This window comes from Pseudoalteromonas denitrificans DSM 6059, assembly GCF_900112265.1.
In the GTDB taxonomy this organism is placed as follows: Bacteria; Pseudomonadota; Gammaproteobacteria; order Enterobacterales; family Alteromonadaceae; genus Pseudoalteromonas; species Pseudoalteromonas denitrificans.
Window position 1 is genome coordinate 61,598 of sequence record NZ_FOLO01000015.1, and the last position, 43,366, is coordinate 104,963.

A 43,366-nucleotide genomic window follows, 5' to 3' on the forward strand; every position below is an offset into this window, starting at 1 on the left:
CTTTTTTTATTTGCTTTCCAAGAACGATAGGCATCTTTAGTATAAAAAAGGTAAAGTTTATCTTCAAAAATGGTTGAAATTTTGGGGTTTGAAATTACATTTTCATTATGCGCCATTGCCATAGCGCAGTAACTACCAAATTGAGGTGCATATGTTCGCGGTGAAGCAATAAATAAAGATCTATTTTCTTCACTTTTAAATCGCCAGGTGGCGCCTGCCCATTGATATGTTATTTTTGCAGAGCCTTTAGAACCTCTTTTTTGTTTAAAATAACTGACAGGATCGTAACCTCCCATTACACCTCTTTTGCTTGTATAAAACTCTCCTGAAAAAGCTGATAGTGAAAATATTAAGAAAAGAGTATAGATTAATTTATTCATTCTTTATTCCAATTTTTGAGTCTTAAGTCGTTAAAAATACAAATGTAAAAATGTTGAGTTTATTTTGTATTCGATAAAAAGTGATTGATTAGTTCTATACCTGAACGGTTATTTTATTGTTTTCTTTCATTATTCACTGAAATTAGAAGTTTATTTTTAAATTTCACTATGATGAGTTGTTGCTATAAAAACAAGCCAAAATGTTAGTTTTTAGTAAAAATTTCTTGCGCAAAAGAGCCTTTTTAGGGTACTTTTTTTGTACCACTTTTAGTGGGTAAATAAAACTAATAATAAAAGGATTAACATGAATAAATTATTGAAAACAGGTATTTTATTAGCATCATCTTTATTTGGTGCTCAGGCTATGGCAGTTAATATGGAGTGTTATGTTGATACTCAAGCATATGATCATTATACAACTAACCATTGTGAGGCCTTAGTTTGGGGAGCAAGCACTGCAACAGCGGTATTTAGAATATCAGGTGCTTCAAAACCAATAAAGTCAGTGATATGGAGTAATGCAGCAAGTAGCTGTGGGACTTCAGGTACATCATGTTCATTTACTATAAGAGCATTTAGATCAAATAAAGCAGAAGCACTCATATTATACCAAGACAATACTTGGGGTACGGCTTCTGCAACAGCTTTATTTGAAGATGGCCGTTAATTATAGTCATGCTATTTTAGAGCGAAATATGATTTTCGCTCTCATTATAAATCACTTGCCTGTCTTCTCGGGCAAAACCAATTAAGTTTAAATGATGTTTCTTAGCTAATTCAATTGCTTTGCTGGTAGGGGCTGAAATAGTCACTAAGTGATTAACTCCAGCAGTAATGGTTTTATCAACCATTTCATAACTGGCTCTACTAGACGAAATTATAAAACCTGATTGAGGGATTGATTCGTTATTTTGAATCGCTCCAATTAATTTATCAAGGGCATTATGCCTGCCGACATCTTCTCGAATAAGTAAAATGTTGCCTGTTTTTATATCACAAAAAGCGGCGGCATGTACGCCACCAGCCTGAATATTTAATATTTGTTTATCTCTAAATTTATTTAATGCTGTTTCAATAATTGAAAAGTTCATTAAAGGTGTAGTTGCTAAGCTGGTTTGTTGTTTGTTTGATATTTGTTGTAAAGATTCTAAACCACATAAACCACAACCGCTATTGCCCGCTAAAGTACGACGTTTTTGTTTCAGTACATTAAAATGTCGATTACTGATAGTGATGTTTAGCTCAACACCAAGTTCATTCTCTTCAATTTCTAAATCAAGCAGATCATTTTTATAATTTATGATGCCTTCACTTAAACTAAAACCCAGTGCAAAATCAGCTAAATCGACAGGGGTTGCCATCATAACTGCATGTGAAATACCGTTATAAACAAACGCGATTGCCTGCTCCTCGATTACAAAGTCTTGACTTTGTTCTGAGCCCAAACTCGTTCGTATAGAACGAGTTACTATTTGTAACCCGTTACTCACTGAATATTTCACAAGTTATTTAGCCTGCATGGGTAAAAAGTCTTGCTGGCGTTTTGAAAATACTTTATTTCTTTTTTGCCAGTTTGAAGGTGAAGTTACTTTATTTACTTGTACCGCTGTTACCTTATACTCAGGACAGTTGGTTGCCCAATCAGAATTATCTGTTGTGATTACATTTGCACCGCTATCAGGATGGTGAAATGTGGTATAAACAACTCCTGGTTGCATGCGTTCACTGATTTTTGCTTTTAGTACAGTATCTCCCGCACGACTGTTAATACCTAACCAATCGTCATTATTAATGCCACGTTCTTGAGCATCATTAGGATGTATTTCTAAAACATCTTCATCATGCCATACTTGGTTATCGGTTCGCCTTGTTTGTGCGCCTACATTATATTGCGACAAAATGCGCCCTGTGGTTAATAATAATGGAAACTTTTTATTTACCTTCTCTGTCGTGGCAACATATTCAGTAATAGCAAAATTAGCCTTACCACTTTGATCGCCTAAAGTGGGAAAGCTATCAACATGCATTATAGGCATGCCATCTGGGCTTGTATCATTACAAGGCCACTGGATACTGCCAAAACGCTCTAATTTTTCATAACTTACATTCTTAAATGTTGGTGTAAGCTGTGCTATTTCATCCATGATCTGCGATGGATGTTGGTAATTCATTTCATAACCCATGGCATTTGAAAGTGCCATCGTAACTTGCCAGTCAGCTAAGCCTGCAAGTGGCGGCATAACTTTTCGTACGCGGTTAATACGGCGTTCGGCATTGGTAAAAGTACCGTCTTTTTCTAAAAATGATGAACCAGGTAAAAATACATGGGCAAATTTTGCTGTTTCATTTAAAAAGATATCTTGTACAACTAAACACTCAAGTGAATTCAGTGCCGCTTGTACGTGCTGAGTATTAGGATCTGATTGCGCAATGTCTTCTCCTTGGCAATATAAACCTTTGAAGTTTCCATCAATTGCTGCATCAAACATATTTGGAATGCGTAAACCAGGTTCAGGATCTAAAGATACATTCCAGTTAGCTTCGAATTTTTCGCGTAATAGCGTATTTGCAACATGTTGATAGCCAGGTAATTCGTGTGGAAAAGAACCCATGTCACAAGAGCCTTGTACATTATTTTGTCCACGAAGTGGGTTAACACCTACACCATCTCGACCTATATTACCTGTTACTAAAGCTAGGTTAGCGATACCCATTACCATGCTAGAGCCTTGAGAATGTTCGGTAACACCTAAACCATAATAAATAGCGGCGTTATTTGCTTTTGCATATAAACGTGCAGCTAAACGAAGTTCATTTGCAGGAATGCCTGTAATGTCTGAAGTATTTTCTGGTGCGTGACGTTCGTCACTAATAAACGCTACCCATGCATTAAAAGCTTTAGTTGCACAGCGGTTTTTAATAAACGCTTTATCTTCTAAACCTTCATTTATGATCACATGTGCCATAGCATTTATAAAAGCAACATTAGTACCTGGTCTTAGGGCCAAATGATGATCAAGTGTGACATGTGGACTTTTGGTTAAATCGATTTTTCGTGGATCTACAACAATTAAACCTGCTCCTTGACGTAAACGTTTTTTAAGCAATGAACCAAATACAGGGTGGGCATCAGTTGGGTTTGCCCCTATTACCATAACCACATCGGCCTGCATCACTGAATCAAAAGTTTGGGTGCCAGCAGACTCCCCTAAAGTGGTTTTTAAACCAAAACCCGTTGGTGAGTGACATACTCGGGCACAGGTATCTGTATTATTATTACCAAATGCAGCGCGGATCATTTTTTGTACTAAATAAGTTTCTTCATTGGTACAACGAGAAGAGGTAATACCACCTATGCTATCTTTGCCGTATTTTTTTTGAATGGCTTTGAGTTTAGTTGCCGCAAAATTAATAGCTTCATCCCAGGACGTTTCACGCCAAGGTTCATCGATAGAGTTTCGTACCATAGGTTGAGTAATACGGTCTTTATGTGTGGCATAGCCAAATGCAAAACGACCTTTTACACATGAGTGACCATGATTTGCTTCACCACCCTTATAAGGCACCATACGTATCACTTCTGTACCTTTCATTTGAGCTTCAAAGGTACAACCAACACCACAATAAGCACAAGTCGTAACGATGCTTTTATCTGGTTGACCTTGTTCAATCACACTTTTTTCAACTAAAGTTGCAGTCGGACAGGCTTGCACACATGCACCACAAGAAACACAATCTGAGTCTATAAATGTGTTATCTAAACCTGTTGAAACTTTAGAGTCAAAACCACGCCCTTCGATTGTTAAAGCAAAGGTGCCTTGTACTTCTTCACAGGCGCGAACACAGCGAGAACAGGTAATGCATTTACTGGGATCAAAAGTGAAGTAAGGGTTAGATTCATCTTTTTTAGCAGATAAATGGTTTTCTCCTACGAACCCTTGTTCGCTGATATCGTACCTGACTTCTCTTAATCCAACCGCTCCTGCAACATCTTGTAATTCACAATCACCATTTGCAGGACACGTTAAGCAGTCAAGTGGGTGATCTGAAATATAAAGCTCCATAATATTACGGCGTAATCGGGCTATTTTTTCATTTTGAGTACTGACTTGCATGCCATTCTCTACAGGAGTCGTACAAGATGCAGGTGTACCTCGACGACCATTAATTTCAACTGCGCATATACGGCAAGAACCAAACGCTTCTAAGTTATCTGAAGCACAGAGTTTAGGAATGGTAATATTATTTAAAGCGGCAGCTCTAAAAATAGAAGTGCCTTGTGGAACCGTTATTTTTTTACCATCTATTTCTAAGGTAATTTGAATATCAGACTTAACTTCAGGAGTGCCTAAATCAGCATTTTTAGGATCAAAAATTTCAACCATGTTACTTTTCTCCTTTGGCTAAGCTAGGTTTAACTAAATCAGAGCCAAAATGCTCTATTACACTGCGAACAGGAAATGGTGTCATGCCACCCATGGCACATAAAGAGCCTAATTCCATGGTATCGCATAAATCATTCAGTAATTCTAAATTCATTTTTTGGTTATCGTGATTGATTATTTTATCTATCACTTCTACGCCACGCACTGAACCAATACGACAAGGTGTGCATTTTCCACATGACTCTACGGCGCAGAACTCCATTGCAAAACGAGCCTGTTGTGCCATATCTGCTGTATCGTCAAAAACTACAACACCACCATGCCCTAATACCGCATCAATGTCTTTAAATGCCTCATAATCAAGTTGTGTATGCCATTGTGTTTTTGGTAAGTAAGCACCTAATGGCCCACCCACTTGAATTGCTTTCATAGGCTGACCTGAATAAGTGCCACCGCCAAACTCGTTGATCAGAGTATCCAAACTGGCGCCAAAACCGAGCTCAACCAAGCCCCCTTGTTTTATATTTCCAGCAAGCTGCACTGGTAAAGTGCCACGTGAGCGACCCATGCCATAATTTTCATAATATTGTGCACCTTTTGTAAAAATAATAGGCACGGACGTTAGCGATATTACATTATTTACAATAGTTGGTTGGCCTAAAAAACCTTCAATAGCAGGTAAGGGGGGCTTTGAGCGTACTAAACCACGCTTACCTTCTAAGCTTTCGAGTAATGAGGTTTCTTCGCCGCAAATATAAGCACCAGCACCTATGCGCACTTCTAGATCAAAATGATTATTTGAAGTGCAAATATGTTTACCTAAATAATTTTTATCGTAAGCAATTTTAATGGCTTGTTCTAAAATAATTTTGGCTTGAGGATATTCACTACGTAGATAAATATAGCCTTGAGTCGCATTCACTGCGAGTCCGGCAATAATCATACCTTCAATTAAAACAAAAGGGTCTGCTTCCATTATTAATCGATCGGCAAATGTACCTGAGTCACCCTCATCAGCATTACACACTATATACTTTTGGGAAGCTGGCGCATCTAATACGGTTTGCCATTTTATGCCGGTTGGGAATGCAGCACCACCACGACCTCGTAGACCCGATGCTTTAACTTCATCAACAATTTGTTGATTATTTAAATTAAGCGCTTTTTCTAGGCCTTTAAAACCATCCAAACTTAAATAATCATCAAGGTTAATAGGGTCAATAATACCGGCGCGAGCAAAGGTGAGTCTATCTTGTTTAGCTAAATAAGGAATGTCTTTGGTTAAGCCTAAATATAAAGGGTGGTTTTGGAGTTTATCAATATTATGTTCTAATAAACCGTGCGCAATTAAGCTTTCCACATCATCAACTTCAACAGGGCCAAATGCGACTCTGCCATTGGAAGTTGCAAGTTCTAGCAAAGGTTCTAAATAAAATAATCCTCGAGAACCATTACGAATAATATTAATATTTTGTTTAGATTGAAATTTAAGCGCTTTAACAACATCATCTGCACCCATAGCAAGGGCTGTGGTATCACGAGGAATAAATACTTTAACATCCATTATTTATTCTCCTGTAATTTATTGTCTGATAAAGATAACTCGAAGGTGGTCAGTTTGTTCATTAGTTTATCGAATTTTTTATCATTCATACGACCATGCACATTATCACCTACTTTCACAGAAGGAGCACAAGCACAGTTTCCTAAGCAGTAAACAGGTTCTAAGGTGACATTTTTGTTTGTTGTTGTTTGGCCAAAATCAATGTTTAAACTTGTTTTAGCGTGATTTTCCAACTGCTTAGAACCCATAGCTTGGCATGCTTCGCCACGGCATATTTCAACAATATTTGCACCAGGTTCAGTTAAACGAAAGTGATGATAAAAACTGATCACACCATGAATTTCGGCTTCAGTTTGATTTAATTTAGTTGCAATAATGCCAAGTGCAACCTTGGGAATGAAACCATATTCATGTTGAATATCATGTAGAATAGGCAATAATCCACCGGGTAAATCTTTTTTGCTATCAACTATTATTGTTAGTTTATTGAGTTGCGCATCAGCGTTCCCCGAGGTGTTTTGTAAATCATTCATTTTATATCGCCCATTTTACATTTAACTTGCTAAGCTATTTTATTGCTCACCGGCACCCCTGCATGTGAGCTGTTTATTTCTAAGCTGTTTTTTCTAAAATTTTAGCAAAATCATTTGCACTGATTTGTTCTTGTGCGTGTTTACCGTTTTGAATAACCCAAGTACCATTAACCATTACATCTTGCACTGGATTTTTCTGACTTGCAAAGATCAAACTGTCTAAAAGGTATTTATCATTACTGGCAAATAACTTTGTTTGATCTATATCTAATACAAGTAAATCAGCTTGTTTGCCAATCGCTAAGTTACCTGTATTACTATTGGTACTTTGTGCACCACCTTGGGCCGCTTTTTGCCATAAATGTAAACCGACAGATGCCTGTTCTTTAGTGGCTAAAATAGCACGTTGTTGTTTTATTAATCTTTGTGCATATTCCAACCAACGTAACTCTTCGATAGGGTTCACCGAAATATGGCTATCAGAGCCAATAGCAAAGGTGCCATTTTCAGCTAAAAATTCTGTGGTAGGGAATATGCCATCACCTAAATTAGCTTCTGTTGTTGGGCAAATACCTGCAATAGCACCTGTTTCTATAATGCCTTGGCGCTCACTTTCATCTATATGGGTTGCATGAATTAAACACCAATGCTCGTCTAAATTAGCATTATTTAATAACCACTGCACCGGTCGCTGTCCATAATGCGACAGGCAGTCATCAACTTCCTTTTGTTGTTCACTAATATGAATATGTATCGGGGCTTTGTTATCTAAATTTCTAACATGAGCAACCGCACTGTGTAGAGACTCTTTATCTACAGCACGTAATGAATGAGGGGCAATACCAACATTAGTATTGCTGTAGTTATGTGTCAGAGAAAAGCAATCACTTACTAATTGGTTGAATTGTTCTATCGAATTAATAAAACGTTTTTGTCCATCATTGGGCTCTATTGGACCAAAACCACTGAAGCGATACATAACTGGTAGTATCGTTAAACCTATGCCTGATGTGCTAGCCGCTTTAAATATAGACTCAGCCATAGTTGCCAGTGGCGTGTAAATTTGCCCATCAATTTGATGATGCAAATAATGAAATTCAGCTACTCGGGTATAACCCATTTTTAGCATTTCAATATATAACTGAGTTGCGATCACTTGAGCATCATTGGCCGATAACTTATCAAGAAATTGATACATGATTTTCCGCCAAGTCCAAAAGCTATCTTGTCCTTCGCTGCCTTGTTCGCTAAAACCTGCAAAGGCGCGTTGAAAGGCATGAGAATGACAATTAACCATACCAGGGATCACTGCGCCTTTAGCTATTTCAGCATTTTCAACTTGGCCTGCTTCAATCGCCGTAATAACCCCTTCAGAAATAGTGATTGTTTTATTGCTGTGCCAACCATCATTTAATAATATTTTTTTTGCAAATAATTTCATTTTAATACTCTTTATTTTTCTTGAGCAAAACTAGCTAAAGTTTCAACCAGTTGTTTCAATTTTGGTTTCACGGCATAAGCTTTGTTAATGTTGTATTCATTGCTGGGCTCGTTCATATAAGTACGTTGTGATAACTCAAGCTGTAACGCATGAATATTTTGCTCTGGCTGGCCAAAATGACGAGTAATAAACCCGCCCTTAAATCGTCCATTACTTATACTGCTATATGGTGAGAAATCTAAACTTTCAACTTGCTTCATCAGGCTTTCATCACAACTTGCTCCATTGGCTGTGCCAAAATTAAAGTCGGGTAATTGGCCTTCAAAAAACCGTGGAACATGAGATAAAATAGAATGTGCTTCAAGCAATACAGCTTTACCAAATTCTTGTTGCATTTGGTTTAAAGTTTCTTTAATGGCTAAGTGATATGGACGCCAATAAAGCGCAACTCTGCGTTGAATTTCAGTTTCATCAGGCTTCATGCCTTCTAAATATAGAGGAGAGGAGTCAAAGGCGGTTGTAGGACAAAGCTCAGTTGTATCTTGACCTGGATATAAGTTAACGCCATCAGGATCTCGATTTAAATCGATTACAAAACGGCTATATTTTGGATTAATAATATAAATACCAAGCTCATCTGCAAAGTCGTATAACTTATCCATATACCAATCGGTATCTACAACATTGAGCGCTTTATCTGTCATAGTCGTTTTTATATCATCAGGAATACCTTCACCGTTATGCGGCATGCTGATCAATAATGGAATTTTTCCTTTGCTGAGTGTGTAACTTGATGTCATTTTATTACCCTTAGCTGTCACTGTTATGATATTTAACGAGCTTGTATATACAAGTTGTGGGTATAATTTACCATGCCTAATCAAAACAGCCAACTCTATAACCAGAATTTTAAATATAGAGAGTTTGTAAAAAATAAAAAAGCAAAATGAGGGATAAGTTTTTATTTAGTTTTAATGATGTTTAACTTTTTGAAAAGCTATGGATATTTTGATGTGAGGCTCATAGTGAGAGGTTTATTTGTTTAATTTTGAATTAAATAAAAACAGATATTAAATATAAATTAACGTGTAAAGACGTTATTTTTTAATTATTAAATAAAATAAGTACTCTTTGAGGGAAATTAAGACGTTTCCAATATCGTCTCACATCGGTATAAATATAAGATGTAATCTATTTCTTCTTTACTTAAGATCTCTAGTAAAAGATGCATAATAGCCTTCCAATTAAAAGTTCAAATTCTATTCATCCATCATTTCATAAAACCTTGTAATGTCGTACCTTAAATGTGTAAGTTATTGTGGTGAAAATGTAATGAGATGCAAATAAAAAATTGAGCGAGATTACAAATGTCATAAAAATGAAATTATTTTTTTTTATTATGTTTAAAAACTTGAGATAGTAATCAATATTATGAATAAGTCATTTAATGGCCATAGCGATGAGTTGATTTCGCAATTAAAGAAATTAGCACAATTGTCACAAAGTGAATTTGAAATTAATATTTCATATCAAAAAATGCTTGATGAGCAAGAGTATCGAGAGTTAGTTTTAAAAGAGCTGTTTGAGTTAAATCACCCTGATATTATTGAAGTTATTAATTGGATTAATAACTATTCAGCTACTCCTTCAATGTCATCTGAAAGCGAAAATTTGGTAGATAAAAAAAATCAGAAAAAGACATTTTTAGTTATTTCATTATTTTTTATTATGTCAACCGTTTTAGTTTCATTCTTTTTTATGCCGCAGATGTATGATACATCTGAAAAAATGACTTCTAAAAACGTACAAAAACCAGAGTTGCTGGCCTATAAAGCTTTAAAAGGAACGCAAAGCAAAACCCCTATAAAAATGACTTTACCTGCTAAAGATGCTGAAATTTCGTTTAGAATTCATGGTTCAAATACCATAGGTGAGAAACTGGCTCCAGCTTTGTTAGTAGATTATTTACAGCAACAAGGTGTGAAAGATTATCTCTGGATAGCAGGAAATAACGCAGTCGAGCGCACTTTACAATATATTAAAAACAATAAGGCTTATGCAATTGAATTACATGCACATGGCTCAAGCACGGCATTTAAAGATTTAAAACTTGGAAAAACAGATTTAGGCATGGCGTCACGTCGTATAAAATCAGCAGAGGTAACAGACTTAAAAGCTAAGTTAGGTAATTTAAATAAAGTTGGAAATGAACATATTATTGGTTTAGATGGGCTCGCCATCATAGTGAACCAAAATAATCCAATTCAACATATTTCTACTGAAAAATTAGCTAAAATTTTCTCTGGTGAAATAAATAACTGGGCACAACTAGGAGGCATTGACCTGAAAATAAAGCTATTTTCACGAGATGCACAATCGGGAACTTGGGATACATTTAAAAGTTTAGTTTTGAAAAAATTTGATAAAAAACTATCAAATACTGCAAAAAGGTTAGAATCAAGTTCAGCACTTTCTACTTTAATATCTCAGGATGAAGCTGCCATCGGTTTTATTGGTTTGAATTATGTATTGCACAATAAAGCTTTGGCGATTTCTGAAGGTGCGGGCACTACGGCTATTTTTCCAACGCGCTTTACTATTGGTACTGAAGATTATGCACTAGCCCGAAGATTATATTTTTATACTCCTACTTCAGCTTCCAATACGGTGAAAGATTTTGCGCAGTTTGCAATTTCCTTATTGGGCCAAAACATTGTAGAAAAAACAGGATTAATTTCACAAAATATAAAAGTTGAAAATGCATATCCCCTAAAAGGTGCGCCCAAAAAGTATAATGAATATACCAAAATCGCGAAACGTCTTTCTTTAAATTTTAGGTTTAATTATGGTGATAAAGAGCTTGATAATAAAGGTAAGCGAGATTTGCAAAGATTGATTCATTTTATGGAGCAAAATAATGGTAGGAGACTTGTTTTAATGGGTTTTTCAGACAGTATTGGCGCTAAAATCAAAAATACGCAATTATCTTTGACTAGAGCTATGTCTGTTGAAAGGGAGCTAGTAGCAAGAGGTATTCCAGTAATGGCAATTGAAGGGCTGGGGGAAGCACTGCCCGTTGCCAATAATAATACTGAAACGGGCCGTGAGCGTAACCGTCGCGTAGAAGTATGGCTGCTTTAAGTGAATTTCAGATGCAATATTAATTGTATTGCATCTACTTTGATTATTATCTTTGAAGTTTACAGGAAAAAATAAAGATTTAATCGTATTGTCATAAATGCCATTTAACATGCAGGAATTATATCGTTTTAAGAGTGCATATTATGTTTACTATTTTTTCGCAACAAGAAAATTTAATAGCTGTTTTTAATAAATACTCCGTAAAAGAAGCCCTTCAAGTAAAATTCAATATCGCACAGGCTATTAAGGCCTTGAATATTCCATCTGATGAACTTGTACAACAGATGCGTAATGAGGGCTTGTGCATTACTGATTTCAGCTTAAAGCAAAATGAATCTAAAATTTCAAATGAAAGTTCACCGAGTATTATTCGAAATCATCTATTTAAAGTCTTTTTAGATAAACAAAAACTAATAGATTTAATGAGTGGTTTCTCTATGGCAGAGTCTATTGAGATCAGAGGATTATTGAATCAAAATATAAGTGAACTTAAATTACCATCAGATAATTTAATTGCACAAATGGAGCAAGAAGGTTTGTCTTTACAGCGTATTGGTATTGAAAATACTTCACCTCAAACTACAGTATCTTCCATTAAATTAGCGAGAACAAAAGAAGTATTAGCACAAGCGATGAATACAAATTTGGTAGACAAAAAATTACGTATTAAGTCGCAATTAAATGCGCTGCTAGAAGGAGAATCAGAATCAAAAAAGTCAAAAATTAAAAATGCGTCTAATGATTGTGCTACAGCAAAACAACAAGATTCTTCTGTAAAAACAGCTGAAAATGTGGTGAAAAAGCTCAGTTTACAAGAGGCTTTAGAGCGCTCTTTGCAAACTGATTTAACTCCTTCAGTGAATTGTTAAATTTTAATTGGCAAAACTAACTTAAATACTACACCGGAACCGTCGGATAAATTGTTCGCTGTTAATTTACCATTATGATAATCGGCTACTAAACGGGCAATATATAAACCTAATCCTAAATGGGGCTTTTTCTGTAGTGATTGGCTGCGTACCGATACCATAGAGTCAAAAATATGCTCTCCGATATCAACAGGTAAAGAAGGACCTTTATTGCTTACTGAAATTTCAGCTGATTGATTGTTAATCGTATATAAAACTGAAATTTCTGTGTTTTCACTTGAAAACTCAACGGCATTAGCAATTAATTTATCTAATAGTTGTGCAATAAACTCTGGTACGCCTTGCATTAAATTTGGCTCTACATTGAGGTTTAATTCAAACGTTTTTTCAGCATAAGCCATTTGATATCCTTGCATGCACCCCGACACTACTTTTGTTAAATCGAATCCTTCAGCTTCCGCACTTTGAATGCTTTGCTCTAAACGTGTAGCTTCACTCATAGTGGTGATGATTTTATTTAATCGGTTTACACCTTCGGTTGCTCTTTCAATATATTTTTGACTCTCTGTGTCTAAGTTTTGTAATTGCAGGCTTTCTAGTGATGAACGCACTACAGCAACAGGTGTTCTAAGTTCGTGTGATAATCGTGATGACATATTTTCTAAATAGTGGGTATAACCACCTAACCGACCAACGATATTGGCAAAACTACGAGATAAATCACCAATTTCATCTTTAGCTTTAGAGCTTTTAATAATACCTAAAATACGACCTTGGGGGTCAATTGCAGCTTCCGCAGCATCTCTAAGTGTACGTATACGGCTAGAAATACGGGAGGCAAAAAAGAATAATATTAAAGTCCCTATTAACATTACGGTTAAAATTACCGTAAATAATTTTTCTAAAGCTTTATTTCTTAAAGTACGAACACCATTTGTCGTTTCTTCGGCAATGACAGCACCCATCACTTTATCATCAATCCAAATAGGGTAAGCGGCAGATAAGATAAGTGCTTTTTTGTCGGGGGTTAAGCGCCAACTTGACTCTGGTTTTCCCTTTAAAGCAGCTACAATATGCTTACCTTGTAATGAGGTGACATCAAATAAGGTATCTAAAAAATCAGCTGGTGGCTTAGTTAAAATTTTATAATATAAAGGATGGAGATATTGGGTTTCAAATTGTCGCCATTTACTTATTTTATTGGGATCATCATTTAGACTTTTTGACCAAACACCATCAGCATCTTGAATTTTCCCTGATTGCGCCAATACTCTATGATGATTATCGACAACCCAAATGCGACTGCCTGAATGTCCCATGCCTTTTATAATACGCTCGATTTCAGGTGAAGGTAATAATACAGATCCTAATTGTGTTAAATCCTGCAAATTTGAAGTCGATATTGTTTTCACCGGAGTGTCTATATTGTCTATATCAACTATCGCAAATCCTAATTTGTTGCCTATCATATTTAATGGCATGCGAATTTCTATATTGTAACCAAAATCAGTTCTCGAAAAGTGTCCTTGAATTCTAGCTATGGGTGTAAGGTTTGACTCATCATATGCCGTGATCCAGCCATCATTTTTAGGAGCAATAATATAGTTTAATAATGAGCCCTCTGGACTTTTGAGGGCTATTTTCAGGTGATCATTTCTTGTAATGCTTAAACTATTTGCACCTCGATACTTTAAAATATTATCTTTTACTTTAAATACGGCATAAAGATAATTTTGATATTTACCCACCATATGGCTAAAGGATAAGTCACTTTCTTGATGTGCTGAATTAATCGGTGTTAAATAGCTTTTATCATAATGCCAAAATAAAGGACGGTAAGTTTTCCAGTCATGTAATTTGCCATCTAATTGGATGCGATTGGGTAAGTTATAAGCGTATAAATCACGCCCTTTTACCACTTGTTGTAAAAAACTGGCTTGTTCATCAAAAAGTTTAGGTCGTTCATGTAACGCAGTTGCTAATGCTCGGGTGGTACCAACTAAGGTTTTTTCTTGTCCTTGGCGTAAATATTTCTCCATTTCCCAAACATACTCATAACCTAACCAAGGTAGCAAAGCCAAAAAACATGAAAGTAAAATAAACTGACTGCGTAAACCAAAGCGCATTAAGCTTGCTCCCAGCGGTAACCCATTCCATAAACTGTATCAATGCAATCAAAGTCAGGATCAAGTTTGATAAACTTTTTACGAATGCGTTTTACATGGGAAGTGATAGTACTATCATCTACATAAATTTTGGCATCATGCATTAATTCATTTCTACTTTTCACATGGCCTGGGCGATTTGTTAAAGAATGCACCATCCAAAATTCAGTCACGGTTAAGTCTAATAAAGCCTCTAACCAAAATACTTGCATGCGTTTATTATCTATTTTGAGTTTACCTCGAGTAATAATGTTTTCCTCTAATGCCGGTAGCTCTAGGGCTTCCATTCGGCGAAATAATGCGGCTATACGTGCAGCCAAATGTGGCAGACTTATATCTTTAGTTAAATAATCATCAGCGCCCATTCTTAACCCACAGACAGTATCTATTTCACTGTCTCGTGCGGTTAAAAATATAATCGGAATCGTTTTAGATAAAGAGCGTAAAGTTTGACATAAGGCGAAACCACCATCAATTTCATCCCCTAATCCTATATCAATAATGGCTAAGTCGGGTAAGGCACTATTAAAAGCAAGTTCGGCCTCTGGACGAGATGCATAACCACTTACTTGATAACCTTGCTTAGACAGCATTTCGCTGTAGTTTTCTCTAATGGCTGTTTCATCTTCAATGATGGCTATTTTTTTCATTTAGTATCTCAGGTTTAACGTATATCGCTTTGTTGTATAGAACTATACCTAAAATACTGACTATTAAAATGCAAAAAAGCACATTGCCATTTTTTTGCCACAATTGACCTTTGCATTGCCATTTTTCATCCCTTTTATCGCCATATCAGCGTGTTTTAATTAATTCATCAACCAAGCACAACCAACTAATTAAATAATTTAAAACATTGAGGCAAACATAATGAAAAAATCTACTTTTAACTTAAATAAAACAGCACTTACTTCAGCATTAGTTTTGGCACTTTGCGTTCCAACATTTTCAGCACAAGCAGCGTCACATAAACCAAAAGAAATACAAACAGAAGAAGTGATAGGTTTGAGCTCAGGTGCTGTAATCGGTGCTGTATTTGGCGGCCCGATAGGTGCCTTTATAGGGGCGTTTACAGGTACCTTAATCGGAAAAATCGAAGTGGATAAAGAACAAATAGACTCAAAAAATAAGCAAATAGTGGCTATGGAATTTAAAACGCAAAACTATCAAGAGCTTGTAGCTCAAACTGAAAATCTAGAATCTCGATTGGAAGAGGTTGAGTTTGAAAAAGTTCAACTGCAAAAACAACGTATCAATAATTTAATGGCTATGACGGTTCAGTTCAGAACGGGTTCTGCAAAAATTGAATCTCATTTTGCTAAACAATTATCGGAACTTGCTCAAGTGATGAAAACAAATCCAGATATCCAAATAGACCTAAATGGTTTTGCTGACCAAAGGGGAGAGGAAGCATTTAACTTAAAACTTTCTAAAGCACGCGTGGCACAAGTTCAGCAGTATTTAATTAAACAAGGTGTTGATCATAAACGTTTATCTAGTCATGCCTTTGGTGAAAGCCAAGCAGTTGCAAAACAAACCGATTATGAAGGTGATTTTTTTGACCGTCGAGTAACCGTTAAGGCTAAAAAGGTGCAGTCTAAAACACACACAGCGAGTAATCAGTACTAATCACTTTAAGGTTAATTTATTACAGGCCACAAGATGGCGTTAATTACAGGTTGAGGTATTTATCTTTTTAAATGCCTCAATAAAAAGGTTTCCTTATGATGATACTTGCCAAAGTGCTAGGGTTTACAGTAAATAACTGTAAAACTAGCCTTTTTTTACTCACACTGTTTATATGCCAATCAGGACTTGCTTTTGAAGTTGAAAAACCTAGGTTGGAGCTCAAAACACTCAAAGGGGAAGAGATTAATTCAGCTATTTTATTAACAAGCCATGCCGACATGACAATAACAGGTTTGATCAATCAAGTTGATGTTACTCAAACATTTAAAAATACGCATGAAAGTTCGGTTAATGCACGTTATGTTTTTCCCTTACCTGATGAATCTGCGGTATACCAATTAGAAATGAAGATTGGTGAACGAGTAATTAAGGGGGAAATAAAGGAAAAACAAATGGCTAAACGCATTTTTCAAAAAGCTAAAAAGCAGGGAAAAAAAGCCAGCTTAGTGACACAAAAGCGTGCCAATATATTTGTGACTCAAGTGGCAAATATACCTGCCGGTGAAGAAATAACGATTAAAATCAGTTATCAGCAGGTTTTAAGTTATAAAAATCAAGAGTTTTCACTGCGTTTTCCTATGGTTGTTGCGCCTAGATATCAGCCCAAAACTATGGTTTTTGATGAAGACTTAGCATCAGGCTGGATCTATCAAAATAATATCAAAGCGAATACAGAAATAACCAAAACACCCTTAGCTTTAGCTGAACCCAAAAATAAAATGTCGCTTAATATCATATTAAATTCAGGATTTGTTTTAGCGAATATAAAATCACCTTATCATCAAATTGATGTTGAAAATTTAGATATCGGAAAATATAAGATCAGCTTAACTGAGAATAAAACATTAGCAAATCGAGATTTTGTTTTACGCTGGAAACCAGAGCAAGGCAATGAGGTTCAGGCAGCTTTATTTAGTGAAAAGTTGAGTGGAATATCACATGGTACACAATCTGAAGATAATTATGCCTTGATAATGTTAATGCCTCCATCTAATGAATTTCAAGCACAACAAAGGTTACCCAGAGAGCTTGTTTTTGTCATAGATACATCAGGATCTATGCATGGCAATTCTATGGAACAAGCAAAACAAGCACTATTTTTAGCATTAGCTGATTTGAATCCAGAGGATAGTTTTAACATTATTGAGTTTGATTCAAATGTGGATGCTTTAAGTGAACATGCTATACCGGCAACTGATTTTAATTTAAGGCGTGCAAAGCAGTACGTTTATAACTTGCAAGCTGATGGAGGGACTGAGATTGCAAAAGCATTTACGCGAGTATTAGATAGCAACATACAAACTGATTTCTTAAGGCAAGTTATATTTATGACTGATGGCAGCATTAGCAATGAACAACAGGTTTTTGAACAAATCAAAAATACAATAGGCACAAGTCGATTATTTACTGTGGGTATAGGTTCTGCGCCTAATAGTTATTTTATGCGCAGAGCTGCTGATATAGGTCGAGGTAGTTTTACTTTTATAGGCAGCAGCATAGATATTAAGCCGCAAATGCAATTTTTATTAAAGCAACTTAAAAATCCTTCTTTGAAACAATTACGTATAGAAGGTGAAGCATCAGAAGTGATAGATTTTTGGCCTAAACCTATTCCTGATTTATATTTTTCAGATCCTTTAATGGTTGCTCTTAAATTAAACAAAAAACAGAAAAAAATAAATATATTAGGGCAAAGCATTCATGGTGAATTTAAAGCACAATTAAATATTACTGAGCCGGCTATTGGGGATTCAATTTCACGTATTTGGGCAAGACAAAAAATAAAGTCACTTCTTTTATATAAAGATACTTTTGATAAAAAAAGTATAGATACCAAACAAGAAGTATTGAATTTGGCGTTAAAACATCATTTGCTCAGCCCATATACTGCTTTTGTTGCTGTTGACTCTGGACCTATCACTACAGATGATATTGTGAATAAGGCAAGTAAAACCCAAAAAATAAAAGGCATGCGCCCAGCAGGTTGGACTATGGGCTCTAAAAAGTACGTTTTACCACAAACAGATGGTCAAAGTTGGCTTAAAATATTGTTAGGTATGTTAATTGTTTTATTATCAGTAGTTTACTGGCGATACCAAAGATATAAAAGAATTAATTAGTTTTCTTCCTATATGTCATAACTGAGCATATCGGATAGTGTCATTCAAAATTGATAGTGTCACTTTAATGACTAAGGTGATGCTGTTGAAGGGGAGGGCGTTTTTAGTTCAAAAAAGAAGGCGTTATTTATATCCAACTAAATTGGAGATGTTATGAAACAATATTTTGCAGTTTTTTTGTGTTGCATCGGTTTTTGGCAATTAGGTTCTGGTTTATATATGCAAATGAAAGCGCAATTGGCACAATATTTAATATCACAAGCTTGGCAAAAAAACATACTTGAAGGAGGCTCTAAGCAAATACAACCTTGGTTTTATGCTGATACTTGGCCTGTTGCTAAACTTGAAGTACCAAGTTTAGGCATAGAAGAATATATTCTATCTGGTGCATCGGGCCGAAACTTAGCTTTTGGGGCAGCTCACTTTTTACCTTCTGCAAAAATACATGAAATAAATAAAAATCAAACAGGAAAAGCGGGTTTAATCGCAGGCCATAATGATACAAATTTTGCGTTTCTATCTCAGTTAAATATAGAAGATACATTTAATATTACATTGCATAGTGGTTTAAAAATACAATATCAGATTAGTAATATACGCATTATTCACCAGTCTGATACTGCATTTTTACAACCCAGTGAGCAAATGACTAGCCATTTATATTTAATGACATGTTACCCATTTAATGCATTGCAAGCGGGTACCGAACAACGTTATTTGGTTGAATCCATTGCTATTTGATTTCTATATTAATTATGTTGGTCGTTTATGAAAAGTGAAAATTAACTTGTTTGTAACTTCCGGCAAAGTAACGCATAAAATTTTCAAAAATAGTAATATTTAACTTAGCTGTTTTGGGTTATGACTCTAAGTGGGTAATCTTAATATTATTTTTACAAAGTTCCTTTTTATTTACTAAGCTTAACGGTAATTGAGTAAAATTTAGATTAACTTAAAAGGAGTTTTTTTGATCAGGCAAGTAAATCATTGTGCCCATGACTGGTTAATATCTTTGACCCAGCAAGATGACGAGTCTGAACTCGATTTAATACTGATTTCGGCCATTCAATCTGTCTTGTTTGGTACTAAACTGATTATTTATATTAATAAATTTTTGGACCACACTCATAGACCAAAACAAATAAACTTAAAAAAGACACAGTCACCTTTAATATTATCTGATGATCAAGTGGATGAAATTATCGCTAAAGTGGGCTCTAATAAAATTCATATAGGTGAAATAAACTCTAAAACAGTTACTTATTTTCCAATATATCATTTTGGTGATGTACTAGGCTTTGTATTAGCTTATGGCAGTAATGAATTTTCGAACCCTCAAATATCAACAGCGGTAAGTATTTTAAATGTATATGCTAATCAGTTGTTTACTTTGTTTCGGGCGAAAATAGACCCCTTAAGTGAGCTTTTAAACCGTCAAACCTTTGATAAAAAAATACAGGAAATATTATCAGGACAAGGTTTTTTATCTCCAAGAACGCCAATTCCTGCAGATAGTGTTTGGCATTTGGCTATGCTTGATATTGATCATTTTAAGCGAGTAAATGATCAATATGGTCATGTAATTGGCGATGAAGTGATTATTCTTATTGCCCGATTAATAAAAAATAGTTTTCGTAGTGAAGATTATGTTTTTAGATACGGTGGTGAGGAATTTGCTATTTTATTTCAATGTAAAAAAAGTGAAGATGCTTTTCAAGTTCTAGAGCGGTTGCGAAGCGCAATTGAGGAGTTTGAATTTCCTCAGGTCGGAAAGCTAACAATTAGTGCTGGCTTTACATCATTAGTCGATTATGAAATGGTGCCAGCTTTAGTGCAAAAGGCTGATTTAGCCCTTTATCATTCTAAAAACTCAGGAAGAAATAAAGTTGCGAATTTTGATCAAATAGCTGAAAGTACTAATGGCATTCTAATTACAGGTAATGATCCTGAGCTTTTTTGAGCTATGTTGTGGACCCCTCTTTGCATTTTACTCTAATATGGTTAAAATGCGCGCTTAATTTAATTTTAGGAGCGTTTGAATGAAATTGGTTCGTTGGTTACTTGGTCGTATTATTTTGTTATTGGATTTTATTTTCACACCAAAAAGTGTCAAGCGAGCTCCTGAACTTCAAGAGTTAGTTAATCAAAAAACAAAAGACCTCTCACTTTATCAATTTAAAGCATGCCCATTTTGTGTAAAAGTAAGGCGCTCAATGAAACGTAATGGATTAAATATTGAAACGCGTGATGCAAAAAAAGATGTATTACATCGCCAAACTTTATTAGAAGAAGGTGGCAGAGTCAAAGTGCCTTGTTTACGTATCGTAAATGGCAATGATGTGACTTGGCTTTATGAGTCAAACGATATAATCAGTTTCTTAGAAAAAGAAGTCGCATAATTAACTCAATTGGCGATTTACATAGATAAACCTGTAAATCGCATACTTTTAATATTCCTCCCTTTTCCTTTTATTATGTCTTTTCCTGTATTAATTTTAGAAAATTTAAGTTAAATATAACTAAACAGAACTTTAAATTGAGAGATTAATGTCGGCATTATTAGAAGTTTCCGATTTAAAACGGTATTTTTTAAAAAATAAAGCCGTTGATGGCCTGAGCTTTAGTGTGAAAAAAGGTATTTGTTTTGGCCTTTTGGGGCCTAATGGCGCGGGTAAAACAACCACTATCGAAATGCTGGAAGGCATAGTGAAGCCGACTTCAGGTCAAATCTTATACCAAGGAAAACCTTTAGATAAACATATTTATCACCAACTGGGTATTCAATTTCAACATACGGCATTACAAGACCATCTCACAGTATTAGAAACTTTAAAGATGTTTTCAGCATTTTATGAACATACAATTAAAATTGATGATTTAATTTCTTTATGTCATTTAGAAGATTTTGTTTATCAAGATCATCAAAAGTTATCTGGAGGGCAAAAACAACGTTTATTATTAGCACTTGCTTTAATTAATGACCCTCAACTGGTTTTTTTAGATGAGCCTACTACAGGTTTAGACCCTCATAGCCGGCGTTTATTTTGGGATTTAGTAAATCAAATAAAATCTCAAGGTAAAACGATTATGCTTACAACACATTATATGGATGAAGCTGAATATTTGTGTGATGAAATCGCAATTATGGACAAAGGCAAAATTATTGCTTTAGATACACCTGTTTCTTTACTGCAGCAACATTTTTCAGGAGCTTTGATTAAACTTCCTAAACAGAATATTGATCAACATAGCTTTAAAGATGACATTCTAAAATTATTTAATATTCAATATGTTCAGCAAAGTGCGCAAATCCAAAGTGATGATATTCAACTAAGTTTGGTAGAGTTAATAAATCAAAAAGTATCACTCGAAGGGCTTCAGGTTAAATCTGCAAATTTAGATGATTTATTCCTAAAATTAACCGGTCATGGATTAGAAGGAGTTAAAAATGTTTAAACGATTTTTAGCTGTATTAATAGCAAGGAATTATGAGTTTTTTCGTGACAGAGCTGCTTTGGGCTGGAATTTGATTTTTCCTGTTTTATTGGTTGTTGGTTTTGCATTTATATTTTCAGGTGACGGTAAAACACTTTATAAAATAGGCATTTTAAATGATTTTAAACAGGCCTCACAAAATCAAGCTTTAATGCAGCTAAAGCATATAGAATTTGTATCTTATACTGAAGAACCTCTTGCCATGATAAAGTTACGGCAGCATAAAATAGATTTATTAGTTGATTTTAATAAACAATATTACTGGATAAATGAATCTTCAAGTTCGGGATATATTGCAGAAAAACTATTATTGGCAGCACACAAAAATTTTCAACGCCAAGTTATTGAAGGTCGGGAAATTCGTTATCTAGATTGGGTTGTGCCAGGTATATTGGGAATGAATATGATGTTTTCATGCTTATTTGGTGTTGGCTATGTCATTGTAAGGTATAGAAAAAATTCAGTACTAAAGCGTCTTCATGCAACCCCATTAAAAGCGATTGAATTTTTGTCTGCTCAAATATGTTCTCGTTTATTTATTGTAATGTCACTGAGCATGGCTATTTTTTTAGCGTGTAATTGGTTGTTTAATTTTTATATTTTAGGCAGTTTATTTGATTTATTTATAATTGCTTTATTAGGCACCATTAGCTTGATCTCTTTGGGGTTATTAATTGCATCGCGTTCAGAATCTGAAGAATTTACGGGTGGTATGCTCAATGTTGCTTCTTGGCCCATGATGATGTTATCTGGTGTATGGTTTTCTTTGGAAGGAAGTCCTGAGTTTATTCAGGCTATAGCACAATTGATCCCTTTAACTCATATGTTAGAAGCCGCAAGAGCTATTATGCTTGATGGTGCAACTTTATGGCAGATTAAAAGTCATATTATTGCTTTATTAGTCATGACTTTTATTTTTTTAACCTCTGGTGCTTTGTTATTTCGTTGGCAAGGGCAAGCAAGATAAAAAAGGACTGTTAGATAGTTTACCTATCTTATTTTCTTGAGCAGATAGATAGTTGTTATCTAACACCTGAGTATTTTGTAACCGTGATATATTAAAATTATTTATCGAATCACCATTAACTAAATATATATTATTGTGCAGACTTTTAATAACTCTTTTTATGCTTGGTTTTGCATTTAAATAAATATCATCGCAAATAAAAACACCACTAAGATGGTGATATTTATCTAGATAATCAGTCATCTGGGAAATACTCAATTCATCTTCAAAATTACAATAACAATAATCTTCTATTAAGTGGTCATACATCATTTTTAATAACTTTCGTGTATCCTCACCTGTTCCTATGATTGTTGATTTATGTTCGGTGACAAAATAACAAAATTGGCGAGTAGAAAATAATGGATTATCAATAAGCAAAAAACGGTTTCCGTTTAATAACATTTTACTTTCCTTAGTAGCGTGTTTTATCAGATTGTATTTTGTTTTTTATAACGGTGCATTAACTTAGGTTAATTAAGGATGAATTAATGGATAAGTATCAAGAGCTTTTATCAAATGTGATCGATCAAAATAAATTACCAACTTTGAATTATAAAGCTGGAGATGTTTTGTTTCATCAAGGCATCGTTGAATCAAAATTATTTTGGATTAAATCGGGTTTGGTTAAATTAGTTTTTATTCAGCCTGATGGTAAAGAGTTTGTTAAAGCTTTTTTAGCTGAGAATGATCTGTCGGGAAGTTTGATGAGCGTTGTTTTTCATAAACCTTCACCCTATGCATGTATTTGCATTGAAGCATGTGAAGTCATTGCGATACCTTATAAAAAAATTAGAGATTGGTCTGAGAAAAACCCTCAACTTAAAGATGTTGAGTTACAATTTATGCAACAACTTACCGCAAGAAAAGAAGAAAGAGAATATCAGTTTTTATGTCTTACGCCCCAACAAAGATATGAAACATTTAAAGTTCAATACCCACATATTTTTAAACGCATCAGTCAGGCTGAATTAGCGTTATTTTTAGGAATTACACCTGTTGCTCTGTGTCGAATAAACGCGAGGTTACAGGCTTTAGTTGAATAAAATTTAAAGAATTAATATTAATTTAAGAGAAACCTATATTATTAACTTTTTATACTAAGCTTAGATTAGTCAATGATTTACTTAAAGGAATATTATGACTCCTCAACAGTTGGAACTCGTTCAGGCATCGTGGGAAAAGGTTGTTCCTATCGCCAAACAGGCTGCTGATTTATTCTATGGACGCTTGTTTGAAATTAATCCTGCGTTGCGAAGTATGTTTTCTAGTGATATTGAAGCGCAGGGCAAAAAACTGATGCAAATTTTGACAACAGTTGTAAGAAGTTTAAAGCAATTTGATAAGGTTGAGATTGCTGTCTGGCAATTGGGTCGACGTCATCATGTTTATGGTGTTAAAAAAGCAGATTTTGATTCTGTTGCTTCGGCATTATTGTGGACCTTACAACAAGGGTTGCAACAAGTTTATACCTCTGAAGTTGAAGAAGCTTGGGTTGCGGCTTATACGGTTTTAGCTGGAATAATGCAAGCTGGTGCAGATTATCCTTATGCAAATTTTGATAAATGGAAAGCTGAGCAGGTATAAGGTAAGAAAAAAGGTGGGCAAGCCACCTTTTAAATTTATTAATATCTGTGTAATTTACCAGTTTTTTATACTTGCTAAAATACCTTGACTATCTAATCCCATTACTTTGTTCATTTCTTGTTGTGTACCATGTTTTATGAATTCGTCAGGAATGCCTAAGTTTAATGTTTTTACATCTAATTTATTTGTTTGAACATACTCATTAACTGCAGAACCAGCGCCACCCATAATTGCATTATCTTCTAAAGTAACAAATAGCTCATGATCTTCGCTAAGCGCTGTTAATAAGCACGTATCAAGGGGTTTAATAAAGCGCATATCAACTAAGGTTGCATTAAGTTCATCGGCAACCGACTTTGCGTTGTCTAATAAAGTACCAAAAGATAAAATAGCTATTTTTTTACCTGTTTTAATTGTATTTGCTTTACCTAACGCTAGTTTTGTCATTTGAGACGCGACTTTCATATCACCGGCTGTGCCTCTTGGATACCTTACTGCAACAGGTCCATCTAAATGATAGCCAGTGTATAGCATTTGACGACATTCATTTGTATTAGAGGGGGCCATGATGATCATATTGGGAATACAACGCATAAAACTCAAATCATAAGCGCCATGATGTGTTTCACCATCAGCACCTACAATGCCGGCACGGTCAATGGCAAATAAAACTGATAAATTTTGTAATGCGACATCATGAATTAGCTGATCATAAGCACGTTGTAAAAAACTAGAATAAATAGCAACAATAGGCTTTAGACCTTCGCATGCAAAACCTGCAGCAAGCGTTACAGCATGTTGCTCAGCAATGGCTACATCAAAATATTTATCCGGAAACTCTTTTGAAAAACGAACCATGCCAGAGCCTTCTCGCATGGCAGGTGTAATAGCAACTAATTTATCGTCAGTTGCTGCCATATCACATAACCAATCACCAAAAACTTGTGAAAAGGTTGGAGCACTGGGTTGTGATTTTGGCAAACTCGTTGTGCTTGGATCGAATTTTGGAACGCCATGGTAACCTATAGGGTCAGCTTCAGCTGGTTTGTAGCCTTTCCCTTTTTTTGTACGTACATGCAATAACTGCGGACCCTTTAAATTACGCATGTTACGTAATGTATCGGTCAACATAGTGACATCATGCCCATCAATAGGGCCTATGTAATTAAAACCTAATTCTTCAAAAAAAGTACCAGGGATAACCATGCCTTTAATGTGTTCTTCCATTCTGCTGGCAAGTTCTTTTACTGGTGGTACGCCAGAAAGTATTTTTTTACTGCCTTCTCTAATATTGCTATAAAAGCTACCAGATAAAATACGAGCAAAATAGTTGTTTAGTGCACCAACGGGTTCTGATATTGACATCTCATTATCGTTTAAAATAACTAACATATCAGAATCTAAATTACCTGCATGATTCATGGCCTCAAAAGCCATTCCTGCTGTCATTGCACCATCACCGATAACAGCCACAACTTTTCTATCCTTCCCTTCTTTTTTTGCAGCAAGTGACATACCTAATGCTGCTGAAATAGAGGTACTAGAGTGACCAACACTGAAAGTATCATATTCACTTTCACCACGGTATGGAAATGGATGCAAACCGTCTTTTTGCCTTATAGTATGCATTTTGTCTTTACGACCCGTTAATATTTTATGAGGGTAAGCTTGATGGCCTACATCCCAAATTAACCTATCAACAGGTGTATTATAAACATAATGTAATGCAACTGTGAGTTCAACGGTACCCAGCCCTGAAGCCAAATGGCCACTGCTTTGTGAAACTGAGTTTAATAAATATTCTCTGAGTTCATCGCTCAGAGGCACTAATTTATCATGTGGCAACTGTCTAAGTTGCTCAGGCTTATCTATTAAGCTTAATAAGGGATACTTGCTGCTATCAAATGTCATGATATTTATTCGTTATCCTAATGATCTCTTTCTATTATATATGTTGCAAGGGCTTCAAGTTCGCTGGTATCTGCGTTTATGTGTTCAAGTGCTTTTAATGCATCTAAATATAATTGCCTTGCTTTATTTTTTGCGCCTTGTAGGCCTAATAATGCTGGATAAGTTGATTTGTTTGATGCTACGTCAGAACCTTGAGGTTTCCCTAATGTCTGCGTATCAGCTTCAATATCTAAAATATCATCCTGTACCTGAAAGGCTAAACCAATCGCTTTGCCGAAGCAGTCTAATTTATCGAGTATATCAGAGGTGCAATTAGGTGAACATAAAGCACCTAACTTTATCGCACATCTAAGCAGCGCACCGGTTTTTAAATTATGAATATGCTCAAGTTGTTCTAATGTGATTAATTTGTCAGTTGCGGATAAATCTAAAGATTGTCCACCACACATACCCGTTAAACCAGAAGCTTGTGCCAAAGTTGATATTAAAGATATTTGTTGCTTATGATCTATCCCAATAAATTGATGACTGGCGAGAGACTCAAAAGCTAAAGTTTGCAGTGCATCGCCTGCTAAAATCGCCGTAGCTTCATCAAATTTGATATGGCAAGTTGGTTTTCCTCGGCGTAAATTATCATCGTCCATCGCAGGTAGGTCATCATGTACTAATGAGTAACTATGAATACATTCAATCGCCCCTGCTGCAATATCTAAATCATTGTCATTGGCGTTAAGCATTTTACCTGTTAAATAAACAAGTAAAGGCCTAAGTCGTTTTCCACCATTTAATAAACTATATTTAGCAGCTGATTTGAGTTTATCGTCTGTATTTATTTGATTATCTATTAAATTGTTTAATATGAGTGTTATACGATTTTGTGCACAGATCAACTCTGGTTTGATATTTATTAATGTTGAGTTCACTACAATTATTCCGCTTCAGAATCAAAAGAAGTTAGTGCGCTACTTGTATCATTTCCCATCAAAATTTGAACTTTTTGCTCTGCTTGATTTAATTTTGCTGAAGAGGCATTTGCCAGTTGTACACCACGTTCGAAATGTTTAAGAGATTGTTCTAGGCTTAATTCACCATTTTCCATATCTGTGACTATGTTATTAAGTTCTGACATAGCTTGTTCAAAACTGAGGTTTTCTGGTTTTTTTACAGCCATAACATGATTCTCTTTAAAGTTGGAAATTGGAACGGGTAATGATTTTATGGGGGATTAGCATCGATTACAAATAACAATTAATAATAAGCATGTGTTTTTTACTTTTTTATGACTAGGATTGAATGTATAGGTAATAAATTGCGCTTGAACACTGGATGTAAATTGAATTTAAGAAAAAATTATATTTGCCGATAGTTAAAACTAACTTAATATAAACAATAAGTTTACTTCTTTTTTAAAGCTCCCTTGGAGGGTTTGTGGATTTAGCAACATTAATTGGTATGGTAGGAGCCATTGGCTTTATTGTCATGGCAATGTTACTGGGTGGCGAGTTAGGTATGTTTGTTGATATACCTTCTGTATTAATTGTATTTTGTGGTTCATGTTTTGTTGTATTATCACACTTTACTATGGGGCAATTTTTCACCATAGGTAAAATAGGTATAAAAGCCTTCATGTTTAAAATTGAATCACCAGATGATTTAATTGAAAAGTCAGTTGAGCTTGCTGACTCCGCCCGTAAAGGCGGATTTTTGGCATTAGAAGAAGCAGAAATACCGAATGGTTTTATGCAAAAAGGCATTGATATGTTAGTTGATGGTCATGATGCTGAAGTTGTCCGAGCTACTTTGCAAAAAGACATAACACTCACCACTTCACGTCACGATATGGGAGCCGGTTTATTTAAAACATTAGGTGATATAGCACCTGCAATGGGTATGATAGGTACTTTAATTGGGCTTGTTGCCATGTTATCAAATATGGATGACCCAAAAGCAATCGGCCCAGCAATGGCCGTTGCATTATTAACAACGCTTTACGGTGCTTTTTTAGCAAATGTAATTGCTATTCCAATTCAGTCAAAGCTAGAAAATCGTAGAGATGAAGAAGAACTCAACCAAAAACTGATTTTAGATGCTATTTTAGGCATACAAGATGGACAAAACCCAAAAGTGATTGAAGGGATTTTGAAAAACTATTTGGCTGAATCAAAGCGTCAAGTAGATACAGAGTCGTAAATTATGAGTGATGAATCATTGAGCATCAATAAGGGTGATAGAAGGACTGATATTTAATGTCTGAAGAAGCTGAAAAGTGTAAGTGTCCGCCTGTTGGCTTGCCTCAATGGATGGGAACCTTTGCTGATATGATGGCATTGTTAATGTGCTTTTTTGTTTTATTATTAGCCATGTCTGAAATGGATGTGCTTAAATTTAAACAAATTGCAGGTTCAATGAAGTTTGCTTTTGGTGTGCAAAATAAACTTGAAGTTAAAGATATTCCAAAAGGTACCAGTGTAATAGCGCAAGAGTTTACACCAGGTAAACCTGAACCCACCCCCATTGAGACGATTCAACAACAAACAACTGAAATGACGCAACAAATGTTAGAATTTCAAGCGGGTGATGAAGCTTCCGCGGGTGGTCGTCAAGAACAGCGGGGTAACAAACGTGGTGGTGAATCACAAAGTACAGCTAAAAAAGAAGCCGCAAAAGCCGAGCAGGCAGCAGATCAAGAACAAGTGAATGAGCTGGTTAAAAAAATAGCCCAACAGTTAGAACAACAAATTATAGATGGAGCAATTGAATTAGAGTCTTTAGGGCAGCAAATTATTATTCGTATTAGAGAGAATGGCTCATTTCCTTCTGGTAGCGCATTTTTACAACCTCAATTTAAACCTATTATTCAAGAAATCGCAGCTTTATTAAAAGATGTGCCCGGTGAAATAGAAGTCTCAGGCCATACTGATGATTATCAGGTAAGTAACGAGCTCTATTTTAATAATTGGGATTTATCGGCTAAACGTGCAGTTGCGGTTGCAAGCGAAATGCAAAAAGTGAGAGGATTTGATAAAAATCGCATGGTGGTAATTGGTCATGCAGAAACACGCCCTTTAGTTCCTAATACAGATCTCGAATCTCGCAAGCGGAACCGTCGTGTTGAAATTTCAATCATGCAAGGTAAAGCAAAAGAGTCAGATCCGATAGAAATAGGAAAATAATTGCCATTATTTTCATTACACATCTTGGCATTTAAGCTTAATTGTTATATTTTAAATTCACCATTTAGTATGGTGAATTTGATAAATATAATATAGAAAATTAAGGAAAATATTATGATAACAATTGATAAATATTCTTATATGCCTGGTGGTGGAAGTGGTAATGATGGTAATGAACCTCCTGAAAAGTAAGGTGTTATAAAAATTACTTTTATAGAATATATTTTGGATATATTGTATAGCAGCCAAGCTTTTCTAATCGCTATTGCTGCTATATTTTTGTATCTACTAAAAGATAAAAAAGCAACATTGTTTTGTTTTATAACTTTGATTTTTTTTATATGGGCTATATCTTTTAATAGTCTAGTTAAAAATTATGATCGAGTTGATTTTGTATATAGGTATATATTTTGGGCGATAAATGATATCTCCTGGATGGCTTTAATTGCTTATCTTACGATGAAAGATAAAGTGCATCTATGGCAATCGATCGCGGGCCAATTAATTGTTTTACCTGCTCCTTTGTTACAATTGATGCGTTTAGTTGACAGGCATTTTTTTGATTTAACTTATACTAATTATCTTTATTATGGTTTATTACCTCTAATAAATATGGCAACCGTTGTTTTATGTTTTTTCCCACTGATAGTTATTTTTGTAAAATACTTAAAAAGCAAAGCACTTAATGAAGAAGTTGAAGCATAATAAAGCTTTTATTTTTTATTCTTTGGCTTTATTTTATCAAGAACACCTCCTATTCTTAAAAGTGCTTAAACTCTTTTAAGCAAATGGATAAGGAGAATGGATATGCATGATAAGTATTCTTATATGCCAGGCAGCGGTGGCGGCAATGATGACCCACCCAAACCTAAATAGGAAATATGAAAAGGAAATCAATTGATTTCCTTTTTTAGTTTTATGACCATTAAAATTTTATTAGCCATAATCCTAGATTGGCAAATGATTATTATTGCACTAAGTGCTGTGGTATATATATGGTACAAAGATAAACCTGCACTTATATTTTCAGTTGTGACTTTAATATCATTTTTGATCAGCTATTTTGGTACGCCTTTTATTTTTGATCTTGACCCTGGGCGTGTATATCGGTACGTATTTTGGATAACAAATGATGTTGCCTGGATGGCTATTATTGCTTATTTAGGCATTAAAGATAAAATATCGATAAATGTGAGCATTGTTGCGCAAATATGCGTTATACCAATTGTATTAATTCAGTTATTGCGTATTGTTGATATTCAAATATTAGATATTCCTTTTATTACCTTGTTATATAAAACAATCATTCCACTTTCAAATACCTTGATAGTATTATTATGCCTGTGGCCATTCTTGAGTTACTTAATTGAAAGAGTGAAACTATTATTTTTTAAAATGTCGGATGTGGTATAAATTACATTTAATAGTCGAATCTCAGTAATAAAAGTTAGCTATATTCAAAAACAACTATTATTATACCTGTATAAGTAACCAGTATCTAATGTCTATTTGATTATGAAACTCTATATTGCTGAAAAACCTTCTTTAGCGCGGGCCATTGCTGATGCCTTGCCAAAACCTCATAAAAAACAAGATGGCTATATTGAAGTTGCCGGTGGTGATATTGTTAGTTGGTGTATTGGGCATTTATTAGAGCAAGCTGAACCTGATAGTTATCACGATAGATATAAAAAATGGAACGCTGCAGACTTACCAATAGTACCAGAGACTTGGCAACTTAAAGCAAAAACACAAACTCGAAAACAGCTAACCATATTAAAAAAGTTAATCAAACAAGCCGATGAATTAGTTAATGCTGGAGATCCAGACCGTGAAGGTCAATTACTCGTTGATGAAGTAATAGATCATGCTAAACCAACAAAAGTAAAAAAACAAAATGCGAAGCGTTTGTTAGTGAGTGATTTAAATGTTGGGGCTGTTAAAAAATCATTATCAAATTTAAAGCCTAATAGTGAATTTATACCTTTAAGTGTGTCAGCATTAGCACGCGCTCGTGCCGACTGGTTATATGGTATGAACTTAACAAGAGCATATACTTTAGCAGGTCAAAAAGTTGGGTTTAAAGGCGTTTTGTCGGTTGGGCGGGTTCAAACGCCTATTTTAGGACTTGTGGTTCGAAGAGATTTAGAAATATTAAATTTTGTACCTCATGCTTTTTATGAAGTACTAGCACACCTAAACCCTAATTTAGATCAAGATATTAATAGCCAAACTTCAGAAACATTTACTGCTAAGTGGCAACCCAGCGGTGCATGTGAACCTTATATGGATGATGAAGGCCGAGTTTTACATAAAGGGTTAGCACAAAATGTTGTATCGCGTATAAATGATCAAGTCGGCACAGTATTAAGTGTTGATAAAAAACAAAAAAAACAAAACTCACCTTTACCTTATAATTTATCATCATTGCAAATTGATGCTGCAAAAGCCTTTGGCATGGCAGCAAAACAAGTATTAGATACTTGTCAAAATTTATATGAAAGACATAAATTAATTACTTACCCAAGATCTGATAATCGGTATTTACCCAAAGATCATCACAAAGAAGCATCACAGGTTTTAGCTGCCATTAAAAATAACCAAGGACAAGAGGCAAGTAAAGTGGATGGGGCAAATACACGTTTAAAATCTAAATGTTGGAATGATAAAAAGGTAGAAGCACACCATGGTATTATTCCTACTGTAAAAAAACTGCAATCAGCTTCTCTAACCAAAGATGAAAAGTGCATTTATCAACTTATATCACGGCATTATCTGGCACAGTTTTATCCTGAATATATTTATAATGAAACTCAAGTTGAAATTGAGATAGCGAAAGGTAAGTTTAAAACTAAAGCTAAACAAGAAGTAAATTTAGGTTTTAAAGTTTTAATGGGCAAAAGTGAGCTTGATAGTGAGGAAAAACTACCTGCTCTTATTAAAGGGCAGAAATTGTTATGTTTTAAAGGTGAGCTGATTGAAAAGCAAACTCAGCCGCCTGCACATTTTACTGATGCAACTTTATTAGCTGCTATGACTGGCATTGCGCGATTTGTAAAAGATCCTGAAATAAAAAAGGTACTTAAAGAAACCGATGGATTAGGTACTGAGGCAACTAGAGCTGGGATCATCGAGCTTTTATTTAAACGTGGCTTTCTAAAGCGTCAAGGGAAACAAATATTAGCGACTGAATCTGGCATCGCTTTAATTCAGGTTTTACCAGAGCAAGTTTCAAAGCCAGATTTAACTGCTGTATGGGAGTCAAGCTTAAGCTCAATTGCGCAAAAAGAATTAAGTTATCAACATTTTATGCAACCTTTATTACAGCAACTTAGCGATATTATAGAGCTTTCAAAAACTTGTGATAGTTCTGCTTTTAAAAGTTTACCGGAACAAAAACCTAATAAAAAATTTAGACGTAAACGTAAAACCTATAAAAAAGCTTCCTAGAGTTAGGCTATCGATATAAAAAGGTATACTTGAGAATCGATAGGAATATAAGATAAAAACTAACTTTATTTTTCATGGACGAAAAAACAAAGCGTATAGGGAAATATTTACAGCGTGTTCGGTTTTATTTTATATGTAGATATCAGTTTAAAGAAAATAAAAGCCATCCCTATTTCGGGATGGCTTTTTTGTTTTGTGATCCCAATTTCGGGATGGTAAATATTACCTTTCATTCGTTTTTTATTTAAGTTATTGATTTTTATGTTTTTTAAATTTGGCATGACTTTGGCTTTTATATATTCATATTACTTTTTAAATGGCTTAATTGAGGCAATCATGGATATTATTAAACAAAAAAATACGCCTTTTTATAAAAATAAAATATTACTAGGGAGTATGGCAAGTGTATTGTTTGCTGGTGTTGTATATGCGAGTACACAAGTTCAACTGGCAGGTTTTTCAATGAAAAAAAATTCAGTGATAAGTGCCATTGTTGAGCGTGGAGACTTTGATATTAAAGTATCTGGTCCTGGCATATTAGTTCCAAGAGGTATCCGTTGGGTATCAAGTACGGTCGCTGGTAAAGTAGAGCGCATTTTAGTGAAGCCTGGAGCACAAGTCGAGCAAGGTCAATTAATTGTTGAGTTAATAAACCCTGAGCTAGACCAAAAAGTTCAAGAGCTTTATTGGGAACTTGAATCTATGCAAGCTAAAACTCGCGCATTAAAAGTAAGCCAAGATACACAAATACTCGATATACAAGCTGAAGTATTAAATACCCAAATGCAATACGATAAAGCAAAAATGCGTCTAGATGCAGAGTCGAAATTAATTAAAAAAGGTAATGCAACAGTATCTAAACTTGATTATGAATCATCAAAATTAACGGTATCGCAATTAGCTAAAACGATAGACATTAATAAAGCCAGAACAAAACAATTAAAACTTAATTTAATTGCGGGTTTTGAAGCGCAAACAGCACAATTAAATAAGTTGAAAAAAACATTAGAACGCGCTCAATTTCAATCAGACTCTTTAAGCATTAAAGCGCCAGTATCAGGTGTATTACAAGCAATGCCATTAGAGCTAGGTCAGCAAGTATTATTAGGTAGTAACATTGCTAAGTTTGCTAAAAAAGGAGACTTAATCGCTGAGTTAAAAGTACCTGAATTAAATGCCTCTGATATTTTAATCGGTCAAAAAGTGGCTATAGATACACGTTTTAATCAAATTAATGGCAAAGTGATCCGTATCGACCCTGCAGTAGTTAACGGCACTGTACAAGTTGATGTTGAGCTAGAGAAAAATTTACCTGATGAAGCACGTCCAGACTTATCAATTGATGGCGAAATATTTTTAACACAAAAGCAAAATACTTTATTTGTAAGACGCCCTGCATTTTCACAAGCTAATCAAACAACCTCAATTTATAAGTTTGATAATGCAGATAAGTATGTATTAAAAACGCTGGTGAGTTTTGGTTTATCGTCGAGTGTTAATATCGAGATTTTAAACGGCCTTAAAGCAGGCGACAAAATTATCGTTTCAGAGCAAACAGGCTTTGAACGTCATAACAAAATTTCAATGAATTAAATAAAAGAATAAATACAAGGAATATTAAGATGAGTGCATTAATCAAATTAACAAACGTAAAAAAAGTATTCTCTACAGATGAAGTTGAAACACATGCTTTAAGTGACATTAATTTAGAGATCCAAAAAGGGGAATATATATCAATTTCAGGCCCATCTGGATGTGGTAAATCTACATTATTGTCATTATTAGGTTTATTAGATACTTGCTCTGGTGGAAGTTATATTTTAAATACACATCAGGCTGTAGATATCAGTACGAAACAAAGAGCTGCTATTAGAAATAAAGAAATTGGATTTGTATTTCAGTCATTTAACTTAATTAGTGATTTAACCGTATCTGAAAATGTAGCACTGCCTCTGACTTACCGTAAAGATTTAAATAAACAACAACGCATTGAAATGGTAAAAGAAGCATTAGAAAAAGTAGATATGGGTCATAGAACTAAGCATTTCCCTTCACAACTATCTGGTGGCCAACAACAAAGAGTTGCAGTGGCACGTGCAATAGCTGGCAATCCATCAATTATATTAGCCGATGAACCAACAGGTAACTTAGATTCTAAAAATGCAGAACTCGTTATGGCGTTATTAGACAAGTTACATGCAGAAGGAAAAACAATTTGCATGGTAACGCATGATCCGCGTGGCGCAAAACGTGCTGAGCGTATTATAGAGGTATTTGATGGGAGAGTTGTCTCAGATTCACGTGTTTTACAAGTAAAATCCGAAGAAGCCGTTGCTTAAGGAGAGATCATGACTATGTTATCTGATATAAAATTTGCGTTTAGAACCTTAGTGAAAAATCCAAAGTTTACCGCATTAACAGTATTTGTCATGACGACGGGGCTGACTCTGTGTATTTATATGTATAGTTTTATTCAAGGCACTTTAACGGCACCTTTGCCCTTTGAGCAAGGAAAACAGATCCGCAAGATAGACTCAATTTATAATGGCATGGAATATAATGGTCCCAGTGTTCGAATTCACGACTTTGATGATCTAAAAAAACGGGTGCAAAGTTATGATGTATTTGATGCTTATGACGATGGTATAGTGAATATCAGTACCAGTGACAGAGCTTTCAGGTATATAGGGCATTATGTGAAAGCCAGTTTTTTTGAGATATCGGAGGCTAAGCCACTTTTGGGCAGGTTACTCACGGATCAAGATGGAGAACCGGGTGCTGAGTCGGTAGTATTAATAGGCGAGTCGATATGGAAAAGCTTATTTGCGTCAGATCAGAATGTACTAGGTAAAAAGCTTAGAGTAAATTCAATACAAAGAACAGTTGTGGGTGTTATGCCTGCTAGTTACCAGTTTCCCGGTTCAGGGCGGGTTTGGCTACCTTTTATTTCAAGTAGTAAAGGTGTTGCTCGTGCTGATGGTGATTATGTTGCTGTTTATGGTGTTTTAAAAAAAGATGTAACCGATGAGCAGGCAAACTCAGAATTAAAAACCATTATGGCTGAACTTGAACAGACACATCCAAAATTAAATTCTAATAGAACAGCCCAAATCAGAACTATGCAGGCTGCTTTAATGGGGAACGGTACACCTGTCATTGCTTTTGCTATGCAACTATCCGTTGGGTTTATTTTGTTATTAGCCTGTATCAATGTTGGTAACTTATTACTTTCCCGTGCTTTTGAAAAGAGTAAAGAAATAGCGATTAGAACTGCTTTAGGTGCCCCTAGGGGCAAGTTAATTAGCCAAATGATGTGGGAATCGACCTTAATCTCTTCTATTTCAGGTATTCTGGCTATTTTATTAGCTGGATTATGGTTGGAGAATTCTAATAAAAATTTAATAACTACTTTTCCGTTTGAACCACCTTTTTGGTGGAATGTCGCATTGTCAGAATCATCTGTCATCGCGGCAATGGTAATCATAGGTATTACTGCATTAGTAACTGGTTTACTTCCAGCATATAAAGCAACTGGGGAAGATGTTAATTCAGGATTAAGAGATGGTACTCGAGGAGCACAAAGTAAATCAGTAGGCCGTTTAAGTAAGCTAATAGTGATATCTGAAGTTGTTTTGTCTTGTGCCTTATTATTACTTTCTACTGGAATGGTATACTCGGTTCATCAACAAAACCAATTTGATTATGGCGTCGAAGTTGAAGGGTACTTAACTGCACGTATTGTATTGCCTGAAGTTGAATATGACAGTAATGAAAAGCTTCTTCAGTATTATCAAAGTATGAGAACGGCATTACAACAAGAACGTGGAGTTGAAGCGGTGAGTTTTATCAGGAGCTTACCTAGTGAAAATGCCAGTTCCCAAAATATTTCCATTGATGGTGTAGATTACGGAAAAAAACCGCAATACCCTAGTGTAAGTTCGGTCACCGTTGCACATAATTATTTTGAAACTATGGAGGTTAACTTGCTTGAAGGACGTACGTTTGATCTTAGGGATAAGCTTGATTCACCATTAACAGCCGTGGTGACACAAAATTTTGTTAAAAAACATTTTAAAGGTAATAAAGTCGTTGGCAAGCGTTTTAAATTTATTGGAAATGATAAAGGCTGGTACACTATTATTGGTGTGGTTAATAATGTATTGCACGGCCAGCCAACGCCTGCCAATATAGAGAAGCAAACGGTTTTTGTTTCTTTACAGCAAACACCATTACGTTCAATATCCTTAGTTATCAAGGCTGCGCAGGAACCGGAAGAATTGAGATCAATGCTAGATCACATTTCTTTGTCTGTTGAGCGTGATGCGCCAGCATATAACATTAAAACGTTGAGAGCCTCCATTACCGAAAGAAATTCAGGAATGAACTTTGTAAGTGAGCTATTTTTAATTTTTTCGGCGGCTTCAATGGTGTTAGCTTTTAGTGGTATTTATGGAGTCATGTCAAATACGATAATACAAAAAACACAAGAGATAGGTGTCCGCAGGGCATTAGGTGCAAATAAGGGGGATATTTTTACGCATTTTATTAAGCAAAGTGTAAAACAGTTAGCTATCGGACTGACGATTGGAGTTCCTTTAGGTATTGCATTAGTGGCCATGATGGAAAAAACTTCATTAGCACAAGGCTCAATGATACTTTATATTGCAGTGCCGACATTTATTAGTTTAGTTATTCTATTAGCTGTCATATATCCCGTTCACAGGGAATTGAAATTTGAGCCTTGTAAGGCTTTAAGAAGCGAATAAAGTAGCTATTTGTACTAGCCTTTTCTTAAGAAAAGGCTTTTTTCTTTTTCACTCAATAGGAAAGTTATTTTTGTCACATATATTAATTGCAGATGATGATGTCAGTATTTTAGCTTCATTGAGACTATTTTTAAAAATGGAAGGTTTTAAAGTAACAACGGCAAGTAACCCTGGGGAAGTTGAGTACTTTATAAAATCTCAAGACATAGCATTAGCTTTAATTGATTTAAACTATAAGTTAGATACAACATCCGGTGAAGAAGGGTTAACTCTGACACAAAAGCTAAAGTCTCTTGATCCAGATTTAGCTATTATTTGCATGACAGGTTGGGCAACTGTCGAAATTGCAGTTGAAGTCATGAAAAGAGGGGCGGGTGACTTTGTTCAAAAGCCTTGGGAAAACGAACGTTTATTGGCAATTATTAATGCACAACTGGCAATTCGAGAGCAGAAATTAAAAAACCTGAGATTAAATGAAGAAAATAAAACTTTAAAACAACAAATAGCTGCAATAGATGGTAATGACTTAGTTGCACACTCTTCAGTGATGAAAAACTTGTTATCTACAATAGAGCAAGTCGCTAAAACAGATATTAATATTTTAATTACCGGTGAAAATGGCACAGGTAAAAGTTTATTAGCCAGTTATATCCATTCTATAAGTGAAAGAAAATCAGACTCTTTTGTTGCTGTGAATATGGGCGCTATAACAGAGACTTTATTTGAAAGTGAAATGTTTGGTCATGTAAAAGGAGCTTATACAGACGCAAAAGAAAACCGTATTGGCCGAGTTGAACTAGCACAAAGTGGCACATTATTTTTAGATGAAATTGCTAATATTCCTTTAACACAACAAGCAAAGTTATTAAGACTGCTTGAAGAACACCAATTTGAAAAAGTGGGCTCTAGCAAAACCCAACAAGCCGATATCCGATTAGTGAGTGCTACAAATGCTAACTTAGAGGATATGGTGACTGATAAATCATTTAGACAGGATTTGTTATATAGGCTAAATACTTTTGTTATTGAGATCCCATCATTAAAAGCAAGAGGTGAAGACATTTTACCTATGGCTAAAGCTTTTATTATAAAAAGTGCGAACAGATATAAAAAAAGGGCACCTGAGCTATCCGATATTGCAAAGCAACAACTTATAACTTATGAATGGCCTGGTAATGTGCGTGAATTAAGTCACACCATAGAAAGAGCAACATTATTAGCACAGGATGAAATTTTGTCTGAACATTTAATGTTGAAAAATGAACAACCAGTCCATAGTGCTGTTGCTCATGAGTCTAAAGAAAATGATTTTAATGACATGAGCATGGATGATATTGAAAAGTCAGTGATTGAAAGCAGATTAAGGCAAAATAAAGGCAATGCTTTAGATGCCGCAAAATCTTTAGGTATGAGTAGAAGTGCATTTTATCGTCGTTTAGATAAATTTGGAATTTAGCCTTATGTTAAATGCATCTTTTGAAAAAAAAATATTGATAATTGTACTTTGGGCTATTTTACCAAGTTATGTATTAGCATTACTCTTACTTTGGTTGATAGATATATCGTTTTACTTACAATCTTTAGTGAGTATTTTTTTGACTTCAATAGTTGGTTTTTCTATAAGTGCATTTATTCGTAATATTGAAGATCAATTCATTTCTTTGTCTAATTTAGTGGAAGCACTCAATATTGGTGATTTTTCATTAAGAGGAAAAGTTGAAAAAAGACAAAGTGGACATAGTGATTTAATTTTTCAGTTAAATACTTTGGCTGATTCTTTAACAACAGCAAGATATGACTTTAAAGAAAGTCAATTATTGTTAGCTAAAGTAATAAAACAAATTAAAGTTGCGATCATTGCATGCGATGAAAATAATAAGCTGACAATGGTGAACCCTGAAACAGAAAAACTATTAGGCATGGGGGAATCTAAGCTAATTCATAAAACATTATCAGATTTATCTTTAACGCAATTACAAAATATAAACTCTAATTCAATTGAACATTTAACTTTTGGTTCTCGTAATGCGCGCTGGCATATATACAAAGATGGTTTTCGTGAACAAGGAACTCAGCATACTTTATATATTTTATCTGATATGGACTTATTACTAAATCAACAAGAACAAAAAGCATGGAAGGATTTAGTTCGAGTGTTAAGTCATGAAATAAATAACTCTTTAGCACCCATCATTTCTCTAACATCAACTTTAGATAAAATGATTAGTTATACAGATATTGATAATGACGATAAAACCGATGTGCAATCTGGTTTATCTATTATTCAAGATAGAGCGACAAGTTTAAAACGTTTTATTCAAGGCTATAGAGCGTTGACGCACCTACCTGAACCTAAAAAGAAATTGATTGATCTGGTACCTGTAATAGAACAATTAGTCGTACTTTTAAAATACCCTATAAAGCTTAATTTACCTCGTCAGTTAAAAATGCAAGTAGATGCTACTCAAATTGAGCAGTGTCTTATTAATTTGTTAAAAAATGCTTATGAGGCGGGAGGTCCTGATAATATTATTGAATTGAATGTCAGTTTAAATAATCAGGTTTTAATTGAAATTCTAGATAAAGGAGTAGGGATTCAAAATTCAGCAAATTTGTTTGTACCTTTGTATACAACGAAGCTCGAAGGTACAGGAATTGGTTTGTCTTTATGTAAACAAATCATTCAGGCGCATAATGGACATTTACAGCTTACAAATAGACAAAGTGGTGGCTGTCGTGTTGAAATAAAGCTGTCAATATCACCTTAATGCTAAAATAATAAACCACAGTGATTAAGTTTAAATTATCAAAGTAAACAATATTTTATTCTGTGGTCCATTAAGAAGTGAATATTGTTACTGATTAAATAAATCCATAGCGCTTGCAGTCATAGCTCTAACGCCTGTTTTAATTGTTAGTGGATAATCGGGAGCAAATTTACTTGAGTGTAAAGATGGTAAACTTGTACCTTCCTTAACTGATTTTTCATAATCTTTAACAGGCACACCGCCTAACCAGAATATAGTACTCGGAATTTTATCTTCAGTTAAAGTATATAAGCCAAAATCTTCACCAGCCATAACAGGTTCAGATTTTTGTACATTAATTTTTCCAAGTTCTGTTTCAATACTCGATTGTACTTTTTTAGCTAATATCGGGTTGTTATAAGTTGAAGGAATTTTTTCTTCTTCGTGAACATAAACAACAGGCACCATTGATTCATCTAAACCTGCACTTAATGCGATACCATGAGTAATGCGTTTAATTGCTGCAATTTGTTGCGCTCTTACTTTAGGATCGTAAGAGCGTAAAGTCAGCTGTAGTTTCACTTCATTTGAAATAATATTGTGCTTTGAGCCGCCGTGTATAGAGCCTACAGTAATAACTGAAGGTTTAAGTGGTGAAATTTCACGACTATTTATTGTTTGAAGGGCCAAAACAATACGAGATGCTAAAACAACGGGGTCTTTGGTTAAATGTGGGTAAGCTCCATGCCCTCCTTTACCTTTTATACTAATATCTACAGAGTCAACATTAGCTAAAGCATAACCTGGTGCAATTGCAACTTTCCCTGCAGGAACAGATGCACTGACATGTAACCCTATTATATGATCAGGTTTTGGAAATTTAGTAAATAAACCCGCTTTTAACATGGCTTTAGCACCTGCACCGACTTCTTCGGCAGGTTGTGCAACCATCATTAATGTACCTTGCCATTGTGATTTATTTTTAATTAATTGTTGTGCCGTACCAATAAAACTACTCATATGAATATCATGACCACAACCATGCATTATACCGACTTTATTATTATTCTTATCTAGAGTTGTGACAGTTGATGCATAACTTTTACCTGTTTCCTCTATTATCGGTAATCCGTCAGTATCGGTTCTAATCATTACTGTTGGTCCATTACCATTTTTAAATATCCCTACAACGCCAAAGCCACCTACATTAGCAGTGACTTTAAAACCGAGTTTAGTTAAGTTAGTAGCAATTATTTTTCCTGTATTTTCTTCTTGGTAGGATAATTCAGGTGTTTGATGTAATTTTAAATATAACGCTTCTAATTCAGGCAAGTTATTCGAAAGTGACTTTTCGAGGAAGGTATACGGACTACTACTTGCGCAAACTTGAGTACTAAATGCTAAAGCTAAGCTTGATAATATAAAGTTTCTCATAGGTATATAGCTGTTTATAAAAGGTTAAGGGTAAATTACCATATTGATTGATTTAATCAATTGTTAAAGAAATATGTATTTAAACTTGTAAATAATCACTCTGGCCCAAATATATATTTTAATTACATATTGATGCAGAAGCTTTATGAGCAATACTCTAGATTTAACATCAGAAAATTTTCAGAAGATATTAGGTGAAGATTCACAAAATAAATTGGTTCTTATTGAATTTTACTCACCAAGTAGCCCCGAGAGCCAACAGCAAACCGCTATTGTTACAACTATCGCAGCTGAATATCCTGAACATCTAATTTTAGCTAAGTTGAACTGTGAAACTGAGCAAACGCTAGCACAACAATTAGCACAACAAATAGGTATTCAAACTATTCCTGCTTTAGTTCTTATTAAAGCGTCGGCTCCTGTAGATATGTTGGCTGGTCCTCAAACAGATGCACAAATAAGAGAAGCTTTAAGTAAACATTTACCATCGCCGGATGATTTAATATTAGAACAAGCAAAACAAGCTTTATTAAAAGGTGACATGGATAATGCGTATAACTTTGCTAAAAAGGCATATGCTATAAATCCTGAAAATGCGCGTATTAAGCTTGTTTTTGCTGATATTTGTCTAAAGATACAAAAATTAGAAGATGCAAAATCGTTAATCGCTAGCATTCCTATGATAGATCAAGATGCTTATTATACTAATATTAAAGCCAAACTAGAGCTGGCATTAGAAGCTTTAGATTCCCCTGAGATAAAAGAGTTACAAGAAAAGTCTGCTGAAGATCCAAATAACCTAGAATTAAAAGCACAGCTTGCAATTCAATATAATCAAGTCGGTCGTAAAGAAGAAGCATTAGAGGCTTTGTATAGTGTACTTAAAAAAGACTTAGCATTTGGAGATGCTAAGAAAACGTATTTAGATGTGATTGCAACTTTACCTGATGGTGATTCTATTGCACTTAAATACAGGCGTAAACTTTATAGTATGTTGTATTAAAAGGTATTTAAAATAGCGTGTCACTTTCTCAAAATATAATTGTATTTATCCTTGCAAAAATAAGGTTTTGAATAATACTTAAATTCCACTTTCGAGATAGTTTAAAGTGAGATTTAAGTTGTTATAGTGTAAGTTAAGTGTGATTTTTGCTGCTTTAATGTTCAAAATGAAACTAAAGTCAGTTTTTTACATCTTTTCTTAAAAAAACACTTGCGCTCAATCCAAATCTCTCTATACTGCGCCTCCACCGACACAGACGGCAAGCAACATTCTTAAATGGATGTAGCAAGTTAGCTAGGTTGGCGAGGCAAGTAAAACTTAACGATTTTTTAGAAAGAAACTTCTTCTAAAGAAAATTAAAATTAAGTGTTGACTCAAGGTTTTTAAGGTGTATTATTCGCACCCCAAGCAATTAACGGCAACGTTTACTTCGCTTGAAACGTTCTTTAACAATAAGTAATCATCTGTGTGGGCACTCTTGCAGATTGAGTTCTAAGTTACCTTCTT

The 43,366-nt window shown here is 34.8% G+C and carries 37 protein-coding genes; 23 read left to right on the top strand and 14 right to left on the bottom strand.

Annotated elements, in window-relative coordinates; all coding sequences use genetic code 11:
- Positions 1-380 (bottom strand): YHS domain-containing (seleno)protein (locus BM088_RS27225; RefSeq protein WP_091983787.1); only part of this gene is annotated, 380 nt, incomplete at its 3' end.
- A 304-nt stretch (positions 381-684) separates the two neighbouring features.
- Between BM088_RS27225 and BM088_RS11395 the strand changes: the two genes are divergently transcribed.
- A complete protein-coding gene (locus BM088_RS11395) occupies positions 685-1,047 on the top strand; it encodes a hypothetical protein (RefSeq protein WP_091983790.1) in 363 nt (120 codons plus the stop codon).
- A 16-nt stretch (positions 1,048-1,063) separates the two neighbouring features.
- Here BM088_RS11395 and fdhD read toward each other — a convergent pair whose 3' ends face one another.
- The 6 genes from fdhD to hutG form a co-directional block, all read right to left on the bottom strand.
- Positions 1,064-1,882, bottom strand: coding sequence for a formate dehydrogenase accessory sulfurtransferase FdhD (gene fdhD, locus BM088_RS11400; RefSeq protein ID WP_218156505.1), 819 nt, complete (start codon positions 1,880-1,882; stop codon positions 1,064-1,066).
- Between the two features lie 3 nt (positions 1,883-1,885).
- On the bottom strand, positions 1,886-4,765 hold the full coding sequence (gene fdhF / locus BM088_RS11405) for a formate dehydrogenase subunit alpha (RefSeq protein WP_091983792.1): 2,880 nt from the start codon (positions 4,763-4,765) through the stop codon (positions 1,886-1,888).
- A gap of 1 nt (position 4,766) precedes the next feature.
- Positions 4,767-6,329 carry a formate dehydrogenase beta subunit gene (locus BM088_RS11410; protein ID WP_091983795.1) on the bottom strand — a complete coding sequence of 521 codons (1,563 nt, stop codon included), beginning with the start codon at positions 6,327-6,329 and terminating at the stop codon, positions 4,767-4,769.
- Positions 6,329-6,862 (bottom strand): formate dehydrogenase subunit gamma, encoded by a 534-nt coding sequence (locus BM088_RS11415; protein ID WP_091983797.1) that lies wholly within the window; start codon positions 6,860-6,862, stop codon positions 6,329-6,331. Before BM088_RS11415 ends, BM088_RS11410 begins: the two co-directional genes overlap by 1 nt.
- Positions 6,863-6,941: 79 nt before the next feature.
- On the bottom strand, positions 6,942-8,303 hold the full coding sequence (locus BM088_RS11420) for a formimidoylglutamate deiminase (RefSeq protein WP_091983800.1): 1,362 nt from the start codon (positions 8,301-8,303) through the stop codon (positions 6,942-6,944).
- A gap of 11 nt (positions 8,304-8,314) precedes the next feature.
- Positions 8,315-9,103, bottom strand: a complete 789-nt coding sequence (gene hutG / locus BM088_RS11425) for an N-formylglutamate deformylase (protein ID WP_091983854.1) — start codon at positions 9,101-9,103, stop codon at positions 8,315-8,317.
- 631 nt (positions 9,104-9,734) lie between these two features.
- Here hutG and BM088_RS11430 point away from each other — a divergent pair.
- Both BM088_RS11430 and BM088_RS11435 read left to right on the top strand, forming a co-directional pair.
- Entirely contained in the window at positions 9,735-11,444 is a 1,710-nt protein-coding gene (locus BM088_RS11430; RefSeq protein ID WP_177208023.1) for a substrate-binding domain-containing protein, read from the top strand.
- Between the two features lie 143 nt (positions 11,445-11,587).
- Positions 11,588-12,313: a hypothetical protein gene (locus tag BM088_RS11435; RefSeq protein ID WP_091983804.1), complete on the top strand. Its 726-nt coding sequence runs from the start codon at positions 11,588-11,590 to the stop codon at positions 12,311-12,313.
- On the opposite strand, the gene pdsS is transcribed toward BM088_RS11435, so the two are convergent.
- Together pdsS and pdsR are read right to left on the bottom strand one after the other, a co-directional pair.
- On the bottom strand, positions 12,310-14,439 hold the full coding sequence (gene pdsS, locus BM088_RS11440) for a proteobacterial dedicated sortase system histidine kinase (protein WP_091983807.1): 2,130 nt from the start codon (positions 14,437-14,439) through the stop codon (positions 12,310-12,312). The genes BM088_RS11435 and pdsS overlap by 4 nt on opposite strands.
- Positions 14,439-15,128, bottom strand: coding sequence for a proteobacterial dedicated sortase system response regulator (gene pdsR, locus BM088_RS11445; protein WP_091983809.1), 690 nt, complete (start codon positions 15,126-15,128; stop codon positions 14,439-14,441). The genes pdsS and pdsR overlap by 1 nt, the downstream gene beginning before the upstream one ends.
- Before the next feature lie 220 nt (positions 15,129-15,348).
- Between pdsR and pdsO the strand changes: the two genes are divergently transcribed.
- From pdsO to BM088_RS11480, 7 genes are all read left to right on the top strand, one after another.
- Positions 15,349-16,107 (top strand): sortase-associated OmpA-like protein PdsO, encoded by a 759-nt coding sequence (gene pdsO, locus BM088_RS11450; RefSeq protein WP_091983810.1) that lies wholly within the window; start codon positions 15,349-15,351, stop codon positions 16,105-16,107.
- A 95-nt stretch (positions 16,108-16,202) separates the two neighbouring features.
- Positions 16,203-18,287, top strand: a complete 2,085-nt coding sequence (locus tag BM088_RS11455) for a marine proteobacterial sortase target protein (protein WP_091983811.1) — start codon at positions 16,203-16,205, stop codon at positions 18,285-18,287.
- A gap of 153 nt (positions 18,288-18,440) precedes the next feature.
- The gene (locus BM088_RS11460; RefSeq protein ID WP_091983813.1) at positions 18,441-19,028 is read left to right on the top strand and encodes a class GN sortase; all 588 of its coding nucleotides are present in this window, start codon (positions 18,441-18,443) and stop codon (positions 19,026-19,028) included.
- 226 nt (positions 19,029-19,254) lie between these two features.
- Entirely contained in the window at positions 19,255-20,247 is a 993-nt protein-coding gene (locus BM088_RS11465; protein WP_245763809.1) for a GGDEF domain-containing protein, read from the top strand.
- Between the two features lie 79 nt (positions 20,248-20,326).
- The gene (locus BM088_RS11470; protein ID WP_091983815.1) at positions 20,327-20,686 is read left to right on the top strand and encodes a glutaredoxin family protein; all 360 of its coding nucleotides are present in this window, start codon (positions 20,327-20,329) and stop codon (positions 20,684-20,686) included.
- 148 nt (positions 20,687-20,834) lie between these two features.
- On the top strand, positions 20,835-21,743 hold the full coding sequence (locus BM088_RS11475) for an ABC transporter ATP-binding protein (protein WP_091983817.1): 909 nt from the start codon (positions 20,835-20,837) through the stop codon (positions 21,741-21,743).
- Complete coding sequence (locus BM088_RS11480) at positions 21,736-22,749, top strand: ABC transporter permease (protein WP_091983819.1); 1,014 nt, start codon at positions 21,736-21,738, stop codon at positions 22,747-22,749. Before BM088_RS11475 ends, BM088_RS11480 begins: the two co-directional genes overlap by 8 nt.
- Here the strand turns inward: BM088_RS11480 and BM088_RS11485 are convergent.
- Positions 22,720-23,193, bottom strand: coding sequence for a hypothetical protein (locus BM088_RS11485; RefSeq protein WP_091983821.1), 474 nt, complete (start codon positions 23,191-23,193; stop codon positions 22,720-22,722). The two genes, BM088_RS11480 and BM088_RS11485, sit on opposite strands and share 30 nt — an antisense overlap.
- Before the next feature lie 86 nt (positions 23,194-23,279).
- Here BM088_RS11485 and BM088_RS11490 point away from each other — a divergent pair, with 86 nt between their 5' ends.
- The gene (locus tag BM088_RS11490) at positions 23,280-23,834 is read left to right on the top strand and encodes a Crp/Fnr family transcriptional regulator (RefSeq protein ID WP_091983823.1); all 555 of its coding nucleotides are present in this window, start codon (positions 23,280-23,282) and stop codon (positions 23,832-23,834) included.
- 94 nt (positions 23,835-23,928) lie between these two features.
- Positions 23,929-24,375, top strand: coding sequence for a globin family protein (locus tag BM088_RS11495; RefSeq protein WP_091983824.1), 447 nt, complete (start codon positions 23,929-23,931; stop codon positions 24,373-24,375).
- A 54-nt stretch (positions 24,376-24,429) separates the two neighbouring features.
- Here the strand turns inward: BM088_RS11495 and dxs are convergent, their stop codons facing one another.
- Genes dxs through xseB form a run of 3 tightly spaced genes read right to left on the bottom strand, consistent with a single transcriptional unit; the run spans position 24,430 to position 27,457 of the window.
- Entirely contained in the window at positions 24,430-26,286 is a 1,857-nt protein-coding gene (gene dxs, locus BM088_RS11500) for a 1-deoxy-D-xylulose-5-phosphate synthase (protein WP_091983826.1), read from the bottom strand.
- Between the two features lie 17 nt (positions 26,287-26,303).
- The gene (gene ispA, locus BM088_RS11505; protein ID WP_091983858.1) at positions 26,304-27,194 is read right to left on the bottom strand and encodes a (2E,6E)-farnesyl diphosphate synthase; all 891 of its coding nucleotides are present in this window, start codon (positions 27,192-27,194) and stop codon (positions 26,304-26,306) included.
- A 20-nt stretch (positions 27,195-27,214) separates the two neighbouring features.
- On the bottom strand, positions 27,215-27,457 hold the full coding sequence (gene xseB, locus BM088_RS11510; protein ID WP_091983827.1) for an exodeoxyribonuclease VII small subunit: 243 nt from the start codon (positions 27,455-27,457) through the stop codon (positions 27,215-27,217).
- Between the two features lie 257 nt (positions 27,458-27,714).
- Here xseB and pomA point away from each other — a divergent pair, with 257 nt between their 5' ends.
- The 10 genes from pomA to BM088_RS11560 all read left to right on the top strand — a co-directional run bounded on the left by pomA (position 27,715) and on the right by BM088_RS11560 (position 40,443).
- The gene (gene pomA / locus BM088_RS11515; RefSeq protein ID WP_091983829.1) at positions 27,715-28,476 is read left to right on the top strand and encodes a flagellar motor protein PomA; all 762 of its coding nucleotides are present in this window, start codon (positions 27,715-27,717) and stop codon (positions 28,474-28,476) included.
- A gap of 56 nt (positions 28,477-28,532) precedes the next feature.
- Complete coding sequence (locus tag BM088_RS11520; protein WP_091983830.1) at positions 28,533-29,459, top strand: flagellar motor protein MotB; 927 nt, start codon at positions 28,533-28,535, stop codon at positions 29,457-29,459.
- A 435-nt stretch (positions 29,460-29,894) separates the two neighbouring features.
- Positions 29,895-30,164: a hypothetical protein gene (locus tag BM088_RS27715; protein ID WP_245763810.1), complete on the top strand. Its 270-nt coding sequence runs from the start codon at positions 29,895-29,897 to the stop codon at positions 30,162-30,164.
- A 255-nt stretch (positions 30,165-30,419) separates the two neighbouring features.
- A complete protein-coding gene (locus BM088_RS11530) occupies positions 30,420-30,872 on the top strand; it encodes a hypothetical protein (RefSeq protein WP_218156506.1) in 453 nt (150 codons plus the stop codon).
- Between the two features lie 102 nt (positions 30,873-30,974).
- Positions 30,975-32,909 (top strand): DNA topoisomerase III, encoded by a 1,935-nt coding sequence (locus tag BM088_RS11535; RefSeq protein WP_091983836.1) that lies wholly within the window; start codon positions 30,975-30,977, stop codon positions 32,907-32,909.
- Between the two features lie 336 nt (positions 32,910-33,245).
- Positions 33,246-34,502 (top strand): efflux RND transporter periplasmic adaptor subunit, encoded by a 1,257-nt coding sequence (locus BM088_RS11540; protein WP_091983860.1) that lies wholly within the window; start codon positions 33,246-33,248, stop codon positions 34,500-34,502.
- Positions 34,503-34,531: 29 nt separating this feature from the next.
- Complete coding sequence (locus BM088_RS11545) at positions 34,532-35,248, top strand: ABC transporter ATP-binding protein (protein ID WP_091983838.1); 717 nt, start codon at positions 34,532-34,534, stop codon at positions 35,246-35,248.
- A 9-nt stretch (positions 35,249-35,257) separates the two neighbouring features.
- Complete coding sequence (locus BM088_RS11550) at positions 35,258-37,675, top strand: ABC transporter permease (protein WP_091983839.1); 2,418 nt, start codon at positions 35,258-35,260, stop codon at positions 37,673-37,675.
- Positions 37,676-37,745: 70 nt separating this feature from the next.
- Positions 37,746-39,131: a sigma-54-dependent transcriptional regulator gene (locus BM088_RS11555; protein ID WP_091983841.1), complete on the top strand. Its 1,386-nt coding sequence runs from the start codon at positions 37,746-37,748 to the stop codon at positions 39,129-39,131.
- A 4-nt stretch (positions 39,132-39,135) separates the two neighbouring features.
- Entirely contained in the window at positions 39,136-40,443 is a 1,308-nt protein-coding gene (locus BM088_RS11560; protein ID WP_091983843.1) for a sensor histidine kinase, read from the top strand.
- A gap of 87 nt (positions 40,444-40,530) precedes the next feature.
- Here BM088_RS11560 and BM088_RS11565 read toward each other — a convergent pair whose 3' ends face one another.
- On the bottom strand, positions 40,531-41,856 hold the full coding sequence (locus BM088_RS11565; RefSeq protein WP_091983845.1) for a M20 metallopeptidase family protein: 1,326 nt from the start codon (positions 41,854-41,856) through the stop codon (positions 40,531-40,533).
- Positions 41,857-42,001: 145 nt separating this feature from the next.
- Between BM088_RS11565 and BM088_RS11570 the strand changes: the two genes are divergently transcribed.
- On the top strand, positions 42,002-42,859 hold the full coding sequence (locus BM088_RS11570) for a tetratricopeptide repeat protein (protein WP_091983846.1): 858 nt from the start codon (positions 42,002-42,004) through the stop codon (positions 42,857-42,859).
- Positions 42,860-43,366 lie beyond the last annotated feature (507 nt).

Excerpts from the sequence above, each read along its gene's own strand:
- xseB (WP_091983827.1), bottom strand. The coding sequence starts at position 27,457 with ATGGCTGTAAAAAAACCAGAAAACCTCAGTTTTGAACAAGCTATGTCA.
- BM088_RS11570 (WP_091983846.1), top strand. The coding sequence starts at position 42,002 with ATGAGCAATACTCTAGATTTAACATCAGAAAATTTTCAGAAGATATTA.
- BM088_RS11395 (WP_091983790.1), top strand. The coding sequence starts at position 685 with ATGAATAAATTATTGAAAACAGGTATTTTATTAGCATCATCTTTATTT.
- BM088_RS11540 (WP_091983860.1), top strand. The coding sequence starts at position 33,246 with ATGGATATTATTAAACAAAAAAATACGCCTTTTTATAAAAATAAAATA.
- BM088_RS11485 (WP_091983821.1), bottom strand. The coding sequence starts at position 23,193 with ATGTTATTAAACGGAAACCGTTTTTTGCTTATTGATAATCCATTATTT.
- BM088_RS11420 (WP_091983800.1), bottom strand. The coding sequence starts at position 8,303 with ATGAAATTATTTGCAAAAAAAATATTATTAAATGATGGTTGGCACAGC.
- BM088_RS11430 (WP_177208023.1), top strand. The coding sequence starts at position 9,735 with ATGAATAAGTCATTTAATGGCCATAGCGATGAGTTGATTTCGCAATTA.
- BM088_RS11535 (WP_091983836.1), top strand. The coding sequence starts at position 30,975 with ATGAAACTCTATATTGCTGAAAAACCTTCTTTAGCGCGGGCCATTGCT.
- BM088_RS11410 (WP_091983795.1), bottom strand. The coding sequence starts at position 6,329 with ATGGATGTTAAAGTATTTATTCCTCGTGATACCACAGCCCTTGCTATG.
- BM088_RS11560 (WP_091983843.1), top strand. The coding sequence starts at position 39,136 with ATGTTAAATGCATCTTTTGAAAAAAAAATATTGATAATTGTACTTTGG.
- fdhF (WP_091983792.1), bottom strand. The coding sequence starts at position 4,765 with ATGGTTGAAATTTTTGATCCTAAAAATGCTGATTTAGGCACTCCTGAA.
- BM088_RS27715 (WP_245763810.1), top strand. The coding sequence starts at position 29,895 with ATGGCTTTAATTGCTTATCTTACGATGAAAGATAAAGTGCATCTATGG.
- BM088_RS11455 (WP_091983811.1), top strand. The coding sequence starts at position 16,203 with ATGATGATACTTGCCAAAGTGCTAGGGTTTACAGTAAATAACTGTAAA.
- pdsS (WP_091983807.1), bottom strand. The coding sequence starts at position 14,439 with ATGCGCTTTGGTTTACGCAGTCAGTTTATTTTACTTTCATGTTTTTTG.
- BM088_RS11530 (WP_218156506.1), top strand. The coding sequence starts at position 30,420 with ATGATTATTATTGCACTAAGTGCTGTGGTATATATATGGTACAAAGAT.
- BM088_RS11550 (WP_091983839.1), top strand. The coding sequence starts at position 35,258 with ATGACTATGTTATCTGATATAAAATTTGCGTTTAGAACCTTAGTGAAA.
- BM088_RS11520 (WP_091983830.1), top strand. The coding sequence starts at position 28,533 with ATGTCTGAAGAAGCTGAAAAGTGTAAGTGTCCGCCTGTTGGCTTGCCT.
- BM088_RS11495 (WP_091983824.1), top strand. The coding sequence starts at position 23,929 with ATGACTCCTCAACAGTTGGAACTCGTTCAGGCATCGTGGGAAAAGGTT.
- BM088_RS11545 (WP_091983838.1), top strand. The coding sequence starts at position 34,532 with ATGAGTGCATTAATCAAATTAACAAACGTAAAAAAAGTATTCTCTACA.
- BM088_RS11565 (WP_091983845.1), bottom strand. The coding sequence starts at position 41,856 with ATGAGAAACTTTATATTATCAAGCTTAGCTTTAGCATTTAGTACTCAA.
- dxs (WP_091983826.1), bottom strand. The coding sequence starts at position 26,286 with ATGACATTTGATAGCAGCAAGTATCCCTTATTAAGCTTAATAGATAAG.
- BM088_RS11435 (WP_091983804.1), top strand. The coding sequence starts at position 11,588 with ATGTTTACTATTTTTTCGCAACAAGAAAATTTAATAGCTGTTTTTAAT.
- pdsR (WP_091983809.1), bottom strand. The coding sequence starts at position 15,128 with ATGAAAAAAATAGCCATCATTGAAGATGAAACAGCCATTAGAGAAAAC.
- pdsO (WP_091983810.1), top strand. The coding sequence starts at position 15,349 with ATGAAAAAATCTACTTTTAACTTAAATAAAACAGCACTTACTTCAGCA.
- BM088_RS11470 (WP_091983815.1), top strand. The coding sequence starts at position 20,327 with ATGAAATTGGTTCGTTGGTTACTTGGTCGTATTATTTTGTTATTGGAT.
- BM088_RS11460 (WP_091983813.1), top strand. The coding sequence starts at position 18,441 with ATGAAACAATATTTTGCAGTTTTTTTGTGTTGCATCGGTTTTTGGCAA.
- BM088_RS11415 (WP_091983797.1), bottom strand. The coding sequence starts at position 6,862 with ATGAATGATTTACAAAACACCTCGGGGAACGCTGATGCGCAACTCAAT.
- BM088_RS11480 (WP_091983819.1), top strand. The coding sequence starts at position 21,736 with ATGTTTAAACGATTTTTAGCTGTATTAATAGCAAGGAATTATGAGTTT.
- hutG (WP_091983854.1), bottom strand. The coding sequence starts at position 9,103 with ATGACATCAAGTTACACACTCAGCAAAGGAAAAATTCCATTATTGATC.
- BM088_RS11475 (WP_091983817.1), top strand. The coding sequence starts at position 20,835 with ATGTCGGCATTATTAGAAGTTTCCGATTTAAAACGGTATTTTTTAAAA.
- BM088_RS11490 (WP_091983823.1), top strand. The coding sequence starts at position 23,280 with ATGGATAAGTATCAAGAGCTTTTATCAAATGTGATCGATCAAAATAAA.